The following is a 57,671-nucleotide window of genomic DNA, read 5'->3' as shown; positions in this document are numbered from 1 at the left end:
TCGTCGGCGGCCCCCGCCAGCTGGACCTGCTCCCCCGCGACGAGGTCGCCGCCGAGCGCGTCCCCTGGCCGTCCCCGCTGCGCCCCGCCGTCCCCGGGCTGCTCGCCGCCCACGCCGGCCGCCGCACCGCCGTCCTGGCCAGCGGCGACCCGATGTTCTACGGCATCGGCCGCACCCTCGCCGAGACCGTCGGCGCCGAGCGCCTGCGCGTCCTGCCGCACCCCTCCTCCGTCTCCTACGCCTGCGCCCGGCTCGGCTGGCCGCTGGAGGCCACCGAGGTCGTCAGCCTGGTCGGCCGACCGCTGGACACCCTCTCGCTCGCCCTCCACCCCGGCCGCCGCCTGCTGGTGCTCAGCGCCGACTCCGCCACCCCGGCCGCCGTCGCCGGACTGCTCACCGCCCGCGGCTATGGCACCGCCCGCCTGCGGGTCCTCGAACAGCTCGGCGCCCCGGCCGAACGCCACCTGGACGGCCCCGCCGACGGCTGGCCGCACCCGCCCGGCGACCCGCTGAACGTCATCGCCGTCGACCTCGGCGACGGCCCCCGCACCTCCCTCGTCCCCGGTCTGCCCGACACCGCGTACGAGAGCGACGGCCAGCTCACCAAGCGCCACGTGCGCGCCGCGACCCTCGCCACGCTCGCCCCCTCCCCCGGCGAACTGCTCTGGGACGTCGGCGGCGGCTCCGGCTCGATCGCCATCGAGTGGCTGCGCGCCCACCGCGACTGCCGGGCCGTCAGCGTCGAACGCGACCCGGTGCGGGCCGAGCGGATCGCCCGCAACGCCGCCGCGCTCGGCGTGCCCCGGCTCCGGGTGGCGACCGGACCCGCCCCCGCCGCGCTCGCCGGACTCCCCGCCCCCGACGCCGTGTTCATCGGCGGCGGCCTCACCGCGCCCGGCCTGCTGGAGAGTTGCTGGGCCGCGCTGCGCCCCGGCGGCCGGATCGTCGCCAACACCGTGACGCTGGAGTCCGAGGCGCTGCTCACCGAGTGGTACCGGCGCCACGGCGGGGAGCTCGTCAAACTCGCCGTCGCCCACGCCGTCCCCGTGGGCGGCTTCACCGGCTGGCGGCAGGCCATGCCGGTCACCCAGTGGTCCGCCGTCAAGCCCGACGCCCATGCCGCCGAGGACCGCACCACCGAAGCCCGCGCCGCCGAAGCCCGCACGTCCGACAACCCCCTTCAGGAGAACGCCTCGTGACCGTCCACTTCATCGGAGCCGGCCCGGGCGCCGCCGACCTGATCACCCTGCGCGGCCAGCGCATCCTGGCCCGCGCCGAGGTCTGCCTGTACGCGGGCAGCCTCGTCCCGCGCGAACTGCTGGACGAGTGCCCGCCCGGCGCCCGGCTGATCGACACCGCGCAGCTCAACCTGGACCAGATCACCGCCGAGCTGGTCGCCGCGCACGAGGCCGGCCAGGACGTGGCCCGGCTGCACTCCGGCGACCCGTCCGTCTTCTCCGCCGTCGCCGAGCAGATGCGCCGGCTGGACGCGGCCGGCGTGCCCTACGAGGTGGTCCCCGGCGTGCCCGCCTTCGCCGCCGCCGCGGCCGCGCTGAAGCGGGAGCTGACCGTCCCGACCGTCGGCCAGACCGTCATCCTTACCCGGATCGCCAAGCGCGCCACCCCGATGCCCGAGGGCGAGGACCTCGCCACCCTCGGCCGCAGCGGCGCCCTGCTGGTGCTGCACCTGGCCGCCGGGTACGTGGACGACGTGGTCGAGCAGCTGCTCCCGCACTACGGCGCCGACTGCCCGGTCGCCGTCGTCGCGATGGCCAGCCGCCCCGACGAGCTGGTGCTGCGCGGCACCGTCGGCGACATCGCCGAGCAGGTCAAGGCCGCGGGCGTGGTCCGCACCGCCGTCATCATCGTCGGCCGCACCCTGGCCGCCGAGCAGTTCCGCGACAGCCACCTCTACTCGGCGGACCGCGAGCGCCCGCACGAGCCCTGCGGGGCGTGATGCGACACGTCCTGGTCCTCGGCGGGACCACCGAGGGGCGGACGCTGGCCGCCGAACTCGCCCCCACCGCCCTCCGGATCACCAGCTCGCTGGCCGGCCGGGTCGCCCGACCCCGGCTGCCCGCCGGGGAGGTGCGGATCGGCGGCTTCGGCGGACCGGAGGGCCTGGCCGACTGGCTGCGCACGGAACGCGTGGACGCGGTGGTGGACGCCACCCACCCGTTCGCCGCCGGCATCTCGCACAACGCCGCCCTCGCGGCCGCCGCCACCGGCGTCCCCCTGCTGGTGCTGCGCCGCCCCGGCTTCACCCGCGTCGACGGGGACCACTGGCTCCCCGCCCCCTCGCTCGCCGCGGCCGCCGAACTGCTGCCCCGGCGCGGGGAACGGGTCTTCCTCACCATCGGCCGGCAGGGCGTCGCCGCCTTCGCCCACCTCGACGGCGTCCACTTCCTCGCCCGCTCGGTGGACCCGCCCGAGCCCCCGCTGCCGCCCTCGTTCGAAGTCCTGCTGGACCGCGGCCCGTTCACGATCGAGGGCGAGGAGGCGCTGCTGCGCAGGCACGACATCGACGTCCTGGTCACCAAGGACAGCGGCGGCGCCGCGACCGCCCCCAAACTGACCGCCGCCCGCGGACTGGGCCTGCCCGTCATCATCGTGGAGCGCCCGCCCGTACCCGAAGGCGTCCCCGTCGCATCCGACGTCCCGGGCGCACTGCGCTGGCTGGAGCACCTGGGCTAGGAGCGGGGAAATTGGGCGGCGGGCCCGTCGGATGGCGGGCAGGATGGCCCGATGACCGATGATCAGCGTAGGCAGACCCCCCGCACCGCCGACGAACGCGCCACACTGGCAGGCTTCCTGGACTACCAGCGCGACACCCTCGCGATGAAGTGCGAGGGCCTCACCACGGAGCAGCTCCGCGCCCGCGTGCTGGAGCCGTCCGGGCTCTCCCTGCTCGGGCTGGTCCGCCACCTCGCCGAGGTGGAGCGCAGCTGGTTCCGCAACGTCCTCGACAAGGAGGACGCGCGCGGCTTCTGGGCGCACCCCGACGGCTCCTTCGCCGAGTTCGACGCCGAGACCGCCGACCCCGACGAGGCCTTCGCGATCTGGCGCCGCGAGTGCGACCACGCCAGGGAACTCGTGGCCGCCGCGGAGTCGTTGGACGTCCTGGGCCACTACGGCGAGGAGGTCTTCTCGCTGCGCTGGATCCTCACCCACATGATCGAGGAGTACGCCCGCCACAACGGCCACGCCGACCTCCTCCGCGAACACCTCGACGGCACCACCGGCGAGTAGCACGAGCGGATTCTCCAGCCGGACCGGCCGAGAGGGAGCAGGCAGTGCGGACCCGCCAGAAGGAACGTGGGACGCCCGGGCCGTCCGAGCCCTGGAACGAGATCGTTCCCGGGCTCTGGATGGGCGGGCACTACTTCACCCCGCCCGGCGGCGAGCTGGAACCCGCCATCGTACGGACCGAGTTCGACCTGGTGGTCAGCCTGTTCACGCGCCCCGGGCACGGCCCGGCACCGGGGGTGGAGCACGTCGTCCGGGAGATGCCCGACGCCCCGCTCGCCCCCGGTCAGCTGCTCGCCGTCGAGGAGGCGGCCGAGCTCACCGCGGCCGCCATCCGCCGGGGCCGTCGGACGCTGGTGCGCTGCCACTCCGGGTACAACCGCTCGGGCCTGGTGGTGGCACAGGCCCTGATCGGCCTCGGCCACGAGTGCGGCGAGGCGGTTCGACTGGTCCGGGAACGGCGCTCGCCCTGGGCACTGGACAACCCGGTGTTCGTGGAGTACCTGAACACCGGGTTGGAGGTTTCCGTGCTGCTGGCCGGGCTCAACGGGTGAGGCCGGCCAGCGGTGTGACGGTCGGTCAGATGTCGCGGAAGGTCTCGATCCGGGCGCCGATGGAGTTGAGGCGCTCGGCGAGGTCCTCGTAGCCGCGGTTGATGACGTAGACGTTGCGCAGGACGGAGGTGCCCTGGGCGGCGAGCATGGCGAGCAGGATGACCACGGCGGGGCGCAGGGCCGGCGGGCACATCATCTCGGCGGCGCGCCAGCGGGTGGGGCCCTGGACCAGTACGCGGTGCGGGTCGAGGAGCTTGACGTCGGCGCCGAGGCGGGTCAGCTCGGTCAGGTAGATCGCGCGGTTGTCGTACACCCAGTCGTGGATCATCGTGGTGCCGTGCGCGGCCGCGGCGATGGCGGCGAAGAACGGCACGTTGTCGATGTTGATGCCGGGGAACGGCATCGGGTGGATGGTGTCGATCGGCGCGGTGAGCTTGGAGGGGCGCACGGTGAGGTCGACCAGTCGGGTCTGACCGTTGTGGGCCCGGTACTCGGGGGTGCGGTCGTAGTCGAGGCCCATGCCCTCCAGCACCGCGAGCTCGATCTCCAGGAACTCGATCGGCACCCGGCGGATGGTCAGCTCGGAGGAGGTGACGACGGCGGCGGCCAGCAGGCTCATCGCCTCCACCGGGTCCTCGGCTGGGGTGTAGTCGACGTCGCAGGTGATCTCCGGGACGCCGTGCACGGTGAGGGTGGTGGTGCCGATGCCCTCGATCCGCACGCCCAGCTTCTCCAGGAAGAAGCAGAGGTCCTGGACCATGTAGTTGGGCGAGGCGTTGCGGATGACGCTGACGCCGTCGTGCCGGGCGGCGGCCAGCAGGGCGTTCTCGGTGACGGTGTCCCCGCGCTCGGTCAGGACGATCGGGCGGTCCTGCGGGGTGCCCGGCTCGACCGAGGCGTGGTAGGCGCCGCCGGTGGTGGCGACCTCCAGGCCGAAGCGGCGCAGCGCGGTCAGGTGCGGCTGCACGGTGCGGGTGCCGAGGTCGCAGCCGCCGGCGTACGGGATGGCGAAGCGCTGGGCGCGGTGCATCAGCGGGCCGAGGAACATCAGCACGCTGCGGGTGCGGCGGGCCGCCTCGACGTCCATCGCCGCGAGGTCGAGCTCGGCGGGCGGGGTGAGTTCGAGGTCGCGGCCCTCGTTGATCCAGCGGCTCTTGACGCCGATGCTGGTGAGCACCTCGAGGATGCGGTAGACCTCTTCGATCCGGGCGACGCTGCGGATCGTGGTGCGGCCGGTGGTCAGCAGCGAGGCGCAGAGGATCGCCACGCAGGCGTTCTTGCTGCTGCGGACGTCGATCGCGCCGGAGAGCCGGGTGCCGCCGGCGACGCGCAGGTGCATCGGGCCGGAGTAGCCGAGGGAGACGATCTCGCTGTCGAGGGCTTCGCCGATGCGGGCGATCATCTCAAGGCTGACGTTCTGCTTGCCCTGTTCGATGCGGTTGACCGCGCTCTGGCTGGTTCCGAGGGCTTCGCCGAGCTGCGCCTGGGACCAGCCGCGGTGCTGGCGCGCGGTACGGATGAGGGTGCCGATACGGGTGAGGTAGTCGCCTGTCACTCGCCAGACGATATCTCATGGTTGAGATGGCGACAGAACCGGGGGGCCGCCCTACTGCTCCATTTGTCCGATTCTTGCCCTGTTTGGGCGTCAGTTCTTCACGTCACCGGGCGATGTTGTCGCGCCGTCGTGACACCCGTGACATTGTCACGGCCCGAGCGGCTCCGCCCGGCCGACGACGGTGCCCGCGCGGTCGATGCAGATGACGTCCACCGCGACCGGCGAGCCCACCAGCACGCTGAGCGCCGTCGCCCGGGCCGCCTCGGCGACCAGGTCCCCGAGCGGCACCCCGGCCGCACGGCACAACTGCACGGCCTCCAGCGCGGTGTTGGCGCCCGCGACCGCCTCGGCCAGCGCCTCGTCCGCGCCGCCCCGGCGGGCCAGTCCGGCCAGGTAGCCCTTGTCCACCTGGGAGCGCGCCGAGTGCAGGTCGAGGTGGCCGACCGCGAGCTTGGACAGCTTGGCGAAGCCGCCCGCGATGGTCAGCCGGGGCACCGGGTGGCGCTTGAGGTACTTGAGCACCGCACCGGCGAAGTCGCCCATGTCCAGCAGCGCGTCCTCGGGCAGCCCGTGCTCCGCGACCGCGACCTTCTCCGAGGTCGAGCCGGTGCAGCCGGCCACGTGGGTGCGCCCCGCCGCGCGGGCCACGTCCACGCCGCGGCGGATCGAGTCGATCCAGGCCGAGCAGGAGTAGGGGACGACCACCCCGGTCGTACCGAGGATGGACAGGCCGCCGAGGATGCCGAGCCGGGGGTTCCAGGTGGAGCGGGCGATCTCCTCGCCGTGGTCGACCGCGATCTCGACCACCACGTCCCCGCTGCCGCCGTGCGCGGCGGCCACCTCGGCGACGGCGTCCCGGATCATCTGCCGGGGCACCGGGTTGATCGCGGGTTCGCCGACGGGCAGCGGCAGGCCGGCCTTGGTGACCGTCCCCACCCCGGGGCCGGCCCGGAACACCACCCCGGTACCGGGCTCGCCGGACCGTACGGTCGAGCGGATCAGCGCGCCGTGGGTGACGTCGGGGTCGTCGCCCGCGTCCTTGACCACCCCGGCCATGGCGGCGGTGCGCCCGCCGGGGCCGGTCGGCTGCTCGGCTGCGGTCGGCTCCTCAGTACCGGTCGGCTGCTCGGCGACGGTCAGCTGCTCGGCCGCGAGGGCGAAGGCGGGCTGCTGCCCCTTGGGGAGGGTGATGACCACCGGGTCCGGGAACTCGCCGGTGAGCAGCGCGGTGTACGCGGCCCTGGTGGCGGCGGTGGCGCAGGCGCCCGTCGTCCAGCCGGGCCGCAGGCCGCTGCTCTTCAGCTGGCCGGCCCGGCCGCCCGCTCCGGCGCCGACCCCGGCTCCCGCCTCGGATCCCGCTGCGGCCACCTGCGCCCCGTTTCCGACGGCGCCCGCGCCGTCCTTGCTCCGCTCCGGCGGCCGCACCGGACGCCGTCGCCGATTTTCCCCCACCGGCCCTGGTGGGGCCCGACCGGGGTGGCGGCGGCCGCGCCTCGCCCCGCTCGGTGGAACCCCTCGTGCACGAGTTGCGGAGGGTCGCGCCGTCCCGCGTTCCCGAAGAGTTCTCCGCACGGGCCTCGCCCGCCGCGGCTACCAGTGAGTAATCTGGCGGTCCGCCAGAAGCGGGTTCATGACAGACGTGGGCCCGGCCGGGGTCGACTGCCCCGCCGGGCCACCAGCATGTGGGGGTTTTTGTGGCAGGGATGAGTCGGCGTACGTTCCTCACCGGTACGTCGGTGGCCGCCGCCTGGTCGGCCTTGTCGTTGGGCGGCGCGCAGTTCGCCTCGGCCGCGGCGCGCGACCAGGCCCTGGCGACGACGGCCGCGCGGGCGGTCAGGGTCACCGGGACCACGCTGGAGCAGGTGGCCACGCCGGTCGGCACCGGCGGCTACAAGCGGCTGACGGCCGGGCCGGGCTGGCCGCTGATGGTGCGCGGCGACCTGGCGTCGGCGACCACCGGGCGGGACGACCGCCGGACCGGGCTGGCCAGCTTCGTCCAGTTCAGCGACCTGCACCTGGTGGACACCGAGTCCCCGGTGCGCTTCGAGTACCTGGCCAAGCTCAACGGCAGCGCGTACCGGCCGCAGGAGGCCCTGAACGCCCGCGGTGTCTCGGCCCTCGTCGAGCGGGTCAACTCGCTCGCCGGCGGCCCCTACACCGGGATGCCGTTCAGCATGGTGATGGCCACCGGCGACAACACCGACAACCACGAGCTCGCCGAACTCGACTGGTACCTCAAGGTCATGGGCGGTGGACGGCTGGCCCAGAACACCGGTGACCTCAGCCGCTACGAGGGCGTGCAGAACTCCGGCAACGCCGCCTACTGGAACCCCGAACTCTCCTACAACGACGGCTACAAGGCGAAGGGCTTCCCGCAGATAGCCGGCTTCCTGTCCGCCGCCGGCCGCCCCTTCGACGCGCCGGGCCTGCGCACGCCCTGGTACACCACGGTCGGCAACCACGACGACAGCATCGAGGGCTCGCTGCCGGACCTCGGGCTGCTGAACGACCTGTACACCGGCCAGTACAAGCTGGAGGGCTGCGACGACGCCACGGCCGCCCAGCTGACGGACTCGCTGCGCCGCGACCCGGCGGGCGCCGTGCTGCTGCTGGCGAAGCTGATCGCCAGTGGCGACCTGGTCCGCAAGGTCACCCCGGACGAGCGCCGCCGGCCGTTCACGCTCAAGGAGTTCGCCAAGGCCCACCTGAACCCGGCGGTCACCGGCGCCGGCCCGTACGGGCACGGCTTCACCTCGGACATGGCGAACAGCGGCAAGCTCTACTACACCTTCCGCATCTCGGAGAAGGTGGTCGGCATCAGCCTGGACACCACCAACCAGGCCGGGTTCGCCGACGGTTCGCTGGGCACCGCGCAACTGCGCTGGCTGGAGCAGCAGTTGCAGGCGCACAGCGGGCACTGGTACGACGCCGACGGGCGCAAGGTGACCGGCGGGAGCACGGACGAGCTGATCCTGCTCTTCAGCCACCACACCAGCGGCACGATGGGCAACCTGCTGCCGGACCCGCGCAACATCTTCGAGGGACGGCACGACGGCAACGAGCTGGTGGCGCTGCTCCAGCGCTACCCGAACGTGGTCGCGTGGGTGAACGGGCACACCCACATGAACAAGATCACGCCGCACGGCCACGCGGTGCCGGAGCGGGCGTTCTGGGAGATCAACACCGCCTCGCACATCGACTACCCGCAGCACGGGCGGATCATCGAGATCGCGGACAACGGGGACGGCACGCTCTCGCTGTTCACCACGCTGATCGAGTCCTCCGCGCCGTACGGGACGGACTTCGGCGGCACCTCGGACGCCAACCTCGCGGCGCTCTACCGCGAGCTGTCGTACAACGACCCGAACGGCCGCCCGGCGGCGCTGCTGGGCGCGGGCGGGGACCACAACACGGAGCTGCTGCTCACCAAGCCGACCCGGTAGCGGTCGGCAGCCGGAGAACAGGGAACGGATACCAGCGAACAGAGAACAGATGACAGCGAACAGATGATGAAATCTGTTCGCTGTCATCTGTCACCTGTCACTCCTCCGGGTACCGCCGCGGCGTCCAGACGACCTCCACGCCGCCGCCCCGCTCGACCGCCCGGGTCTGCGAGGAGCCGATCAGCAGGATGGTCCGCATGTCGACCAGCCCCGGGTCCAGCTCGCCCAGTCGGACGATCCGCACCCGCTCGGTCGGGCCGCCGACGTCGCGGGCCATCACCACCGGGGTCTCCGGCGCCCGGTACTCCAGCAGCAGGTCCCGGGCGAGCCCGACCTGGGTGGTCCGGGACTTCGAGCCCGGGTTGTACAGGGCGAGCACCAGGTCCGCCTCGGCCGCGGCCCGCAGCCGCTTCGCCACCACGTCCCACGGCTTGAGCCGGTCCGAGAGCGACACCGTCGCGTAGTCGTGCCCGAGCGGGGCGCCGGCCCGGGAGGCGGCCGCGTGGGCGGCGGTCATCCCGGGGAGCACCCGCACCGGGACGTCCCGGTAGGCCTCCTCGCAGGCGACCTCCAGCACGGCGGTGGCCATCGCGAACACCCCCGGGTCACCCGAGGAGACCACCGCGACGCGGTGCCCGCGCCGGGCGAGCTCCAGGGCGAACTCGGCGCGCTCCGACTCCACCTTGTTGTCCGAGCCGTGCCGCCGCTGCCCCGGCCGCTCCGGCACCCGGTCCAGGTAGGTGGTGTAGCCGACCAGGTCGGTGGCCTCGGAGAGCGCGCCGCGCGCCTCGGCGGTCAGCCAGAGCGGCCCGGCCGGCCCGGTGCCGACCACGGTCACGCTGCCGACGCCGTCCGACAGCCGGACCTCCGGCTCCAGCGGCGCGACCTTGCTCGGCAGCACCGCGACCGAGAAGTACGGCACCGTGTCGCCGTCGACCTCGGCGAGCGGCGCGATCCGCTCCCCCGCCATGAAGGCCCGCTCCACGTACTGCGCGTCCGCCAGCCGCCCGGCCCGCTCCAGGGCCCGGCGGACGGTCGGGAAGGTGCGCCCCAGCTTCATGATCACGGCCGAGTCGGCAGCCGCGATCCGCGCCGTCAGCTCCTCCTCGGGCAGCGTGCCGGGGATGACGGTGAGCGTCTCCTCGGCCTCGGTCAGCGGCTGCCCGAGCCGGGCCGCGGCCGCGCTGAGCGAGGTCACGCCCGGCACCACCTCGGTCGGGTAGCGGTGCGCGAGCCGCTTGTGCATGTGCTGGTAGGAGCCGTAGAAGAGCGGGTCGCCCTCGGCGAGGACGACCACGTCGCGCCCGGCGTCCAGGTGGGCGGCCAGCCGGGCGGCGGCCTCCTCGTAGAAGTCGTCCAACGCGCCGCGGTAGCCGCCCGGATGGTCGGTGGTCTCGACGGTGAGCGGGTAGACCAGCTTCTCCTCGATCTGACCGTCCGTCAGATACCGTTCGGCGATCGACCGCGCGATGGACCGGCCGTGCCGGGCGCTGTGGTAGGCCACCACGTCGGCCTTGCCGATGAGTTCGGCGGCGCGGACGGTCACCAGCGACGGGTCGCCCGGGCCGAGCCCGACGCCGTACAGTCGACCCGTGGTGCTCTGACGGTCCGTCACTCTTCTTCGCTCGCAATCGCGTTGATGGCGGCGGCGGCCATCGCACTGCCGCCGCGCCGACCGCGCACCACCAGGTGCTCCAGGCCGGACGGGTGCTCGGCCAGGGCCTGCTTGGACTCGGCGGCGCCGATGAAGCCGACCGGGACACCGATCACCGCGGCCGGTCGCGGTGCGCCCGCCTCGATCATCTCCAGCAGCCGGAACAGCGAGGTCGGGGCGTTGCCGACGGCGACCACCGCGCCCTCCAGCCGGGGCAGCCACAGCTCCATGGCCGCGGCGCTGCGGGTGTTGCCCATCGTGCGGGCGAGTTCGGGCACCGAGGGGTCGGTGAGGGTGCAGATCACCTCGTTGTCGGCCGGCAGCCGCCGACGGGTGACGCCGCTCGCGACCATGTTGACGTCGCAGAGGATGGGCGCACCCGCGTGCAGCGCGGCGCGCGCGGAGGCGACCACACCGGGCGAGTACACCAGGTCCTCGACCAGGTCGACCATCCCGCAGGCGTGGATCATCCGCACCGCGACCTGGGAGACGTCCGCCGGGAGGGCGGCCAGATCGGCCTCCGCGCGGATGGTGGCAAAGGACTGGCGGTAGATGGACGCGCCGTCCTTCTCGTACTCGATCACTTCGTGGTCCTCCTGGCCTCGGCGACCGCCTCGGCCATCTCCTCGTTCGTCACAACGGCGTTCGTCACAACGGCGTTCATCTCATGGGCCTTCGCCGCATCGGGCCCCGGCACGTCGGCGTTCGCCCCGTTCACCGTCACCCGGTAGCCGCGCCCCGTGGCGAGCACGTCCACCCACCGCCCGGCCGGATGGCCGCAGCGCCGTTCACAGCCCGACCAGTGGACGGGCAGCAGACCATCGGGGTCGGCACCGGCCCTCACCGTGGCACCAGCCCTCACGGCGGCACCGGAGTCCAGCGCCCGGGCCGCGTCCGTACGGACGTCGGCCAGCGACTTGGCGCAGCCCGGCAGCCCGGTGCAGGCGGTGGCCCGCTCCCAGGCCGAACCGGGCTCGGTGCGGAAGCCGGCCGCGGCGAGCCCGGGCAGCCGGTCGGCCGGGGCGCCGGGCAGCACCGCCCCGCGCCAGGGGGTCAGCCGCAGCTCACCGGCCGAGGCGGCGACCAGCGTCCGCCACTGCCCGGCGCTCGCCCGGCCGAACCGCAGCCCCACCGAGAGCCCGCCGCGCAGCGCGCCGACGGCGGGCGCGCTGCCGGCGAAGGCGGGCAGCGGCACCGTGCCGGCCGGCAGCAGTTCGGGGACCTCGCGCAGGTGCCAGGCCTTGCGCCCGTGCGTCCGCAGCGCCGCCAGGAAGGAGCGGGCCGCGTCCAGCACGGCCGTGACCTCCCGCCCGGCCTCGACCGGGTGTCCGCGTCCGTCGCGTCCGAGGCGCAGCAACCGCGTGCCGTCCGGGCCTGCGACCAATGTCACATCGGCGTCGAGCGCGGCGACGTCGCCCCGCCCGTCGTCCAGTGCGAACAGGAACTTGCCGGACAGCCCGGCCGCCCAGTCGGCGGCGCACAGCCGCGCGTCCAACTCCCGTACCCAGGACTGCACATCGGCGTTGCCGACGGCTCCCTCGGCGGCGGTGTCCAGTCCGGCCGTCGGCGAGGCGACGATGTTGCGGACCCGCTCGTGGGTGTCCGAGGGCAGCAGCCCGGCGGCGCGCAGCCGGTCGGCGAGCTCGGCCGCGCAGTGCGGGGCCAGGCCGCGCAGCTGGACGTTGCCGCGCGAGGTGGTCTCCAACTCGCCGTCGCCGAGGGCCTCGGCGGCCTCGGCCAGCGCGATGGCCTGACGGTCCGTCAGCAGACCGCCGGGCAGGCGGATCCGGGCGAGGGCGCCGTCGTCGGCCGTATGCAGACGAAGTGCTCCGGGACAGGCGTCCGCACGCCCCCGGTCGGGCACCTCCCGGTCGGGTCCTGCGGCGCCCGGCGCGGTGGCGTCGGGTGTCGGTGGCATGGCGGCGAGCATACAGATGATCCGATCGCTTGCCTCCGTCCGCTGCATCACACCCCGGCCCCGCCCCCGCCGCACCTGCCGGACACCCCGAGCCCCCGTCCGCCGGACATCCGAGCCCCGTCGGCCGGACGTCCGAAAGCTCACCCTCCCCCAGGTCAGCCGCACCCCGTACGATGCTGGCGGGCGGTCCCTCACGGACCGTCCGCACGCCAGCGACGGCGCAGGGGAGGAAACCGGTGCGAACCCGGTGCGGTCCCGCCACTGTGACCGCGGTTCACCGGTAGACCGGTCGGCCGCGGGAGCCAGGAACTCCTGCCGTCCTCCACCGGCCCGGGGCGCGGACCCCGAGGAAGGCAGAAATGTTCCAGCGCTGTCGCATGCCCGCGCCCGCGTCCCCGGCCGCCACCACGGCCGTCCCGACCGCCACCGCGGCTGTCCCGACCGCCGTCATGCCCGTTCCGGCCGCCGCCACGACCACCCCGGTCGACCGTGCGACCGCCCCGGCCCGCGCCGCGACCACCCCGGTCGACCGCGCGGCCGTCCGTGCCACCCCAGCGGCCGCCCCGGCCCAGATCCCGGCCACCCCGGCCACCGACGAGGCCGGGAGGGCCTTCACATGATCCTGCTGCTGTCGACGTCCGACACCGACCTGCTCAGCGCCCGCGCCTCCGAGGGACCGGTGCGCTACCGCCTCGGCAACCCGGCCCGGCTCACCCCCGAGGACCTGCCCGCGCTGCTGGAGGGCACCGAGCTCGTCGTGGTCCGCCTGCTCGGCGGGCGCCGCGCCTGGCAGGAGGGCCTGGACGCGCTGCTGGCCGGCCCCCGCCCGGTGGTGGTGCTGACGGGCGAGCAGGCCCCCGACGCCCAGCTGATGGAGCTGTCCACCGTCCCGGCCGGCATCGCCGCCGAAGCGCACGCCTACCTGGCCCACGGCGGCGCCGCCAACCTGGCCGAGCTGGGCGCCTTCCTCTCCGACACCGTGCTGCTGACCGGCCACGGCTTCGCCCCGCCCGCCTCCGCCCCGGCCTGGGGCCCGCTGGAGCGCGAGGCCCGTACGTCCGAGGGCCCGACGGTGGCGGTGCTCTACTACCGCGCCCACCACATGAGCGGCAACACCGCCTTCGTGGAGACGCTCTGCCGGGCCGTCGAGGACCAGGGCGCCCGGGCCAGGGCCTACTACTGCGCCTCGCTGCGCGGCGCCGAGCCCGAACTGCTGGCCGCGCTCGGCGAGGCGGACGCGATCGTCACCACCGTGCTCGCCGCCGGCGGCACCCGCCCGGCCGACGCCCAGGCCGGCGGGGACGAGGAGGCCTGGGACGCGGGCGCGCTGGCCGCGCTCGACCGCCCGATCCTCCAGGCGCTCTGCCTCACCTGGTCGCGCGCCCAGTGGGAGGCCAGCGACGACGGCCTGTCCCCGCTGGACACCGCCACCCAGATCGCCGTCCCGGAGTTCGACGGCCGCCTGATCACCGTCCCGTTCTCCTTCAAGGAGCTGGACGAGGACGGCCTGACCGTCTACGCCGCCGACCCGGAGCGCGCCGCCCGCGTCGCCGGCACCGCCGTCAAGCACGCCCGGCTGCGGCACGTCCCGGCCGCCGAGCGCCGCCTCGCCCTGGTGCTGTCCGCGTACCCGACCAAGCACGCCCGGGTCGGCAACGCCGTCGGCCTGGACACCCCGGCCAGCGCGGTGCGGCTGCTGGAGCGGCTGCGCGCGGAGGGCATGGACCTCGGGGACGACCTCCCCGCGTTCGACGACGGCGAGGGCGGCCACGAGGGCGACCCGCTGATCCACGCCCTGATCGCGGCCGGCGGCTACGACCAGGACTGGCTCACCGAGGAGCAGCTGGCCCGCAACCCGGTCCGCATCCCCGCCGCCGACTACCGCCGCTGGTACGCCACCCTCCCGCAGGGCCTGCGCGAACAGGTCGAGGAGCACTGGGGCCCGGCCCCCGGCGAGCTGTACGTCGACCGCTCGCAGAACCCGGACGGCGACATCGTGCTGGCCGCGATCCGCTCCGGGAACCTGCTCGTGCTGATCCAGCCGCCGCGCGGCTTCGGCGAGAACCCGGTCGCCATCTACCACGACCCCGACCTGCCGCCGAGCCACCACTACCTGGCCGCCTACCGCTGGATCCAGGCCGCCCAGGAGGACGGCGGTTTCGGCGCCCACGCGGTGATCCACCTCGGCAAGCACGGCAACCTGGAGTGGCTGCCGGGCAAGACCGCCGCGCTGTCCGCGGAGTGCGGCCCGGACGCCGTCATCGGCGACCTGCCGCTGGTCTACCCCTTCCTGGTCAACGACCCGGGCGAGGGCACCCAGGCCAAGCGCCGCGCCCACGCCACGCTCGTCGACCACCTCGTCCCGCCGATGGCCCGCGCCGACTCCTACGGCGACATCGCGCGCCTGGAGCAGCTGCTGGACGAGCACTCCAACATCGCCGCGATGGACCCGGCCAAGCTGCCGGCGATCCGCGCCCAGATCTGGACCCTGATCCAGGCCGCCCGGCTCGACCACGACCTCGGCCTGGACGAGCGCCCCGAGGACGACGGCTTCGACGACTTCCTGCTGCACGTCGACGGCTGGCTCTGCGAGGTCAAGGACGCCCAGATCCGCGACGGTCTGCACGTCCTCGGCCAGGCGCCGACCGGCACCGACCGGGTCAACATCGTGCTCGCCATCCTGCGCGCCCGGCAGATCTGGGGCGGCGTCAGCGCCCTGCCCGGCCTGCGCGAGGCGCTCGGCCTGGACGAGGCGGCGCTGACCCTGGGCGCCACCGACGCGGCCGAGGCCCGGGCCCGCGCCCTGGTCGAGGCGATGGAGGCGGAGGACTGGGCGCCCGAGGCGGTCGAGAAGGTGACCGCCGAACTGCCGGAGGCCGTCCAGGAGGCCGTCCGCGCGGTGCTGGACTTCGCCGCCGCCCAGGTGGTGCCGCGGCTCGCGGCCACCACCGACGAGCTGGACGCCGTGCTGCACGCGCTCCAGGGCGGCTTCGTCCCGGCCGGCCCGTCCGGCTCGCCGCTGCGCGGCCTGGTCAACGTGCTGCCCACCGGCCGCAACTTCTACTCCGTCGACCCGAAGGCCGTCCCCAGCAAGCTCGCCTGGGAGACCGGCCAGGCGCTCGCCTCCTCCCTGGTCGAGCGCTACCGCTCGGACAACGACGGCGCGTACCCGCCCTCGGTCGGGCTCTCGCTCTGGGGCACCAGCGCGATGCGCACCGCCGGCGACGACATCGCCGAGGCCTTCGCCCTGCTCGGCGTCCGCCCGGTCTGGGACGACGCCTCGCGCCGGGTCACCGGCCTGGAGCCGATCCCGCTGGACGAGCTGGGCCGCCCGCGCATCGACGTCACGCTGCGCATCTCCGGCTTCTTCCGGGACGCCTTCCCGCACGTGGTCGCCCTGCTGGACGACGCGGTGCGCCTGGCCGCCGCCCAGGAGGAGGCCCCGGAGTCGAACTACGTGCGCGCCCACGTCCAGGCCGACCTCGCCGTGCACGGCGACGAGCGCAAGGCCACCGTCCGCGTCTTCGGCTCCCGCCCGGGCACCTACGGCGCGGGCCTGCTCCAGCTGATCGACAGCCGGGACTGGCGCACCGACGCCGACCTGGCCGAGGTGTACACGGTCTGGGGCGGCTACGCGTACGGCCGCGGGCTGGACGGCCGCCCGGCCCGCGAGGAGATGGAGACCGCGTACAAGCGGATCACCGTCGCCGCGAAGAACACCGACACCCGCGAGCACGACATCGCCGACTCGGACGACTACTTCCAGTACCACGGCGGCATGGTGGCCACCGTACGGGCCCTCACCGGCAAGGCGCCGACCGCCTACATCGGCGACTCGACCCGGCCGGAGACGGTCCGCACCCGCACCCTGACCGAGGAGGCCGCCCGGGTCTTCCGCGCCCGGGTGGTCAACCCGCGCTGGATCGAGGCGATGCGCCGCCACGGCTACAAGGGCGCCTTCGAGATGGCCGCGACGGTGGACTACCTGTTCGGCTACGACGCCACCACGGGCGTGGTCGCGGACTGGATGTACGAGAAGCTGACCCAGGAGTACGTCCTCGACCCGGTCAACCGGGAGTTCCTCGCGGGCGCCAACCCGTGGGCGCTGCACGGGATCAGCGAGCGGCTGCTGGAGGCGGCGAGCCGCGGGCTGTGGGAGCAGCCGGACCCGGAGCTGATCGAGCAGTTGCAGGCCGCGTTCCTGGAGACCGAGGGGGGCCTGGAGGGCGGCGAGGAGTAGGGCCGCGCACGGTGATCGGAGGGGCGGGCCCCCTCGGGGCCGCTCCTCCTCGGGGCCGCGCTTCCTTGGGGCCACCCCTCCGATCGCCCGTTCTGGCAAGGCCACCGGTACGGCCGGGACCACTGGTTCCGAACATGGGGCTCTTGTCACCCGTTCGGCTGAATGGCGTACTGGTGGTGTACGCCCGTCAAGCGGACAATACGGGTCATGTCGCGTCGCTCCGCTCCCGCCATCCCGACCCTGCGCACGACCGCCGTCGAGGAACGGGAGCCGCACGCGCCGCACCGGTACCGCGCGCGGACCGGTGCGCTGGCGGCCGGCGCGGTTCCGGTGCTCGCCTTCCCCGCGCCCGGGCAGGCCTGGCTGGCCTGGGTCGCGCTCGTCCCCGGACTGCTGCTGATGCAGCGGGCGCCGTCGGGCCGGGAGGCGGCGGTGCGCGGCTGGTGGTTCGGCGCGGGGTTCATCCTGACCGCGATGTACTGGCTGGTCCCGTCCGTCGGGCCGGGGCTGCCGGTGATCGCGGTGCTGTTCGGGGCGCTCCAGAGCGCCGTCGGGTACACCGTGCACCGGCTGCTGCACCCCCGGCTGACCGCCCGTCGGGCCCTGCTCGCACTGCTGGTCGTACCGGCCGTCTGGGTGACGACCGAGTACGCGCGGTCCTGGCCCGCGCTCGGCGGGCCGTGGGCGCTGCTCGGCGCCACCCAGTGGCAGCACCCGGCGGTCCTCGGGCTGGCCTCGGCCGGCGGGATCTGGCTGGTCAGCGCGGCGGTGGCGGCGGTGAACACCGGGGCGCTGATCGCGCTGACCGCGGTGCACCGGCGGCCGCGGGCCGTCGCGGCCGGGACCGTCGTGCTGGTCCTGGCCTCCGGTCCGCTGCTGTTCGCGCTGCGCGAGGCACCTGCCACGGACGGGGCCGTGACCGTGGCACTGGTCCAGCCCGGCATCGTCGAGGACCCCCAGGCCCGCTTCGAGGCGAGCGCGCGGATCACGGCCGGACTGGTCGGACAGCCGGTGGACCTGGTCGTGTGGGGCGAGAGCAGTACCACCGCCGACCTGGACCGCGACCCGGCCGCGCTGGACACCCTGCGCTGGCTCGCCGCGACCACCGGCGCCGAGGTCGTCGCCGGGGAGGACGCGCGCAAGGCGGACGGGCGGATCTCCAAGGACGCGGTGCTGGTCTCCCCCGCCGGCGTGGTGGACCGCTACCGCAAGATCCGGCTGGTGCCGTTCGGCGAGTACATCCCGCTGCGGCCGGTGCTCGGCTGGATCGCCGGGGTCAGCCGGGCCGCAGGCGAGAACCGGGCGCCCGGCACGTCCTTCCACGTCCTGCCCGCCACCGACCGGGCGGGCGCGCCGCTGCCGGTCGGGGCGCTGATCTGCTTCGAGTCGGCCTTCCCCGACATGGCCCGCACCGCCGCCCGGGACGGCGCCCGGGTGCTGGTCTACCAGTCCTCGACCTCGACCTTCCAGCGCACCTGGGCGCCCGAGCAGCACGTCTCGCTGGCCGCGATCCGGGCCGCCGAGACCGGCCGGCCGGCCGTCCAGGCCTCGCTGACCGGGGTCTCGGCCGCCTTCGACGCCCAGGGCCGGGAGCTCGCCCGGCTCGGCACCGACGGCACCGGCGTGCTGACCGTCCGACTGCCGCTCACCGCACCCGGGACGCTGACCTGGTACGACCGGATCGGCGACGTGGTGCCGCTCGGGGCGCTGCTGGTCACGGCGGGGGCGGCGGGCGCGGGCGTCGCCGGGTGGCGGCGCTCGCGCGCCCTCCGGCGTGCCGGTCAGCCCTCGGTGCCGGCGGTGTAGACGCCGAACGCGGCGCCCTGGGGGTCGCGCAGCACGGCGATCCGCCGGCCGCCCGGCATGCCGGTGGCGGGCGTCAGCACGTCCCCGCCGAGCGCCACCGCCCGGCCGACGGTGCCGTCCACGTCGGCGGCCGCGAAGTACGGCAGCCAGTGCGGCGGCGCCTCGGGCGGGAAGCAGTCGTCCATCGTCAGCATGCCGCCGAAGTCCCGTCCGTCCAGGCCCCACTGGGGGTAGTGCTCGGACGGGGCGACGGACCAGCCGAAGACCTCCGGGTAGAAGGCGAGCGCGCCGGACGGGTCGCGGGTGAGCAGTTCCACCCAGCCGAGCGCGCCGGGCTCGTTGAACACCCCGGCGCCCCGGAAGGCGCGGGCCTGCCAGAGGATGAACACCGCGCCGGACGGGTCGGCGGCCACCGAGAACCGGCCGAAGCCGAAGACGTCGCCGGGGTCCTTCCGGATCAGACCGCCGCACTCCTTGATCCTCGCGGCGGTGGCGTCGGCGTCGGCGACCGCGATGCAGACCGTCCAGGCGATCGGCTGCTGCGGGGCGTAGCGCGGAGTGATGGCGGCGGCCGGGACGCCCCGGACCAGCATCTGGGTGTAGTCGCCCTCCCCGGGGCGGGCCGTGTCGTCCGCCTGCCAGCCGAAGAGCTCGGTGTAGAAGGCCCGGGCGGCGGCCGGATCGGAGGTGCCCAACTCGGTCCAGCAGGGGGCGTTGGTGGTCACGGAGGTCTGCTTCATGGCGTCTGTCCTCGCAGCTTGCTCGGGAACTCCCGGGTTTTCGGCGCCTCGGCCCCCGCACCTCCAGGCCCAGCATGCGGGGCGGGGCGGAGCTTGGCGGGCGGGGTGGGCCGAACGGGCGGCGAGACGGGCGGGCGAACACATGACAGATGACAGCTGACAGATTTCGAAATCTGTCAGCTGTCATCTGTTATCTGTTCGCTGTTATCCGTTAGCTGTCGGCTGTCAGCCTTCGCCCGTCAGCCGCGCACGGCCCTCGCCACCGGGATCCACAGCTCCGCCTCGGCATCGGCCGTGCCCGGAACCGGGCTGACCCGCAGGATCTCCGGACCCGGCCGGGCCTCGTACGGGTTGGACGGGAACCACTGGCCGGCCACGTCCGCCCACATCTCCTGCAGGGCCTGCGGGAACGGCCCGGTGTTGGTGAACACCGCCCAGGTGCCGGCCGGGACGTCGAGCACGTCCAGGTCCGCCGGGACGGCGACCCCCTCGCGCGCCACCACCGCGTGCCAGTAGTCGAGTTCGGACCCCTCCTCGCGGTTCGGCGAGAAGTCGTCGCTCACCGACAGGATCCCGGCCGGGTCGTCCCCGGACAGCTCCGCGATCCGTTCGACCGTCTCCTTGCCGAGTCCCTTGATGAACTCGGCGATCCCCGGGTTGATCCCCAGGTAGATCAGGGTGACCCGGGCCTTCCTGCCGACGATCCGGAAGTCCGGCTTCTCGACGATCCGGTATTCCATACTGCTGCTTCCCTCCACGATGAGTCGGAAGGACATCCGGGGCTGGGAGACGAGCACCGCGCCGTCGCGCCGGGCCTCGCCCGGCCCGACTCCGTGCATGGCCCGGAACGCCCGGGCGAACGCCTCCCCCGAGGAGTACCCGTACCGGACCGCGATGTCGAGCAACGTCCGCTCGCCGTCCAGGACTTCGGCCCCGGCGACGGTGAGCCGCCGACGCCGGACGTACTCCGACAGCGGCATCCCGGCGAGCATCGAGAACAACCGCCGGAAGTGGTACTCCGACGTCATCGCGATCCGCGCCAGCGCGGCCACGTCGACCTCGCGGTCCAGGTCGTGTTCGATCCGGTCCATCGCCCGGTTCAGGTGCTCCAGCACGCCAACCCCGTCCTTCCCTTGCTGACCTTCACCGTAGGAAGGACCCACCCTGCCGCACCCGACAATCGGTGCCCGCTCCGGTCGGGCGCCGGGCTCCGATCGCCGGGTGCCTGGTGCCTGGTGCCTGACCGATCGCCAGGCGACGGCCGTCAGCGGCTCAGATCAGGCCCTGGGCCAGCATCGCGTCCGCGACCAGCTCGAAGCCGGCGATGTTCGCGCCGACCACGTAGTTGCCCGGGTGGCCGTAGCGCTCGGCGGTGGTGAAGCAGGAGTCGTGGACGTGCTTCATGATCCCGGCCAGCCGCTCCTCGGTGTGCTCGAAGGTCCAGGAGTCGCGCGAGGCGTTCTGCTGCATCTCCAGGGCGCTGGTCGCGACGCCGCCCGCGTTCGCCGCCTTGCCCGGACCGAAGGCCACCCCGGCCTCCTGGAACACCCGCACCGCCTCCGGGGTGGTGGGCATGTTCGCACCCTCGGCGACGGCCAGCACCCCGTTGCGCACCAGCGCCAGCGCGTCGGCCTCGGCCAGCTCGTTCTGGGTGGCACAGGGCAGCGCGACGTCACAGGGCACGCCCCACACGCCCGGGCCCTCGACGAACCGGACGTGGCCGCCGCGCAGTCGGGCGTAGTCGGAGACCCGGCCGCGCCGGACCTCCTTGACCTCCTTGAGCAGGTCGAGGTCGATGCCCTTCTCGTCCACCACGTAGCCGGAGGAGTCGGAGCAGGTGAGCACGGTCGCGCCGAGCTGCTGCGCCTTCTCGATGGCGTAGACGGCGACGTTGCCGGAGCCGGAGACGACCACCCGGCGCCCGTCCAGGCTCTCGCCGCGGCTGTGCAGCATCTCGGAGGTGAACATGACGCAGCCGTAGCCGGTGGCCTCGGTACGGACCTGCGCACCGCCCCAGCCGAGGCCCTTCCCGGTGAGCACGCCGCTCTCGTACCGGTTGGTGATCCGCTTGTACTGGCCGAAGAGGTAGCCGATCTCCCGGCCGCCGACGCCGATGTCCCCGGCCGGCACGTCCGTGTACTCGCCGAGGTGGCGGTACAGCTCGGTCATGAAGGACTGACAGAACCGCATGATCTCGGCGTCCGAACGGCCCTTGGGGTCGAAGTCGGAGCCGCCCTTGCCGCCGCCGATGGGCAGGCCGGTGAGCGCGTTCTTGAAGATCTGCTCGAAACCGAGGAACTTGACGATCCCGAGGTTCACCGAGGGGTGGAAGCGCAGCCCGCCCTTGTACGGGCCGAGGGCGCTGCTGAACTCCACCCGGAAGCCGCGGTTGACGTGGATGTCACCGGAGTCGTCCGTCCACGGCACCCGGAACATGAGCTGCCGCTCGGGCTCGCAGATCCGCTCGATGATCCGGGCGTCGAGGAGTTCGGGGCGGTGGGCGAGCACCGGCGCCAGGGTCTCCAGCACCTCGTGGACGGCCTGGTGGAACTCGTCCTCGCCCCGGTTGCGGCGGACCACGTCCGCGTAGAGCGCCTCTATCGCGCGCTGCTCGGCTTCGAAGGAGCCGGGAGCGGAGGTGTGGGGGGTGGCAGGGGTCGTCGGCATCTTCAGGACCCTTCCGTGGTCGTCGATGGGCGTGCGCAGTGTCCCGACGGGCCTGAGGGACGTGCCCAGGAAACGGCGCCAGTCTCGCAGTGTCCACACCGCGGGTCCCGCACCATCCACATGCTGGAAGCCCTGGTGGGAACAGCCGGGGCTGATGGGGTGTTGTGCGCCCCGGTGGTCGAGCCGGGCCCCGGCGGCCGCTAGTTGTTCAAATTGGAACTACCTAGTACGGTCGACCTCCGACGCACCACGACCCGTCCGGGTCCGACCGCGTCCACCCCGGTCCGCGCCGAACCGGCCCGGCCCACCCCCGATCCACGGAGGCCCACCCATGCCGCAGCCCGGCGCCGCCACGGTGCGCTCGCGTGTGCGCATCCCGCTGACCTTCCCCGACGGCTACCGCGCCGACGCGGAGGTCTCCACCTTCCACGGCCTCACCGACGGCGCCGAGCACCTGGCGCTCGCGCTCGGCACGGTCCCCGAGGGCGGCACGCCCCTGGTGCGACTGCACTCCGAGTGCCTGACCGGCGACGTCTTCGGCTCGGACCGCTGCGACTGCGGGCCGCAGCTGCGCGAGTCGGTGGAGCGGATCAGCGAGGCCGGCGGGTACCTGCTCTACCTGCGGCAGGAGGGCCGCGGCATCGGGCTCTACAACAAACTGGACGCCTACGCCCTCCAGGACTCCGGCCTGGACACGTACGACGCCAACACCGCGCTCGGCCTGCCCGAGGACGGCCGCGACTACACCGCGGCCGCCCAGATGCTCGCCGCGCTCGACGCCACGGGCATCGACCTGCTGAGCAACAACCCGGACAAGGCGGCGCAGCTGGCCGACCTGGGGATCGTCGTGCGGCACCGGGTGCCGACGGGGGTGCACCTGTCGGCCAGCAACGTCCGCTACCTGCGGGCGAAGGTGGAGCGGACGGGGCACTCGATCGAGCTGTCCCGGCTGGTCGGCTGAACTGCCGCACGGGCGGCTGGTGACAGATGACAGCTGACAGATTTCAAAATCTGTCAGCTGTCATCTGTTATCTGTTCGCTGTTATCTGTTCGCCGTGATCTGTCAGCCGTCAGCCGTTCGCTGTCACCCGCGCCCCGCGCGCCCCCGGACCGTCCGCAGCACCCCGTACGCCGCCAACGGCAGCGCCACCAGCAGCGCGGCCCAGAAGGCCCCGTGCCCCCACAGCCCGGCGATCGCCCGGAACAGCCCCTCGAACACCGGGATCCGCAGCGCCTCGACCGGGCCCAGCGGCCCCGGCCAGGCGCCCAGGAACAGCGTGGCCGGGACCCAGAGCACGAACAGCCCCTTGGCGGTGGCCGGCGTCCCGAGGGTGCTGACCAGCGACACCACCGCCAGCAGCAGGACGAACCCGGCCTGGTAGTCCGCACCGCCCTGCCCCGTCCCCCACGAGTCGGGCGTCGGGTGCGCCCCGGTGGCCGCCAGCCGGACCTCGACCGCCGCCCACAGCAGCAGCACCAGCACCGCCGTCGTCCCGAGCGCGAACCGCACCCGGTCGCGCGCACCGGCGCCGCCCGTCCGCCACCGCCCGGACGGCGCGCCCCCCGCCCGCTCGGCGGTGCCGGCCCCGGACGGCCCCGCGCCCCGCACGCCCCGCACACCCCGCACGCCCCGCTCCCGCCAGGCCTCCCGGGCCTGCCGTCGGGCGTCCTGAGCCGGCTTCAGCAGCCGGTTCGCGGCCCGCTCGATCAGGACGAGCGAGACGACGGTCGCCACCACTGCCGCGATCCCGGCCCAACTCCCCATCCCGCCCTCGAACACCACGACCCGGTCGGCCACCGACGGCGGCGTCTCCAGCACCGTCATCGGCGGTCCGAGCCGCAGGTAGCCGATGGCGAGGGCTCCGGCGCCGGTCAGCAGCGCCGTGCCGATGCCCACCCGGGCGGGGAAGAAGGCGATCACGGCGGCCGCGACGAGCCCCGCGCCGAGTTGTCCGGCCACCTGCCGGGCCGCGTGTTCGCCGGCGTTCCGCAGGGGGCCGCCGAAGGCGCCGGCGGGCGAGAGGTCGAGCTTCTCCCCCGCCTCGACCGGGTAGCGGAGCACCGCACCCGCCCACAGCAGCAGCCCGAAGGCGAGGAGCAGCAGCAGGACCGCCCCGGCCCGGCGCGGCAGCGCGGTGCGGGCGTGCGGCCACCAGGCCGCCAGCTGCTCCCGCCGCTCCTCCCAGCCCGTCGGCGGCCGGCGGCGCCGGTTGAGCCAGAGCCGGGCCACCCGCCCCTCCTGTCGCACCCCGGCCTCCGGTTCGGGCCGCTCGGGCCGTCCCCGGCCGCGCCGCCGCAGTGCCTCCGCCGCGACCAGGGCCGCCCGTCCGGCCGGCTGCGCCGGGTCGGCGCTCACCGCCCGCCGGCGCAGCGCGGACCAGTGGCGCCGGACCACGTCCCGGGGAGTGGCCGCCGCCGGGTCGGGCGCCGGTCTGCGGGCCACGGTCCGTACGGCGGTGCGGGCGCCCGCGCCCACGGCCAGCGCGCCGTCCAACACCGAGGCGGCCACCGCGGCGGCGAGCTCCGACACCCGCCCGGGCAGCGGCAGTCGGTGCAGTGCGGCGGGCAGCGGCGAGAGCCGGCCGAGCAGCCGCGCGCGTTCCTCGGGCCGGATGCTCAGCCAGACCGCCTGCCGGTGCGCCTCCTCGCGTTCCTCCGGGCTGAGCCCGTCGCCGCCGCGCCGGCCGCCGCCGACGGTGCGGGCCAGCCGGTCCACCTCGGCCAGCACCTCCGGCAGTGCGGCCAGCGCTAGCAGCCGCGAGCAGTGCTCGCCGGCGCACTCGGGGTGGAAGCAGTCGTAGCGGGCGACCACGGCCGGCACCCCGCCCCGGACGAGTTCGTCGATCAGCTCGGCGCCGTCCGGTGCGGTGACGACGCGTTCCAGCCCGGTGGTGTCGATCGGCCGGTCGCGGTAGTGCGGGACGGCGCCCGGGACGAAGGCGGCCCCCAGGGCGAGCACCGCCACCGCGGCCACGGACTCGCGCCGGGAGCCGGGCGCCTTGGCCACGTCGGAGAGGTAGTGCAGGTCGAAGACGGTGTCCTCGACCTCGTCCCGCAGCCAGTCGCGCACCCGTTCCGCTCCCCCGGTGGCCAGCCAGCGGGCCGCCGCGCCGGAGTTCTTGAGCAGCGCCTCGGTGAGCCGGACCGGGTCGGTGAACGGGTTGCCGAGGAAGGTGACCGGCCGGTGGGCCCTGGCCTGCGCCTGCGGTCGGCGGCGGATCACCTCGGGGGTACCGCCGGCCAGCCAGCTGCGGACCTGCGGGGCGGTCCAACGGTCCTCCGGCATCTTCGTGAACAGCCCCTGGAGGAGCAGCAGTTGGCGCGGGTCGCGGACGGCGCTGAGGTCGACCTCCTCGCCCATGACCAGTTCCAGCTCCAGCTCCTGGTCGTCCGGGCGCTCGCCGTCCGCGCCGACGAAGCGGGGGCGGCCGACGAACAGTTCGTACAGCACGTTGCCGAGCCCCCACCAGGGCCCGGCCTGGTGGTTCTTGCCGGCCAGCTGCTCGGGGGCCATGTAGGCGACGGTGACCATCATCGCGGAGGTGAACCGGCGGCTGTCGGTGAGCCGGTCGACGCCGCCGAAGTCGGCGATCACGAACTCCCCGGACCCGCTGCCGGGGCGCACCAGGATGTTGGCGGGCTTGAAGTCCAGCGGGTTGCGCTGGATCCGCTGCTGCCAGAAGTCGAGCAGGGCGACCAGCTCGTAGACGATCTGCTCGGTGGTCCGCCGGTCGCCGTGCCCGCCCGACCGCCACAGCCCGGCGACGTGGGCGGCGAGGGTGACCGGCAGGTACTCCATGGCCACCCAGTCGACCTGGGCGCCGTGGTGGCGGACCCGGCCGAAGTCGATCAGCTGCGGGACGTGCCGGCGGAAGCCGTCGTGGCCCAGGTGGGAGAGCAGGTCGTGGTCCATCGGCTGGCCCGCGACGGCCACCTTGACGGCCGCGTCACCGCCGCCGTCGGTGCGCCGGACGTACCAGACGGTGCCCTCGGAGCCGGCTCCGGCCCGCCCCAGCGGGATGAAGCGGCTCCGCAGGGCGTCCGGGAAGACGCCCTCGAACGGACCGCCGGTGTCCGGGGCCCCGCCGAACCCGTCCTCGGGGCCGGCCGGGCTCCCGCCCGCACTCCCGCCGCCGCCTCCCCCGGCCGGGGCGGGGCCGCCGGGCCCGATGCCGTCCTGCCAGGAGGACGAGCCGGCCCCCGAGCCCGACCGGGGCCGGACGACCTCGGTCACCGCCTCCGAATCGGCACCCGGCGAACGTCCCGAGTGCCCCGAGTCCCCCGAACTGCCCGAGCCCCCCGGCCGGTTCGGCCGGAGCCCGGTCGGAGCGTGCGGGTCGAACCTCGGCCCGGTGTCCGGCCTGCGGCGGGTGGCCGCCTCCGGGTCGTACCGCGGCTCGTTGCCGGACACCCGACGCGTCGCGGCCTCCGGATCGAAGCGCGGCGGGGCGGCGGGCACCCGACGGGTCGCGGCCTGCGGGTCCACCCGGGCCCGCGGGGTCGCGCCGAGCCGGGACGACCGGTCCGGGGCGTCCTCGGAGGCACGCCAGCGCCCCCGCGACCACCGCTCCACCCTGCTCCCCGGCGGATTCCCCGGCTCGGCTCCGGCGGCCGACCGGGGCCTCGGCCCGCGCCGACCGCCCTCGGCCGGGTCCGCGTCCTCCGTCGTGCCCATGCGACGCTCCCCTCCCCCGCAGCCCGGACCGGCGCGGGGCCGTGACCATGGGCGCACCGGTTCCGGGGTGGATTGTGACGCGTCATCATCCCTCATGGCGGGCGCGGGTGTCGGCCGCTTTCGCGGATCAGGACCGACCCATCGCAGGACCGGTACGCAAGCGCGATCCACGACGGGGAACCGGCCGCTGTCGACGCCTCGGCCGGCACTGCCCGTACGGCGGTCGGGCCGGCACCGCGACCGCCGGAGCGGAGCAGGACCGGGCGGGAACGGACCGGCCCCCGAGCGGAACTCGAGCCGGCGTCCAGCCGGCCCGCCTCAGCGCTCCTCGACCGGGCGCCCCAGCGGTTCCTCCACGATCCGCCGGGCGATCTCCTCGGGCCGCACCGGGCGCCCGAAGTGCCAGCCCTGCGCCCAGTCGCAGCCCATGGTCCGCAGCCGTTCGGCGTCCCGGTGGGTCTCCACGCCCTCGGCGGTGACGTTCAGCCCGAGCGCGTGCGCCATCGACACCAGTCCGCTGACGATCCGCCACCCGGTGGACTCGTCCTTCCCCGGTTCGTGCAGGTCGCCGACGAATGAGCCGGCGATCTTCAGCCCGGAGACCGGCAGGTCGCGCAGGTAGGCGAGGTTGGACCAGCCGGTGCCGAAGTCGTCCACGGCCAGCGACACCCCGAGGTCGACCAGCCCGTGCAGGGTGCGCAGCGCCTCGTCCTCGGGCCCGACCACGGTCGACTCGGTGATCTCCAGCTGCAACCGGGCCGGGTCCAGGCCGGTGCTGTCGAGGATCCGGGCGAGGTCGGTGACCAGGGCGGCGCTGCGGGCCTGCCGGACCGCCAGGTTGACGTTGAGCTGCGGGGCGGCGTCGCCGTACCGCTTGATCCAGTCCGCGGCCTGGCCGCAGGCCTGCTCCAGCACCCAGCGGCCGAGCGGCATGATCAGCCCGGTCTCCTCGGCGGTGGTGACGAACTCGTCCGGGCCGAGCACGCCGAGCTGCGGGTGGCGCCAGCGCACCAGCGCCTCCACGGCGGCCAGCCGGCCGTCCGCGAGGCGGTAGAGCGGCTGGTAGTCGATGAAGAACTCGCCGCGGTCGAGGGCCGCCGGCATCCGCACCGACACCGCGTAGCGGCTGACCGCCCGGGCGTTCTCCTTGGGGTCGAAGAGCGTCCAGCGGCCGCGGCCGGCCTCCTTGGCGCGGTACAGGGTGAGGTCGGCGGCCCGGACGGCGGCGCCCGGGGTGGTGGTGGACACCCGCCGCTCCAGCACGCCGACGCTGGCGCCGACGGCGAGCTTGTGGTCGCCGATCAGCACCGGCCCGGCCAGCGCCCTGAGCACGGTCTTCGCGGCGGCCACCGCCTCCTGCTCGCCCCGGCACTTCTCCAGCAGGACGACGAACTCGTCGCCGCCGAGCCGGGCCACCAGGTGGCCGAGCGGGGTGAGGGCGGCCTTCAGCCGGGCGGCGACCGCGGCCAGCAGCTGGTCGCCCATGTCGTGGCCGAGGCTGTCGTTGACCACCTTGAAACCGTCGAGGTCGACGTAGCAGAGGCCGAAGCGGGCGCCCGGCTCGGGCTCCTCGAACAGCTTCTCCAGCCGCTCGAAGAAGGCCGCGCGGTTGGGCAGGCCGGTCAGCGGGTCGTGGGTGGCCTGGTGGCGCAGCCGCTCCTGGAGCCGGTAGCGGTCGGTGACGTCCTCCAGCATCGCGACCTGGTACTGCGGGATGCCGTCGTCGTCGCGGATCAGCGAGACGGTCAGGTGGGTCCAGATCACCTCGCCGTCCTGGCGGTAGTACGGCTTGTCGAACTGGAAGTAGTCCCGCTTGCCGCTGATCAGCTCCTCGTACGCCTCCCACACGCCGGGGGTGTCCTCGGGGTGCACCAGGTCGCCGACCCGGCGGCCGATCATGTCCTCCGGGCCCGCGCCGAACAGCTCCTGGAGGGCCTTGTTGACCGCCATGATGTTGCCGTCGGTGTCACCGATGCCGATGCCGATGGCGGCGCTCTCGAACAGCGCCCGGAACCGGGCCTCGGAGGCGCGCAGCGCCCGCTCGGCCTCCTTGCGGGCGCTGTCGGCGGCGGTGCGGATCGCCTCCTGCTCGGTCAGCGTGCGCTCGCGCAGGGCCGCCGCCCAGCCGGCCGCGAAGGCGCCGGTCAGGGCCGGGCCGCGGTCGTCCTGGACGGGCTGCGCCTGGAGCAGCTCGACCGCCCGGGCCAGCAGCAGCGGGTCGGTGAAGTGCGCGTCGACCAGGTCGGCGCCGGCCTGCGCGGCCAGCCGCGGCTCGAACGGCTCGTCCTCCTGGGCGCGGTGCAGCAGCGCGGCGGTGCGCGCGACCAGCCGGCCGAGCAGGCCGGGGTGGACGGCGGTGCCGTGGTCGGCGGAGAGCAGCCGGGCCCACTCCTCGTGGAACCGCTCCGCGTTGCCGCGCACCGGGGTGGTACTCATCTGCTGAACCTGGTTCCTCTGGTGTACGCGCCGGTTCCGGCGGGCCCGGCAGGCCTTGCGGGCCGAGCGGGCCGGGCAGGCCTCGCGACGGCCGCCGCGCGGGGCGTGCGGCCGTCGGTGCCTCGTCCGTCGCGTCCGCTCAAGGGCGGATCCCCACGCCCGCCACCCCGGCGATCCGCTCGGGGTGCTCACCGACCGTACCCGGCTGGTCCGGACGCCACAGCGGCAGGTGCACCACGCCCGGCTCGACCAGCTCGAAGCCGGAGAACATCGCGGTGATCTGCTCGTGGGTGCGCATGGTCAGCGGGGTCGGCGTCCGCTGGTAGAGCTTCTGGTGGTCCTCGGCCTGGTCGGGGCGGCTCTCCAGGGCGGCGTGCGAGAGCACCAGCGCGCTGCCGGGCGGGAGGGCGTCGCGGACCGTTCCGATCAGCCGCCACGGGTCGTCCTCGTCGCCGACGAAGTGCGCGACGGCGACCAGCAGCACGGCCACGGGCTCGCCGGCCGCCAGCAGCTCGGTGACCTCGGGGCGGGCCAGCAGGTCGTCGACGTCGCGCAGGTCGGCCTGGGCGACGGCGCAGTCGTGGTCGTCCTCCAGCAGCAGGCGGCTGTGCGCGACGGCGACCGGGTCGCGGTCCACGTAGACGACCTTGGCCTCGGGGCGGATCGCCCGGGCGATCTCGTGCACGGCGCCGAAGGTCGGGATGCCGGAGCCGATGTCCAGGAAGCGGGTGACGCCCTGCTCGGCGAGGAAGGTCACGGCGCGGCGCAGGAAGGCGCGGTTGGAGCGCATGATCTGCGGCAGCTCCGGCCACATGGCGATGGCCTTGCGGGCCATCTCCCGGTCGACCTCGAAGTTGTGCGAGCCCCCCAGGTAGTAGTCGTAGACCCGCGCGGCGTTCGGTTTGTCCAGGTCCGTGCCCTCCGGTACCCAGCTCGGTCGCCGCATGCCTGTGACTCCTTCACTCCGGTTTCTGGGGTCGCAGCGCCCAGGGGATGCTGCCGTGACTGATGAGACTACAAGCACAGAAGATCCTCCCCCGCACCCCGAACGGGTGCAAGCGGAGCGCTTCCTTCCTCCCGGACGGGCGCTTCCGGAAGATTCACCTCCGGTTACCGGCCGTGCCACGGACCAACTCGGCAACGGTCCAACGGCGTTCACCCCTCGGAGCGACCGGCCCGGACTAGGGTGGGGCCGTGGACCCCAACCACTACCGATTCCGGGGCGTCTGGCGGCTCGCGGCTCCGGCGACCGCCGTGTACGCGGCCCTCGAGGACGTGCGGAGCTATCCGCTGTGGTGGCCGGAGATCCGCGAGGTCCGACCGACCGGCGAGGACTCCGGGGACGTGGTGGTGCGCGCGCTGCTGCCGTACCGGTTGGTGATCGGGCTGGCGGCGAAGCGGCGCGACCCGGCCGCCGGGGTGCTGGAGGTGGCCATGCGGGGCGACCTGGCCGGGTGGTCGCGGTTCACGGTGACGCCGGACCTGGCGGGCGGGGCCAGCGAGGCGGGTGGACCGAGCGGGGCCCGCGGGCCGGGCGGTCCGGGCAGCCGGGTGCTGTTCGAGGAGGAGACCCGGCCCGGCAAGCCCCTGCTGCGCCGGCTCGCCCTGCCGCTGCACCCGCTGTTCCGGGCCAACCACGCGGTGATGATGCGCCGGGGGCGGCGGGGGCTCGCGGCGTACCTGGCGGGGGCGGCGGCGGGGTGACGGGCGTCGAGCGGGGTGCCGGGCGTCGGAGGACGGATGGCGGCGAACAGATGACAGACGACAACTTTCAGCGAACAGATGACAGCTTTCGAAATCTGTCATCTGTTCGCGACAGCCCCGGCCCCGCGCCCACCGACGTCCCCGCCCCCGACTTCGGCTTCGACGCCCCCTTCGACCGCACCGGCACCGGCAGCAGCAAGTGGGCCCGCGCGGACGCCCCCGGAACGATCGCGATGGGCCTCGCCGACATGGACCTGCCCGGCCCGCCCGCCGTCGCCGAGGCACTGGAGCGGCGCGCCCGGCACCGCGCGTACGGCTACACGGTCTGCGACCCGGCCGGCCGCGCGCTGGTGGCCGACTGGTACCGCACCCGGCACGGCGCCGCGGTCGACCCGGACTGGGTCCTGCTGCTGCCCTGCGGCCCGCGCACCGCGCTGCGCCTCCTCCTGGAGACCGTACGGCCGCAGGCCCCCGTCCTCTTCCCCACCCCCGAGTGGGGCGGCTTCGCCCAGCTCTGCCGCGCGGCCGGCCTCCCGTACCGCGAGCTGCCGCTGCACCCGGCGCACCCGCCGCAAGTACCGCACCCGGGCCCGAGCGGCTACCGGCTCCCGTCGGGCCCGCTCCCCCGCCCCGTCGGCGCCGTACTGCTGAGCAACCCGCACAACCCCTCCGGCACGGTGTGGCCGGCCGACGCCGTGCGCGCGCTCGCCGCCCGGGCGGCCGAGAGCGGTGCGCTGCTGGTCTCGGACGAGGTGCACGGCGACCTCACCCACCCCGGCCGTGCCCACCCCGTCGCCGTCACCACCGCCGACCCGGCGCACCGGCCCCTCGTCGTCACCCTCAACTCCGTCGGCAAGACCTTCAACTGCTCCGGCATCCCCAGCAGTTTCGCCCTCGTCCCCGACCCCGGGCTGCGCGCCCGGTTCACCGAGGCGCTGGCCGGCTACGGCCTCTGGGAGGGCGGCCTGCTGGAGCAGACCGTGCAGCAGGCGGCGCTGCGCGAGGGCGGGCCCTGGCTGGACGCGCTGCTCGCCCACCTGGTCGCCGCCCGCACCCGGCTGACCGACCGGCTCGGGCCCGCCCTCCGCGCCACCCCGCGGGCCTCCTACCTGCTCTGGCTGGACGCCGCCGCGCTCGGCCTGCCGCCCGCCGCCGCCCGCCGGGCGCTGCTGGAGCGCTGCGGTCTGGAGGCCTCCGACGGCGCCGACTTCGGGCCCGGCGGCCGGGGTTCGCTGCGCCTGAACTACGCCCTGCCGGGGCCGGTGCTGGCGAGCGTCCTGGAGCGGCTGGAGCGCCTGTGACCCCGGCACGTGCCCCGGCCGGGTACGGACCGCTCCCTGCCCGCCGGTCGGCCTGACAGCCCCGAACTCACCCGTTCGCCACAGCTCTGACCTGCGAAAAAGAACGTTCACACGATTTTTGCGGGGCATCCCCGCATGCTCCGTAGCAGACTGGGCAAGGTAGACCGGGCCGCAATCGTGATCCCGAGGATGGTGAGTCCGGTGATACCGGTATCCCGCACCACTCCGCCCGACCGGCAGAGCACGCCAACACCCCCGCCGGGGGTGACCCCGTTGACCGAATCGGGGGCGCGCAGCCACGTGTCGGGCGTCTGCTTCAAGATCGGACCGCCCCGTCTGGTGGGGGTGGAGGTCGAATGGTTCGTCCATGACGATCGATGTCCGTCCCGCCCCGTACGGCCGGAACTGCTCCACGCCGCACTGGAGTCGCTGCCACTCGGCGGACCGGACGGCGTCTCCCTCCCCTCCGGTTCGCGCCTCACGCTCGAACCCGGCGGACAGGTCGAGCTCAGCTCCCCGCCCGCCACCGGCCTCCTGGCCTGCGTCGAGGACACCCGACGCGATCTGACCGCCCTGCGGGCCGCCTTCGCGGCACAGGGCCTGCGACTCACCGGCACCGGGACGGACCCGTACGCCCGCCCCCGACGGATGGTGCTGGACCACCCCCGCTACCTCGCGATGGAGCGCTTCTTCGACTCCGCCGGGCCCTGGGGCCGCATCATGATGACCGGCACCGCGTCGGTGCAGGTCTGCCTGGACGCCGGCGAGGCGGACGGGCCGCACGCGGTGGAGCGCCGCTGGCGACTGGCCCACCGGCTGGGCCCGGTGCTGGTCGCCGCATTCGCCAACTCCCCTACACTGGACGGTAGTTCGACCGGCCATCGGTCCACCCGGCAGGCCGTGTGGTCCCGGATGGACCCGACCCGCACGCTCGCCCCGGAGCCGGACCACGGCGACCCGCGCGAGGCCTGGGCACAGTACGTGCTGGATGCCCAAGTCCTGTGCGTACGAAGGCCCGAGGGCCTGCCCTGGACGGCCCCGACCGGGCTGACCTTCCGCGACTGGATCCGCGGCGCGGGCGAACGCCCGCCCACGCTCGACGACTTGGACTACCACCGCACCACCCTCTTCCCGCCGGTGCGCCCGCGCGGCCACCTGGAGCTGCGGATGATCGACGCCCAGCCCGGGGACGGCTGGATGGTGGTCGCCGCACTGGTCACCGCCCTGCTGGACGACCCGGTGGCCGCCGATGCCGCGCTGGCCGCGCTGGAGCCGCTGGAACGCACCGACGGTCCGCGCCCGCCGCGCAGCGAGGTCTGGCGCCGGGCCGCCACCCTGGCCATGGCCGACCCGGAGCTGCGCCGGGCCACCCTCACCTGCTTCGCCGCCGCCGACGCCGCACTGGGCCGCCTGCCCGGCGCCGGTCAACTGCGCACCGTCGTCGCCGAGTTCGCCGAGCGCTACCCCGCGCGCGGCCGCTGCCCGGCCGACGACCAGCTGGACGCCCTGCGCTCCGGCACCCGACCCGCTCCCCCGGAGGAGGCCGCACCATGACCGACGTCCGACCCCACGGGGGCACCGAGGCGGCCGGCCCGGACCGCAGCACCGGCCCGACCGCCGCCACCGCCACCCCTGACGCCGCCGCCACCGGCACCGAGGCGCTGCGCGAGAGCATCGCCACCGAGCTGCTGGCCGCCCGCGCCCGCACCGCCGCGCTGACCGACTGCGTCGGGGACGGCGACCTCACCGCCCAGCACTCCCCGCTGATGTCCCCGCTGGTCTGGGACCTCGCGCACATCGGCAACCAGGAGGAACTCTGGCTGCTGCGCAACGTCGGCGGCCGCGACCCGATGCACCCCGAGATCGATCCGCTCTACGACGCCTTCCAGCACCCCCGCGCCGAGCGCCCCAGCCTGCCGCTGCTGCCGCCCGCCGAGGCCCGCGCCTACGCCCACGAGGTGCGCGGCCGGGTGCTGGACCTGCTGGCGGCGAGCCCGCTGGAGGGCGCGCCGCTGCTGGACGCCGGGTTCGCGTTCGGGATGATCGCCCAGCACGAGCAGCAGCACGACGAGACGATGCTGATCACCCACCAGCTCCGCCAGGGCGAGCCGGCCCTGGCCGCTCCACCGCCACCGCCCGCGCCCGCCGACGCGGCCACCCTGCCCGCCGAAGTCCTGATCCCCGCGGGCCCGTTCACCATGGGGACGGACACCGAGCCGTGGGCGCTGGACAACGAGCGCCCGGCGCACACCGTCGACCTGCCGGCCTTCCTGCTGGACACCACCCCGGTCACCAACGCCGCCTACCAGCGGTTCATCGCGGACGGCGGCTACGACGACCCGCGCTGGTGGACGCCGGAGGGCTGGGAGCACCGCCGCCGCGCCGACCTGACCGCCCCGCTGTTCTGGCGCCACCAGGACGGCCAGTGGCTCCGCCGGCGCTTCGGCACGGTGGCGCCGGTCGAGCCGGACGAGCCCGTCCTGCACGTCAGTTGGTACGAGGCGGACGCGTACGCCCGGTGGGCCGGCCGGCGGCTGCCGACCGAGGCCGAGTGGGAGAAGGCGGCCCGGCACGACCCGGCCACCGGCCGCTCCCGCCGCTACCCCTGGGGCGACGGCCCGCCCGGCCCCGAGCACGCCAACCTCGGCCAGCGCCACCTGCGCCCGGCCGGGGCGGGCAGCTACCCGAAGGGCCGGTCCCCGTACGGGGTGGGCCAGTTGATCGGCGACGTGTGGGAGTGGACGGCCAGCGACTTCCGCCCCTACCCGGGCTTCCGGGCCTGGCCATACCGGGAGTACTCGGAGGTGTTCTTCGGCCCCGAGCACAAGGTGCTGCGCGGCGGCTGCTTCGCGGTGGCGCCGGTCGCCTGCCGGGGCACCTTCCGCAACTGGGACTACCCGGTCCGGCGGCAGATCTTCGCCGGGTTCCGCACCGCCCGCGACCTGGAGGCGGACTGATGTGCCGTCACATCGCCTACCTGGGCGAGCCGGTGGCGCCCCGGGAGCTACTGGTGCACCCGCCGTACGGGCTGTACCGGCAGTCCTGGGCGCCCCGGGTCCAGCAGTACGGCACGGTCAACGCGGACGGCTTCGGCCTCGGCTGGTACGCGGACGGCGACGAGGTGCCCGCCCGCTACCGCCGGACCGGGCCGATCTGGGCGGACGAGGCCTTCGCCGACCTCGCCCGGGTGGTCCGCACCCGGGCGCTGCTGGCCGCCGTCCGGTCCGCCACCGAGGGCTGCGCGCCGGGCGAGGGCGCGGCCGCGCCGTTCGCCGCCGAGCGCTGGCTGTTCAGCCACAACGGCGCGGTGGCCGGCTGGCCCGGCAAGCTGGACGCGCTGGCCGCCCTGCTGCACCCGGCCGAACTCCTGGACCTGGAGGCGCGCACCGACTCGGCGCTGCTGTGGGCGCTCACCCTGCACCGGCTGCGGGACGGCGCCGGGCCGGGCGAGGCCCTGGCGGGCACCGTCGCGGACGTCACCGCGCACACCACCGGGCGGCTCAACCTGCTGCTCACCGACGGCGCCTCGATCGCCGCGACCACCTGGGGCGACACCCTGTACCACCGCACCCTGCCGGGCCTCGGCACGGTGGTGGCCTCCGAACCGTACGACGACGCGCCGGGCTGGACGTCCGTCCCCGACGGTTCGCTGCTGCTGGCGGACTCGCGCGGCATCACCGTACGCCGCCTTCCCGGCCGCGACTGATCCCCACTCTTCCTTCACCTTCTGAACAGAGGAACCACCCTGTCATGGACACCTTCGAACTCACCCGACTGCTGCCCGCCGACCACTTCAGCACCGCGCTGCGCCACGACGTGCAGCACGGACTGACCGCGCGGCCCAAGTGGCTGCCGCCGAAGTGGTTCTACGACGCGCGGGGCAGCGAGCTGTTCGAGGAGATCACCCGGCTGCCCGAGTACTACCCGACCCGGGCGGAGCGGGCCATCCTGACCGCCCGGGCCGGCGAGATCGCCGCCGCCACCGGGGCCCGCACCCTGGTGGAGCTGGGCTCCGGCTCCTCCGAGAAGACCCGGCTGCTGCTGGACGCCCTGCGCGCGCTCGGCACCCTGGAGACGTACGTCCCGGTGGACGTCAGCGAGAGCGCGCTGACCGCGGCCGGCGCCGCCATCTCCGCCGAGTACCCCGGGCTCGCGGTGCACGGCGTGCTCGCCGACTTCACCGCCGGGCTCGGCCTGCCCCCGGAGGACGGCCCGCGCCTGGTCGCCTTCCTCGGCGGCACCCTCGGCAACCTGCTGCCCCTGGAGCGCGCGGCCTTCCTGCACGGCCTGCGCGCCGCCCTCGACCCGGGCGACTTCCTGCTGCTCGGCACCGACCTGGTCAAGGACCCGGCGGTGCTGGTCGCCGCCTACGACGACTCCGCCGGAGTGACCGCCGAGTTCAACCGGAACGTGCTCAACGTGCTCAACCGCGAGCTGGGCGCCGACTTCGACCCGGACGCCTTCGAGCACGTCGCGCTCTGGGACGCCGAGCAGGAGTGGATCGAGATGCGGCTGCGCTCGCTGCGCGCGCAGTCCGTGAAGATCCCGGCCCTGGACCTGCCGGTGCACTTCGCCCGGGGCGAGGAGCTGCGCACCGAGGTGTCGGCGAAGTTCCGCCGGGAGCGGGTGGCCGGGGAACTGGCGGCGGCCGGGCTGCGGCTGAGCCACTGGTGGACCGACCCGGAGGGCCGGTTCGGGCTCTCGCTCGCCTCGCCGGCCTGACCGCCACTCCCGGACGGCCCAATTTGCTTGTTCACCTTACGAATTCTCAGAGCGAAACTTGAGGTTCCCGGTGTACAAGACTTAAACGAATAGGGGTTACGATCTCGGCTACCGAGCTCAGCGTTGAGTACCAGGAGTCAGATCGTGAGCGTCACCCAGAAGCCCTCCGGGGCGGTCGAGGCCCCCGCGCCCGGCCGCCTCGGCTTCGTCGTCTTCATCACCGCGGCAGCGGCCCTCGGCGGCTTCCTGTTCGGCTACGACAGCTCCGTGATCAACGGCGCCGTCTCCGGCATCCAGGAGAAGTTCGGCGTCGGCAGCGGCGTGACCGGTCTGATCGTCTCCTCGGCCCTGCTGGGCTCGGCGGTCGGCGCCGCGGTCGCCGGACGGTTCGCCGACCGGTACGGCCGCATCAAGGTCATGAAGGCGGGCGCCCTGCTGTTCGCGATCAGCGCGGTCGGCTCGATGCTGCCGTTCTCCGCCTGGGACCTCGCCCTCTGGCGCGTCCTCGGCGGCGCGGCCATCGGCATCGCCTCGGTGATCGCCCCGACCTACATCGCCGAGGTCGCGCCGACCAAGTACCGGGGCCGGCTGGCCTCCTTCCAGCAGGCCGCGATCGTGCTCGGCATCGCGATATCCCAGCTGGTCAACTGGGTGCTGGCGCAGGCGGCCGGCGGCGAAACCCGCGGCCAGCTGCTCGGCCTGGAGGCCTGGCAGTGGATGCTCGGCATCTGCGTCGTCCCGGCCGCGGTCTACTTCGTGCTCGCCTCGGTGATCCCCGAGTCCCCGCGCTACCTGATCCAGGCCGAGCGCCTGGACGACGCCCGCAAGGTGCTCGCCGAGGTCGAGGGCGAGGGCGTGGACACCGACGCCCGGATCGCCGAGGTCCAGGCGCTGATCGCCTCCGACCACCGCCCGCGCTTCCGCGACCTGCTCGGCGGCCGCTTCGGCCTGCTCCCGATCGTCTGGGTCGGCATCGGCCTGTCGGTCTTCCAGCAGCTGGTCGGCATCAACGTGATCTTCTACTACTCGTCGATCCTGTGGCAGTCGGTCGGCATCGACCAGGGCAACTCGCTGCTGATCAGCTTCGTCGGCTCGGTGATCAACATCCTCGGCACCGTGATCGCGATCGTGCTGGTCGACCGGGTCGGCCGCAAGCCGCTCGCCCTGATCGGCTCGGCCGGCATGGCGGTCGCGCTCGGCACCGCCGGCTGGGCCTTCTCCTCGGCCACCGGCAGCGGGGACAACCTCACCCTGCCCGATCTCCAGGGCACCGTCGCGCTGGTCGCCGCCAACGCCTTCGTGCTGTTCTTCGCGATGTCCTGGGGCGTCGTCGTCTGGGTGATGCTCGGCGAGATGTTCCCGAACCGGATCCGCGCCGCCGCGCTCTCCGTGGCCGCCTCCGCGCAGTGGATCGCGAACTGGGTGATCACCGTCTCGTTCCCGTCCATGTCGCGCTGGAACCTGTCGGCGACCTACCTGATCTACGCCGCCTTCGCGGCGCTCTCCATCCTCTTCGTGGCGAAGTTCATGAAGGAGACCAAGGGCGTCCGGCTGGAGGACATGGGCTGATCCGCCCGTCGGCCCGTCGGCCCGTCGGCCCGCCGACCTCTCGGCCCCCGTACCCCCGGCGCGATCAGCGCGGGGTGCGGGGGCCGAATCGTTTCCGCTCGACCGGGCCCCTCCGGCCTCGTCTCAGGGCCGCTCGGCGAGCCGGGCGTAGCGCAGGGCGAGCCCATCGAGCAGCGCCTCCAGCCCGGTCTCGAAGGCGCCCTCGTCCACCGTCCCGCGGTGCCCGGCCAGCCGGTGCGCCTCGCCGAGGTGCGGGTAGTCGGCCGCGTCGTAGACCTCGGCGTCGGCGGGGAAGCCGGCCGCGAAGGAGGCGAGCGCCGAGCCGGTGACGAAGTAGCGCATCAGCGCGCCGATCCTGGTCGCCTGGCCGCGCGGCCACCCGGACTCGACCAGGTGGCCGAAGACGGCGTCGGCCAGCCGCAGGGCGTTCGGCCGGCGCCCGGGGCCCTGGGCGAGCACCGGGACGATGTTGGGGTGGGCGGCCAGCGCGGCCCGGTAGGAGCGGGCCCAGTCGCGCAGCGCCTCCGGCCAGGGGCCCCCACCGGCTCCAGCAGCCCCGGTGGTGCCGAACATCGACAGGTCGACCTCGCCGATGACGCTGTCCACCACCGCGTCCAGCAGCTCGTCCTTAGTGGCGAAGTGGTTGTAGAGCGAGGGCCCGCTGACCGACAGCTCGGTGGCGAGCCGGCGGGTGGAGAGGGCGTCCAGCCCCTCGTCGTCGATCAGCCGCAGGGCGGCGGCGACGATGCGCTCGCGGCTGAGCAGCGGGGTGCGTGGACGGGCCATCGCGGCGGGTGCCTCCGGTTCCTCCGGTCGGGTGTGCTGGGGACCGATTCTGGCAGGTGCCCCTTCCCAGCGCGGGCGGGGCGGGGCTACAGTCCCCCCATAAAACTTGCAGCGCTAGTTTAATGGGTCCGGCCCTGGGGTCGGGGCCCTGGACACCGGATTCGGGAGCCGCCGTGAACCTGGAGTTGTCCGAGGAGCAGAGCGCCGTCCGGGACCTCGCCGCCTCCTTCACCGACCGCGAGGTCGTGCCGCACGCCGCCGAGTGGGACCGCGCCGAGTCCGTCGACCGCGCGATCATCGGCAAGCTGGCGAAGGTCGGCTTCCTCGGGCTGACCATCCCGGAGGAGTACGGCGGCAGCGGCGGCGACCACCTGGCGTACTGCCTGGTCCTGGAGGAACTCGGGCGCGGCGACTCGGCCGTGCGCGGGATCGTCTCGGTCTCGCTCGGCCTGGTCGGCAAGTCGGTCAACGCCTTCGGCACCGAGGAGCAGAAGCGGCACTGGCTGCCCCGGCTCACCTCGGGCGAGGCGCTCGCCTGCTTCGCGCTCACCGAGCCGGGCACCGGATCGGACGCCGCCAGCCTCACCACCCGCGCCGTCCGGGACGGCGGGGACTGGCTGATCAGCGGCGCCAAGACCTTCATCACCAACGGCACCTGGGCCGACGTCGCCCTGGTCTTCGCCCGCACCGGCGGGGACGCGCCCGAGCAGCGGGGCCACCGGGGCATCACCGCCTTCCTGGTCCCCACCGACCTGCCCGGCTTCACCCGCACCGAGATCCACGGCAAGCTCGGCCTGCGCGGCCAGGCCACCGCCGGCCTCTCCTTCGAGGACGTCCGGGTGCCGGACAGCGCCCGGCTCGGCGAGGTCGGCAAGGGGTTCACGGTGGCGATGGCCGCGCTGGCCAAGGGCCGGATGTCGGTGGCGGCCGGCTGCGTCGGCATCGCCCGGGCCTGCCTGGAGACCGCCGTCCGCTACGCGGGCGAGCGCGAACAGTTCGGCAAGCCGATCGCCTCGCACCAGCTCGTCCAGGAGCTGCTGGCCGGGATCGCCGTCGACGTCGAGGCGGCCCGGCTGCTCACCTGGAAGGTCGCCGACCACATCGACCGCGGCCTGCCGTTCGCCACCGAGTCCTCCGTCGCCAAGCTGTACGCCAGCGAGGCCGCCGTCCGGGCCGCCAACAACGCGCTCCAGGTCTTCGGCGGCTACGGGTTCATCGACGAGTACCCCGTCGGCAAGTACCTGCGCGACGCGCGGGTGATGACGCTCTACGAGGGCACCAGCCAGATCCACCAGCTGCTCATCGGACGCGCCCTCACCGGCGTCAACGCCTTCTGACGCCGGCCCGCCGCCTGCCCCGCTCCCGTCCCCTGCCACCCGTTTCCCGAGAAGGAGCCCGACGACGTGCGTCCCGTCTACTTCGCCGCCGCCCGCCGCACACCCATCGGCCGACTGCGCGGCGCGCTCGCCACGGTCCGCCCGGACGACCTCTCGGCCACCGTGCTGCGCGCCCTGCTCGCCGACGTCCCCGCACTCGACCCGGCCCGGATCGACGACGTCTACTGGGGCGCCGCCAACCAGGCCGGCGAGGACAACCGCAACGCCGCCCGGATGGCCGTGCTGCTGGCCGGCCTGCCGGAGACCGTCCCCGGAGCCACCGTCAACCGGCTCTGCGCCTCCGGCCTGGAGGCCGTCACCCTCGCCGCCCGGGCCATCGGCTCCGGCGAGGCGGACGTGGTGCTGGCCGGCGGCTGCGAGTCGATGACCCGCGCCCCCTTCGTCCTCCCCCGTCCCGACGAGGCGCTGCCGCACCGGATGGAGACCTTCGACACCCGGCTCGGCTGGCGGCTCACCAACCCGCGGATGGCCGAACTGCACGGCGTGCTCAGCATGGGCGAGACCGCCGAGGAGGTGGCCACCCGGTACGGCATCGGCCGGGAACGCCAGGACGCCTTCGCGCTGCGCAGCCACCAGCGGGCCGGCGCCGCCCGCGAGGACGGGCACTTCGACGCGGAACTCGTCCCGGTCGAGCGGCCGGACGGGGTGACGGTGGGCCGCGACGAGGGCATCCGCGAGGACACCAGCCTGGCGAAGCTCGCCGGCCTCAAGCCGGTGTTCCGACCCGGGGGCACGGTCACCGCCGGGAACGCCTCGCCGATGAACGACGGCGCGGCCGGGCTGCTCCTGGTCGGCGAGGAGGCGCTGCACGACCTCGGGCTGCGGCCGCTCGGCCGGTACGTGGCCGGCGCCTCGGCCGGGGTGCACCCGGACGTCATGGGCATCGGCCCGGTCCCGGCCACGGCGAAGGTGCTCGCGCGGGCCGGCTGGTCGCTCGCCGACCTGGACACCGCCGAGCTGAACGAGGCCTTCGCGGCCCAGGCGCTCGCCTCCGCCGACGGCATCGGGTTCAGCCCGGAGCGGGCCGAGGAGGTGGTCAACCCCAGCGGCGGCGCGATCGCGCTCGGCCACCCCCTGGGCGGCTCCGGCGCCCGCATCCTCACCACCCTGCTGCACCGGATGCGCCGTACCGGTGCCCGGCGCGGTCTGGCCACCATGTGCGTGGGCGTGGGGCAGGGTACGGCCGTGCTCGTCGAGAACGTCTGACGACCGGCGCTCCCCGTCCGTCGATCCACACCTCTGTCGATCCACAACTCTGTTGGTCCACAAATCTGTTGGTCCACACCTCTGTCGGTCCGAGCCTCCAGGGCCCGGACCGACCTTCAAACCTCCAGACTTCCGAGGAGTTCACATGACGCGGTTCGCGGGGAAGGTCGCCGTGGTGACCGGCGCGGCCCAGGGCATCGGGGCGGCCACCGCCCGTCTGCTGGCGGAGGAGGGCGCGGCGGTCGCCGTGGTCGACCTCACCGCCGAGCGGGCGGCCGGGACGGTCGCCGAGATCACCGCCAAGGGCGGCACCGCCCGGGCGTACGGCTGCGACGTGGCCGACTACGACGCCGTGGAGGCGGTGTTCGCGCAGGTCGCGGCGGACCTCGGCGGGGTGCACATCCTGGTCAACAACGCCGGGATCACCCGGGACAACCTGTTCTTCAAGATGCCGAAGGCCGACTGGGACGCGGTGCTGACGGTCAACCTGACCAGCGCGTACAACTGCAGCCACGTCGCGCAGAAGTACATGGTGGCGCAGAAGTACGGGAAGATCGTCTCGCTCAGCTCGCGCTCCGCCCTCGGCAACCGGGGCCAGGCCAACTATGCGGCCGCCAAGGCCGGCATCCAGGGCCTCACCGCGACCCTGGCGATCGAGCTCGGGCCGTTCAACGTCAATGTCAACGCCGTCGCGCCCGGGTACATCGCCACCGCGATGACCGCGGCCACCGCCGAGCGGGTCGGCAGCAGCGCCGAGGAGCACCAGACCGAGGTCGCCGCCCGGACGCCGCTGCGCCGGGTCGGGCAGCCGGAGGAGGTCGCCTCGGTCGTCGCCTTCCTGGCCAGCGAGGAGGCCTCCTACGTCAGCGGGCAGACGCTGTACGTCAACGGCGGAGCACGCTAGGCGGTCGCCTGACGTGTCGTCATATCGCCGTCCCGGGTGGGGGGTTACTTTCCCCTGGGACGGCCTTTACCTTTTCGCGTGGCCGAGTATGACCATGTCCTTGATCACATGGCCCCACCAAATGACTATGGCATGATCATGCAGCTCTCGATGGGATGGCCGCACCGACCCGACCGAACCAGGTCGGGCCCTGCGCCCCAAGGAGTCCCATGGGCAGCCCCGCCACCCTCCGCCGCGCCCTGGCCCTGCTCGCCGTGGGGGCCACCGCCCTCACGGCCGGTACCGTCGCCGTACCGGCCGCCGGCACCGCGATCGCCGCCCCCGCGCACGATCTCACGGGCGTCCACGTCCGCCCCGCCTCCTTCGGGCACCACAACGCCCAGGGCCGCCCCGCCCCGCTGAGCACCACCCAGTGCGTCAGCCAGGTCGGTATCCACTGCTACTCGCCGCTGCAGTACCGGACCGCCTACAACCTGGACCCGCTGTACCAGGAGGGCATCACCGGCAAGGGCCGCACCATCGTCATCGTCGACTCCTTCGGCTCGCCGACCATCCAGCACGACCTGGAGGTCTTCGACAAGCAGTGGGGCATCCCGGACACCAACGTCGAGGTGGTCAAGTGGGGCAACGTCCCCACCTGGGACCCGAAGAACCCCGACCACACCGGCTGGGCCGGCGAGACCACCCTGGACGTCGAGTACGCCCACGCGATCGCCCCCGACGCGCACATCATCCTGGTCGAGACCGGCGTCGCCGAGACCGAGGGCACCACCGGCCTGCCCGAGATGATGGACGCCGAGAAGGCCCTCATCAAGGCCGGCCGCGCCGACGTCATCTCGCAGAGCTTCGGCGCCACCGAGAACACCTTCCCGGGGTACGACAAGGGCGACTTCAAGTCGCTCACCGACCTGCGCTACGCCTTCCAGGCCGCGGCCGACCACAACGTGACGGTGCTCGCCGCCTCCGGCGACAACGGCGCCACCGACGCCCAGGAGAACGGCACCGACCTGTACCCGTACAAGGTCAACTCCTGGCCGTCCTCGGACCCGCTGGTCACCTCCATCGGCGGCACCCAGCTCACCCTGGACGACAAGGGCAACCGCACCGCGCCCGACAAGGTGTGGCACGACAAGTCCGGCGCCGGCGGCGGTGGCGTCTCGGGCATCTTCGAGCGTCCGTGGTACCAGGCCGGCGTCGCCAACGTCACCGGCAACCACCGCGGCACCCCGGACATCAGCATGAGCGCGGCCGTGGACGGCGCCGCCTGGACCTACGAGTCCTACGACCCGACCTCGGTCGGCTGGCACCTCACCGGCGGCACCAGCGAGGCCACGCCGCTGTTCTCGGGCGTCGTCGCGCTCGCCGACCAGCTCGCCGGCCACCGCCTCGGCCAGCTCAACTGGCGCCTGTACGGCATGAACCTGCTGCCGAGCAAGTGGAGCGGCATCGTGGACGTGAAGCAGGGCGACAACGGCTGGAACGGCGTCACCGGCTACAACGCGACCGAGGGCTACGACCTCGCCAGCGGCCTGGGCACCATCGACGGCGCGAAGTTCGTGCACGCGGTCGCCGGTCGGTGAACCGGCGGGTCACCGGGTGACGGGTGACAGGTAACAGATAACAGACGACAGCGGACAGATTTTGAAATCTGTCCGCTGTTCGCTGTTTTCCGTCTGCTGTTATCCGTCAGCGGTTCTCCGCCGACCGCCGGTTGTCAGCCGGTCGCGGCCAACTGGGCGAGGTAGCGCTCGGCGGCGCGGAGCTTGCGGCCGTCCGGGCCCGGGAGGTAGGCGCGCAGCTCGATGATCTCCGGAGCGATCCGAATGGCCTCCGCACGATCGGCGATCGCGCGCCAGCAGGCCTCGGCGTTGGTGGCCGCCCGCTGGGTCTCCACATGGTCCGGGCCCTGCGAACGGAGCAGGGTCAGCGCCACCTCGCGGTAGATGTCCGCGGCCTCGGCCGACCGGCCCGCGAGCCGGCAGACGTGCGCCCGGACCTGCCGGACCTGCAGCACCGGCTCGGAGACGGCACCGTGCTCGGCGATCGCCTCCAGTTCGAGGGCGAAGGCCAGGTCGGTGGCGGCGGCGTGGTCCCCGGCCTCGGCGCTACGGACGATCCGTCCGATGACCTCGCGGTAGTCCGCGCGGGGCGTAGCGGCCGCCGCTGCCTCGTCGGCTGGGGCGTCGGCAGGAACCTCACTCGGGGCGGGCGGCGCGTCGGCGGGAGCGTCCTCGGCCGGCGCCTCGTCCTGCGGCACGGCGTCGGCCGGCACCTCGTCAGAAGGTGTCCCGTCCACCGGAACGACGTCGGCGGGAGCCTGCTCGGCGGACTCCTGCTCGGCGGGAGCCTCGTCCGTCGGCACGGACTCCACCGGGACGGCGTCCCTGGGCTCCGCCGCGGCCTCGGGAGCCTCCTCGACGACCTCCCCGGCAGCGCCCTCGGCTGCCTCCTCGCTCGTCTCCTCCGCTGCCTCCTCGGCCACCGGCTCGACCACGGTCCCGACCGCCTCCGCCGCGGCTTCGGCGGCCACCGCGGCTTCCTCCTGCGGGAGTTCGGGCTCGGCGACGGCACCGTCCACCGGCTCCGGCCGGGACTTGAGGAGCGTGACGCCCGCCGGGGACGCGCCGTCCTCGGGCACGGTGTCGGCCGGGGCGGGCTTGCGCAGGGTCACGCCCGGTGCCTCGACGCTCCCGCCCGCCTTCTGCAGGCTGACCGGGCGGGCCGGCCGTGGCGGGGTGGGCGGTACGCCCGGCTTGACCAGGCTGACCGGACCGCCCGCGGCCACCGGAGACCCGGCGAACGCAGCGGACCCGACCGCCCCCGCCGACCCCGCCGACGACGCGGGCGCCCCGGCCGGGGCCGCTACCGGCCACTCGGGAGCGGCGTCCCGGGGCTCCGCCGGACGCGGCAGCGGCGCCACCGGGGGCGGCGGCGCGTCGGAGGGCGCCGTACCGGCGGTCGGCAGCGGCGCCACCTCGGCCGGCAGGCCCTCGCCGCGACGGGCGGTGTTGCGGAAGAACGGCCGGTCCGGGGCGTGCGTGGCCAGGATGACCACGTCCGGCCGCAGCACCGAGTACACCTGCTGACGCAGCTGCTCCGGCGCGAGCACCTCGCCCGCACCGGGCCGCCCGCCGTGCAGCGCCTCGATCAGGGCGCGGGTGAAGGTGCCGATCTGTTCCGGGTCCGGGCTGACCACCGCCCAGAGCGGGATCCCCTCGCTGAGCGGCGAGACGGTGCCCTGGAGGTACGGCCAGGCGTTCTGGTCGGCACTCAGGTCGGCGATGACGAGGGTCTGCCACTCGGCCGGACGGTGGCTCAGCTCGGCGGCGACGGCCTGCCAGGGGAGGCCGTCCTGCTTGGCATCGCGCAGGGTCAGCTGGAGCTGCCCGCCGCGCTTGTCGGCGACGACGTGGCCGCCCAGGTGGATCAGCAGCGGTCCGGGGTGCCGGGAGGCCGCGCGCAGGTGGGCGAGGACGGTGTGCGGGTCCCCGGCGCCGGGGAGGTGGACGGCGTCCACCGCGTCCGCGGCGAGCAGCACCTGCGGCGAGACGGCGGCGAGCATCGCCGAGAGTACGGGTGCCTGGGTCGGTCCGCCGCGGCCCCAGGTGCGGCGGCCGGACGTTCCGTACCCGCCCTCGATGACCAGGATCCGTCCGCGCGGCGCGGCTCCGAGCCCGCCCGCGCCGACGGCGGCGCTCGGCGCCGCGCTCTGGACCGGGAACGGCGGCGGGGTCGCCGTGGACGCGGCCCCGGCGGCGGGCAGCCCGGTGAGGGTCCATCCGGTGGGCGGGACGGGCGGTGCGGGCGGCGGCGCGACCGGTGGTGCGGCCGGGGGCGCCGGCGGCGGCTCGTACAGCGCGGCGGGGCCCGGCGGGTGCTCCTCGGCCGGGAGGCGCGGGGGCGGCGGTACGGCGTCCCAGGGACCCGAGCCCCCGGCCGGGTCGGGACCTCCGGAAACCGCTGTCGTCTCCGCCATCTCCTGGTCACCGCCCCGCCCCGCCGCTCCCGCGGCGTCTGATGCCCTCGCCTGCGTGGTGCCTGCCACCACACTCCGTGCGCGCCACCCTACGAGATCCCGGCTCGCCCGTTCCAGGCCGGGTGGCCGATCGGCGCGCCACACCGCCCGCGCCGCCCGCTAAGGTGCCGTCATGATCGATACCGATCGCCCGTTGCTCTTCCTCGACGTGGACGGTCCGCTGATCCCCTTCGGGGGCCCGCCGCCGGGCGGCTACCCCGTCCACCGCAGCCCGCACGTCCCGGCCGGTACGACACCGGGCGGGAACCCGCTGATCGCCCGCGTGGACCCGGAGTTGGGCCCTCGGCTGCTCCGCCTGCCGGCCGAGCCGGTGTGGGCCACCACCTGGCTGGAGGACGCCAACGAGTGCCTCGCGCCCTGGCTCGGCCTGCCCCGACTGCCCGTCGTGGACTGGCCGGTGGACGACTCCGACGACGCGGAGGACGCGGACACCGCGGACGCCACGCACCCGCCGCAGGGCCTGCACTGGAAGACCCGCACGCTGCTCGCCTGGGCGGGCGGGCGGCCGTTCGCCTGGGTGGACGACGAGATCACCGGGGCCGACCGCCGCTGGGTCGCCGCCCACTCCCCCGCCCGCGCCCTGCTCCACCGGGTCGATCCCCGACGCGGGCTCACCGACGCGGACTTCGCCGCGCTGGACGCCTGGCTGCGGACGGCCTGACTACACTGCCCCGCCATGGAACCCGTCGCCGGAACACCGTCCCGCTGGCATCTGTCCCTGCACGGCGGGGCGTTGGTCGAGCTGTGGGCGGACGGGTACGGCGTCGAGGGCGGAACGTACGTGTTCAGCTCGCTCGTCCGGGCGACGGCGGAGGAGCAGGAGCAGGTCGAGGTGGTCGCGCGGACCCCGGCGGACGACCGGCGGGTCCTGGTGGCCGTGGCACGGGTTCCGGAGGCCGTCGTCCAGGACGTCCACTCGGCCGCCGAACCGGCGCGCGACGGCGCCTGTGCCTGCCGGCCCTTCTCCTGGGAGGAGTGACCGCTCCCGGAAACCCGTCCGGCCACCCCTGGAACAGGAGTGGCCGGGCGGGCGGTCGCGGCGTCAGGAGCCCGCGAGCAGGTCCCGCAGCAGGGCGACGGTGTCGGCGTCCAGATCCCGGCCGGTCCGGCGGCTGAGGGCGTCCAACCGATTGACGGCGCGCAGGAGTTGGTCCCGGGCGCCGGCCGAGGCGTAGGCGTAGAAGAGGTCCCGGTGCAGCAGTTCGACGTCCGGGGCGACGGCGAGGCCGCGGAAGACGGCGGCCTCGGCGCTGCGGTGGTCGCCGTACTGCAGGCGGCGGGCGGCCAGTTCGTGGGCCGTGTCGACGATCGCCGCGATCATGTCCTGCCGCTCGGCCTCGGCCCAGCCGTACGAGGCCGGCGGGGCCTCGGCGAACGGCGCGCCGCGGACCAGGGCCAGGGCGTGGGCGAGGGCCGCGTCGGCGGTGGCGCTGGTGCTGCGCATGCCGCGCCGGTAGAGGCCGCGGAACTCGTCCCAGTCGCAGGTGACCGCCGGGGCGAAGGAGTAGCCCTCGGTGCCCTCGGTGGGCAGGAAGACCCGGCCCTCCGGCGAGGTGCCGAACCAGGCGGCCAGGTCGGCGAGTTTGGCCGGCAGCGGGCTCTCGGAGCCGGCCGCGGTGGGGTGCGGGTCGAGGTGCGCCGCGCCGGGGTGCAGGTCGTGGTCGAGCGCGTGGCGGTCGGACCCGGGGCGCAGCGCCAGGTAGACGGCCAGTTCGGTGAGCCGGGGCAGCGCGCCGGGTGCGGCGGCGCCGAGGACTCCCGCGACGTCCACCGGGCCGAGCAGCCGGATCCGGGGGGCGTTGCGGGGGGCGTGCGCCTCCGGGGAGCGGAGGATGGCGAGCAGGTCGTCGCTGTCGCTGCGGCCGGGCGTCGTCCGGGCGACCGGGGCGACGGCGGCGGGGCCGGGCTGCTCCGCACCGACGGCCTCGGCGGCTTCGACGGCCTCCGCGGTCTCCGCCGTCCCGGCCGGTCCGGTCCCGAGGGCGACGGCAGCCTCGGGAGCGGCAGCGGCAGCGGGAACGGGCTCGGTCGACGGCACAAGGCCCTCGGCCGTCTTCGACGCGGTCGGCTCCGCCACGACGGGCTGCGGCACGACCGGCTGGACGGCGAGCACGACCGTCGCCGTGGACTCCGAACCGGTGTCCCCCGGCCCGGCCGTCCCCTCGTCCTCCGCCAGGCCCGGCCGGCGCAGGTCGCGGGTGGTCTCGTCGGTCGCCGCCTGCCGTCCCTGCCCGTTGACGGCGAACCGCGCCGGGCCGGCCGAGGCAGGCGCCGGAGCCGAAGCCGGGCTGGACGCCGCGGGCGGCAGCGCGGCAGGGGTCGGAGCGGGCGCCACCGGATCGGTGCCCGCGAACGGGCTGGCGCCGGTGCCGATGACCCGGGCGAGCAGCCGGGGACCGGCGGCCGCGCCTTCCTCCGCCCCGCCTGCCGAAGCCCCGCCTGCCGAAGCCCCGCCTGCCGAAGCCCCGCCGACGGAAGTCCTGCCGGCGGAAGCCCCACCGACGGAGGCCCCGCCGGTCGAAGCCCCACCGACCGGAGCCGCAGCAGCCGGACCTCCGATGGCCGGGACCGCCACGGCGGCCGAGGCCCCGACGGCGGCCAGCACCGGTACGGCGGCGGGCAGTTCGGTGGTGTCGGTGTCGTCCTCCGGCCCGTCCAGCGTCCAGGCCGGGGCCGGGTGCTGGGTGGTGTCGTCGGCGACCCGGAGTAGCTCGGCGACCTGGTCGTACTGCCGGTCGCTGAGCCGCTGCAGCTCGACCGTGAGGTGCAGGCCCGGGATCGCGGCCTGGCCGGAGGCCGGCAGGGTCCAGCGGGCGACCGGGCCGGTGCCGCGCTCGGGGGCACGGGTGATGACGGCGACGCAGGTGCGCGGACGGGCGTCGAGCAGGCGTCCGAGCTCGGCCGGGACGTCCCCGCCGGGCTGGTGGGCGCAGAGCACGATCTCGGGCGTCCAGGACTCGTCGGCCTGGCCCCGGCTGCGGGCCTCGCGCGGGCTGGTGGCCTCGGCGGCGACCAGGGTGGCGCGGGCCTTGGCGGTGCGCGGGCCGAGGGCGGCGAGCGCGGCCTCCAGGGTGGGGTGGCGGTGCACGCGTTCGGCGGCCGGGCCGCTGATCGGCACCTCCTCGGCGAGGTCCACCAGGTGCAGGTGCAGCCGGTCGGCGAGCGGGCTGTGGGCCAGTTCGACGGCGAGGGTGCGCAGCACGTCGCGGGCGTCGTCCGGGTGGCCGGACAGGTGGAGCAGCCGGACGGCCTCCAGGTCGGCGAGGACCACCGAGCCGTCCGGCGAGGTGCCGAGGGTGACCAGCGCGGGATAGGGCGCGGCGGTCTTGCGGGCCTGGCCGGGGCTGAGCAGGTCGCCCGAGTCGGCGCTGCACCACCACACGTTGGCGGCGTGCGCGGCGCGGAACGGCGCGATCGGGGTGGCCGGTCCGGACAGGTGCAGTTCGATGGTTTGGCCCGGGGTGATCCGGGCGGCGACGATGGCGGGCAGCCGCTTGCCGCCGCGCACGGTGTTGCGGGCCAGGGTGCGCAGGGAGCGGTCCAGCAGGTCCAGTCCGGCCTGGTCCTGCCGGGCCATCAGCTCGTTCTCGAAGGCGGCGGCCTCGGCCTCGGGCATCGCGATGCGGTGCCGGGGGCGGCGGGCGCGCTGCTGGGTGCCGCGCTTGTGGGCGACGGCGCCGACCATGACGGCCGCGAGCAGGACGCCGACGGTGGAGGCCGAGAGGGCGACGGTGTAGTCGTCGCTGGGGGCCGGGTCGGCGTGCGCGGCGGGGGCGGGCGCGTGGGCCGGCGCGTGCGTGGGCGCGGGCGCCGGGGCCGACTGCGGCGCGCCCGGCGCGGGAGCGCCCGGCGCCGGAGCCTGGTCGGCGGGGGCCGGCGCGGGGGCCGGGGCCTGGTCGGCCGGAGCCTGATCAGCGGGAGCCGGTGCGGGCGCCGGTGCGGCACCCCCCGCCCCCGGAACGGTGAGCACCATCCCCGGCACCACCACGTCCGGGTCGGTCAGCTGCGTCCCGTCCGGGGCCTGCGCCCCCTTGTTCGCCTCGAACAGCTTCGGCCACTGCTCCCCGTCCCCCAGCTCCCGCTGGGCGATGGCCGACAGGCTCTCCCCGGTCTGGACGGTGACGGTCCGCTGGCCGCCGGAGCCGGCCGCACCGCCCGCGCCACCGGGCCCACCGGCCTCCGTCCCGGACTGCGGAGCGCTCTGCGGCGTCTCCTGCGGCGCGCCCTGCGCCGGGTCGCCCGAGGGGGCCGGGGCGGGCGGCGCCGGTGTCCTCGCCTCGTCCGGCTTGGCGTCCGCCGGCATCAGCAGCTCCCAGCCGGGCTGGATCGGCCGGTCGGCGTCGAAGCGGATGCCCGAATCGCCCATCACCCGGCCGTCGTTGAGCTTGGCGATCTCCACCCAGCGTTCCCCCGAGCCCAGTTGGCGCTCGGCGATGGACCACAGGCTGTCGGCCGGCCGGGCGTCCCGGACGGTGTACGTGCTCTGCTGCTCGGCGGCCGGGGTCAGGGCCGGCGCGGCCTGCGCGGCGGGCAGTGCGGCGCGCTGCACGCCCGGCGTCAACTGCGCCTGGACGACCGGGCTGTGGTTCGGCTCGGGGACGGCCGCGAAGGCCGAGCCGGCCACCGGGAGCAGGGCGAGCACCGAGCCGACCAGCCCGGCCGCGAGCCGCTGGCTCCAGCCGAAGGCCGGGATGCGGCGGGCGATCCGGCCGCGCAGCTGGGCCGGGATCTCCAGCAGGACGGAGAGCGCGAAGCAGGCCCAGGCGATCCAGCCGACCACCACCAGCGCCCAGAGGAACAGGCTTCCGTCGTCCGGACTGGTGAGCGCCTCGCCCACCCCGCCCGAGGCGACCTCGCCCATCCCGGCGACCGCGTCGGTGCCGTACAGCAGCAGCGCGGGGACGCCGAACAGCAGCGCGAGCAGGGCGACCAGCGCGCCGAGCGCGGTGATCACGGCGCGGCCGCGGCCGCGGGGTGGTCGGGGCGCCGGGGCGGCGGGCCTTCGGGCACCGCCGGCCCGATGGGACGTCCCGGCCCGGCCGTTGGGGGCCTGGCCGTTTCGGGCCTGGGCGGTACGGGCCTGGTCCTTGGCACGTGGCGCGGCCATCAGTCGGTCTCCGCTTTCTCTACTCCGTGGACGAGGGTCGCACTGCCCTTGCCCGTAACCTTCCGCTCCCCGAGGGCGCCCAGCAGGACCGGGCGGTAGTCGGCCTGCACGGTGACGGTGACGACCCTGCCGTCACCGGAGAACTCGATGCCGCCCGCCCGCAGGCCGTACAGGCCCAGGTAGGCGTCGGCGGCGTCCCGCACGTACTTCTCCTGGACCTTGAAGCCCTTGCCCTGGAGGACGGCCGCCCGGTCGAGCTGCTGGCCGCCGACCCGCGCGGCCTCCAGGGCGTAGGCGTCGGTCCGCTCGGCGACCCGCAGCCGGCCGCCGGCGTCGATCACCAGGGCGATGACGAGCACGACGTAGGCCGCGCAGATCGCCACGAAGAGGGCCACCGCGCCCCGGTCGGACCGGCGCGCCGACAGCCGTCGCCGCAGACGGCTCACCACTTCCGTCCCCTCCCCCCACTTCGCACGACGCTCTCCCCACCGGCCCCCACCGGGCGCCGCTCGGTACCGTTCCGCCATCCCCCGAGCGCTCTCCGCTTGCGTCTCCCCCGCACGGGCCGTCTCCAATCCCCTGTCTTCCCGGTGACGGCGCCGCGCGCTGTCATGTGCCCCGGTAACGGTCCACCACCGAGGTGAACTCGCCGACGAGGTGCTTCGTCACGGGTATCCCGGACGGTCCGCCGAGCAGGTCGGCCAGCTCCACGTCGCAGACCACCGTGACGGTGACGGTCGTGACCGGTCCGCCGGGCAGGTTCAGCTCCCCCTTGCCGACCCGCACGTCCCCGTCGCGGCACCACACGCCCTGCTGGCGCAGCGTCGCGAGGGCGGAGTCCCTGGCCGGCTGGTCCATCCCGTCCACGCTGCGCTGCAGGGAGGCGGTCCGGGCCCCGGCCCGCGCGGCGGCCTCCACGGTGCCGGCCGTGGTCTGCACCCGTCCGGCGGCGACGGCCAGCAGGACCAGCCCGACCACCCCCGGCACGACGATCGCCGCCTCGATCGCGATCCCGCCCCGGTCCGGCCTGCGCGGTCGCGACCGGAGCCCCGACCACCGCCGCCGTGGGCCCGGTGTCCGCAGCGCGTCCGTCACGGTGTCACCGCCGGTGGTACGAAGCGCTCGCGGGGCGCCTCGGCGAACTGGGTGATGTCGGGCGCCTTGAGCCCGGGTATCAGCAGCGGCGGGGTCAGCCGCACGGTGACCCGGATGGTCTGCGCCGTGCTGCCGTCGGTCCGCACCGTGTACCCGTGCACGCCCTGCCGGTCGAGGAAGTCGCGGGCCTGCCGCTGGGCCGCCTCGTTCTTCTCGCCGTCCGTCGCGCTGCCCTGCACCCGTCCGGCGTCCACGCCCTCGCGGGCGGCCGTGAGCGCGACCTGCCGGTCGTACCACCACAGCGCGGCCTGGACGACGAGCAGGACGAGCAGCAGGACGACCGGGAAGACGATGGCGAGGCTCACGCTCATCGACCCCCGGTCGCCCCTGCGGCGGAGAGCGGCACGCATCACGGGGTGGCGCCGCCCGCGCCGCCCGCTCCGCCCGCACCCGGCATGTTCGGGTCCTGCTCGACCTTCTTGACGACCTTATCCTTCAGCAGGTAGAGCGCGGTCGCCACGGCACCCGCGACGAAGACCAACGCGATGATGGCGAGGGCGAGTTCGATGCTGATCGCACCGCGGTCGCCGCGCGCGCGGGCGGCCCGCAGCCGGCCGAGCCGCAGGGTGAACAGCAGGAGTGCGAACTGGACCGGTAGCAGGACGGGGCGCAGCACCCGGTCTGCCAGTTGGACGAGTCGTACGGTCATCGGGTCTCTCCGGAGGGACGTGGCGGTGTGGTGTGGTGTCGACTGCTCTGGGACGGCTGTCAGTTGAGCATCTGGTGCAGCGCGGGGAAGACGATCAGGACGGTCATCAGCAGGGTCAGGGCGGCCCCGGGCGCGACCATCCGCTCGCTGTCGGCGTTCGCGCGGGCGAGGTCCTCGGCGAGCAGTTCCCCGCGCAGGCCCTTGGCCCGGGCCCGCAGGGTGTCGTACACGGCGGCGCCGTCGTTGCCGGACAGCCGCATGATGTCGGCCACGTCCTGGAGCGGGCTGAGCCCCAACTCCTCGGCCAGCGCGTCGAGTCCGGCCCACGGCGGGAGCCGGTCGGTGGCCGCGCGCTCCAGCGCGTCGCGGATCCGCCGGAACACCGCGCCCCGCCCGACCGCGGCGGCCCGGCGCAGCGCCTCGGCGGGGCCGCAGTCGGCGGCCCGCTCCATCGCGACGAGCTCCAGGTAGGCGGCGATGCCGTGCAGGTACTCGGTGCGCGCCTCCTTGGCCTCGCCGCGCACGACGGCGTCCGGGACGAACCAGAGCAGTCCGGCCAGCAGCGGCCCGGCGACCAGCGGCAGGGCGAACGGCAGGCCGACGCCCATCAGCACGGCCATCGCGCCCAGGTAGGCGGGCAGCAGCAGGCCGAGCGCGGAGAACAGCAGCTTGTGCACCATGAACCGGGCCGGGGTGCGGCCGATCAGGGCGAGCTCGCGGCGCGGGACGGAGACCCCGCGCAGGTGGACGGACCGCTCGCCGATCCGGTCGTACCAGCGGGGCCGCTCGTCCGGGTCCTGCTCGCGGTCGGCGGGGGTGGCGTGCAGCCGGTCCAGCGCCTGGCGCAGGTCCGGTGGCGCCGGCCGCAGTTCGGCGACCAGGAGGGCGAGGCCGCCGGCCGCGGCGGCGCCGGCCAGCACGGACCAGGGGGAGATCATCGGACCTCCCCGAGCTGCTCGGCCTGCTCCGGCCCGGTCGGCGCCGCGGTGGTCCGCCGCCCGCTCCTGCTGCGCCGGTCGGGCGTCAGCAGCCGGGGCACCGGCGGGTGGGAGGCCAGCGCCCGCATCCAGGCGATGATCGCCACGAACAGGGCGGCGACCACGGCGAGCACCACCTGGCCGAGGAAGGTCCCGTACGGCCGGGTGTACTCGGTGTTGAAGGAGCCGACGGTGACGACCAGCACGATGATGCCGACCAGCCAGCGGATGGTGGTCCGGTGCTTGGCCCGGTCGGCCTCGATGGCGCGGCGCTGGCGGACCTCCTCGCGCACCGAGTCGGCCATGTCGGAGAGCGTGCGGGCCAGGCCTGGGCCGCTGTCCCCGGCCCGCAGCACGAGCGCGGCGAGCACCTTGTCGGCGGTGGCGTCGGCGAGGCTGTCGGCGAAGGCGCGCAGCGCCTCCTCGGGCCGCCAGCGGGCCTGCAGCCGGGCGGCCAGCTCGCCGATCTCGTCCTCCAGGGCGGCCGGGGCGGTGCGCCGGCTGGTGACGATGGCCTGGTTGAGGCCGACCCCGAGCAGCAGCACGTCGGCGATCCGCTGGGTCCACTCGGAGAGCGCCTCCAGCCGCTCGATCCGGTGGGTGTCCGGGCGGGTGGTGTCGAACAGCCAGGGCAGGCCGAAGACGGCCAGCGGCACCAGCAGCGCGGTCAGCGGGATGCCGGTGAACAGCCAGGCCAGCGGCGCGCCGGCGAGCGCCAGCGGCAGCTGGACGCGGCGCAGCCGCACCATCCGGTGCCCGGCCGTCCCGGGCGCGCCGTACCAGAACACGTGGAGCCGGCCGGCCAGCGGGTTGACCGCCCGCTCGGCCTCGTCCTCCTCGACGGGCTCGCTGCCGCGGGCCCAGAGCGCCAGGGCGACCATGCCGCCCGCGACCGCCAGCCCGCACAGGGCGAAGAGCAGCATCACCGGGTGCCACCGCCGATCCGCAGCTGCAGCGGGGTGGCCCAACTCCCGTACCGGGAACCGAGCAGCGAGGCGTCGAAGCCGGCCCGGCGCAGGTCGTCCAGGCACTGCGGCGGGGTGTGCGGGACGGCCCGCGGCTCGCCGAGGTCCGGCCGGGGGCCGAAGACGGTGTTCAGCGCGGGCCGGCCGCTCTCCCCGAGGCCGGTGACCTCCAGGACGTGGGAGACGAAGCGGTGCCGGCGGCCGCCGACGGCGGTCTCGTCGACCATGGTGACGTGCACGATGAGGTCCAGGGCGTTGGCGGTGAGCCGGTAGGCGAGTGAGTCGGTCATGTGCGAGCCGTACTCCAGGCAGAGTTCGGCGATGCGGTCGACGACCATGTGCGGGCCGCGGGCGTGCAGGGTGCACATCGAGCCGCCCTCGCCGTTGGTCATCACCCGCAGCATCGGGACGACCTCGCCGGAGCGGACCTCCCCGACGATGATCCGCGAGAGCGTCATCCGCAGCGCGGCCGGGATGAGGTCGCCGAGGGTCAACTCCCCGGCCAGGCGCCCCTCGACGCGCTCGCCGTTGCCCTCGCGGGCCTCCATCGGGACGACCTGGCGCAGGTGGCCGAGGGTGTGCAGCCAGAGTTCGAACTCCGACTCCAGGGTGCCGATCCGCTCGTCCGGCGGGATCTCTGCGGCCATCGCGCGCAGCAGGCTGGTCTTGCCGACGCCCTGGGTGCCGGTGATCATCACGTTCTTCCGGGCCCGGATCGCGGCGGCCAGGAAGGCGGCCAAGGTGGCGTCCAGGGTGCCGAGTTCGACCATCTCGGGGAGCGTCGCGGAGGCCACCCGGTGGCGCCGGATCGCCACGTACGGGCGGGGCGTCACCTCGGTGAGCGCCTGGAGGCGCATGCCGCCCTCCAGCCGCAGCGCGAGGGTCGGGCTGGCGGTGGACAGACTGCGCTCGCCGCCGCCGTGCTGGCGGGCCAGGTCCTGGAGCAGTTCGACGAGTTCGGCGTCGCTGTCGGCCACCGGCGGTACCTGGCGCAGGGGTTGGTGCACCTTGGAGACCCAGACGTCGTCGCAGCCGTTGATCAGGATGTTCTCGATCTCCGGGTCGTCCAGGTAGGGCTGGAGCCGACCGGCCCGGAACAGCAGGTCGAAGACGGCCTCGGCGAGGGCGCGGTCCTGGTCCCGGGTGGGCGGGATGCCGTGGGTCTGGGCGTACGCGTCGGACCACCGGGCGACGGCCTCCTCGATCAGCGCCCGGCCGCGCTGGCGGCGGGTGGCGCGGTCCGGCTCGGAGCCGGAGGAGAGCGTCAACCGGGTGATCTGCTGGTGCAGTTCGGCCGCGACCTGGCGCTTGAGCTCGCGGGCGACCTGCGGGTCCACGACGGGCCGGGTGGCGGAGCCGCGCAGGTCCAGCGAGGGCAGCTGGGAGGGCACGGCGGTGGGCCCGGCGGCCGCACCGGGCGGAACGGGCTGCGGCGCGACGGGCTGCGCCGGGCCGGGCTGGGGCGCGACCGGGCCGGGCTGGTACCCGTGCGCCGGGGCGACCGGACCGGTCACCGGTGCGGGCCCGGGCACCGGCCCCGCCCAGGGCAGCGCGGCCGGATCGGCGCTGGGACGCTGGTGCAGGGGGCTACCGCGCACGGAGCACCTCCCCGGGGTCGTGCGGGTACGGCCCGTTCACGTTGTCCTGACTGTCTGTCACAAACGGCTGCTGGAGCGGGTACTGGTCGTCCGGATCGCCGTACGGGGCGGACTGGACGTGCGCCGGGAACGGCGCCGGCGCGGCCGGCTGCGGCGCCAGCCCGGCCAGCGGCGCCACCGGTCCGGTGGTGATCACCGGTGGGACGGGCTGCGGCGGGGCGTACGAGGGCTGCTCGCCCTCGGCCGTCCCGTAGCCGGAGCGGCCGGGCCCGGAGCGGCCGTGGGCCGCCGCACCGTACGGGCCCGGCGGGTACGGTCCCTGCCCATGCGGGGTCTGCGGGTACGGGCCCTGCGCCTGCGGGCCCTGCGCGTACGGGGTCTGGCCGTGCCCGCCCTGCCCGTACCCCGGCCGGCCGCCCTGAGCGTACGCCGACTGCCCGTACGGGCCCGGCGCGGGCGCGGGCATCGACGGCTGCGGCGCCATCGGCACGGGCGGGGTCGGTATCGGCGGGGCCGGGGCCTGGGCCGCCGGCATCGGAGCGGCCGGGACCGGCGGCGTCGGCACCGCCGCCGCGACCGGGCCCGCCACCGGGCCGCCCGCCGTCAGCTGGGCGGGCGCCGCGCCCGGCGCGAGCCGCTGGCGCCGGCGGCGGACCAGCAG

Annotated in this window: 44 protein-coding genes, 1 pseudogene and 1 riboswitch (1 of these 46 running past the window's edge); of the genes and pseudogenes, 23 read left to right on the top strand and 22 right to left on the bottom strand. The window is 74.8% G+C overall.

Annotated features, from left to right (window positions below; all coding sequences use genetic code 11):
• The 5 genes in view from cbiE to ACFU7Z_RS00605 are tightly spaced (at most 51 nt apart) and all read left to right on the top strand, a layout consistent with a single transcriptional unit that may run on beyond the window.
• A protein-coding gene (cbiE, locus tag ACFU7Z_RS00625; protein ID WP_380775085.1) for a precorrin-6y C5,15-methyltransferase (decarboxylating) subunit CbiE crosses the window boundary here: on the top strand, positions 1 to 1,199 show its 3' portion. The gene continues 103 nt to the left of window position 1, outside the view; the window shows 1,199 of its 1,302 coding nt (coding positions 104-1,302); its start codon lies off the left edge, out of view; the stop codon is at positions 1,197 to 1,199.
• Complete coding sequence (gene cobM / locus ACFU7Z_RS00620) at positions 1,196 to 1,957, top strand: precorrin-4 C(11)-methyltransferase (protein ID WP_074004354.1); 762 nt, start codon at positions 1,196 to 1,198, stop codon at positions 1,955 to 1,957. Before cbiE ends, cobM begins: the two co-directional genes overlap by 4 nt.
• Entirely contained in the window at positions 1,957 to 2,694 is a 738-nt protein-coding gene (locus tag ACFU7Z_RS00615) for a cobalt-precorrin-6A reductase (RefSeq protein ID WP_380775093.1), read from the top strand. The genes cobM and ACFU7Z_RS00615 overlap by 1 nt, the downstream gene beginning before the upstream one ends.
• A 51-nt stretch (positions 2,695 to 2,745) precedes the next feature.
• Entirely contained in the window at positions 2,746 to 3,249 is a 504-nt protein-coding gene (locus ACFU7Z_RS00610; protein WP_380775083.1) for a DinB family protein, read from the top strand.
• 44 nt (positions 3,250 to 3,293) lie between these two features.
• Positions 3,294 to 3,800: a protein phosphatase gene (locus ACFU7Z_RS00605; protein WP_380775081.1), complete on the top strand. Its 507-nt coding sequence runs from the start codon at positions 3,294 to 3,296 to the stop codon at positions 3,798 to 3,800.
• A 25-nt stretch (positions 3,801 to 3,825) separates the two neighbouring features.
• Here the strand turns inward: ACFU7Z_RS00605 and ACFU7Z_RS00600 are convergent, their stop codons facing one another.
• Together ACFU7Z_RS00600 and ACFU7Z_RS00595 are read right to left on the bottom strand one after the other, a co-directional pair.
• Positions 3,826 to 5,355, bottom strand: a complete 1,530-nt coding sequence (locus ACFU7Z_RS00600; protein ID WP_049649821.1) for a UDP-N-acetylglucosamine 1-carboxyvinyltransferase — start codon at positions 5,353 to 5,355, stop codon at positions 3,826 to 3,828.
• Between the two features lie 147 nt (positions 5,356 to 5,502).
• On the bottom strand, positions 5,503 to 6,723 hold the full coding sequence (locus tag ACFU7Z_RS00595; RefSeq protein WP_380775080.1) for a cobalt-precorrin-5B (C(1))-methyltransferase: 1,221 nt from the start codon (positions 6,721 to 6,723) through the stop codon (positions 5,503 to 5,505).
• A 335-nt stretch (positions 6,724 to 7,058) separates the two neighbouring features.
• Between ACFU7Z_RS00595 and ACFU7Z_RS00590 the strand changes: the two genes are divergently transcribed.
• The gene (locus ACFU7Z_RS00590) at positions 7,059 to 8,798 is read left to right on the top strand and encodes a TIGR03767 family metallophosphoesterase (RefSeq protein WP_380775078.1); all 1,740 of its coding nucleotides are present in this window, start codon (positions 7,059 to 7,061) and stop codon (positions 8,796 to 8,798) included.
• A 97-nt stretch (positions 8,799 to 8,895) separates the two neighbouring features.
• On the opposite strand, the gene ACFU7Z_RS00585 is transcribed toward ACFU7Z_RS00590, so the two are convergent.
• From ACFU7Z_RS00585 to ACFU7Z_RS00575, 3 genes are read right to left on the bottom strand one after another with little or no spacing between them, the layout of a single operon-like run.
• A complete protein-coding gene (locus ACFU7Z_RS00585; protein ID WP_380775076.1) occupies positions 8,896 to 10,413 on the bottom strand; it encodes a precorrin-2 C(20)-methyltransferase in 1,518 nt (505 codons plus the stop codon).
• Positions 10,410 to 11,036 (bottom strand): precorrin-8X methylmutase, encoded by a 627-nt coding sequence (locus ACFU7Z_RS00580; protein WP_049649824.1) that lies wholly within the window; start codon positions 11,034 to 11,036, stop codon positions 10,410 to 10,412. Before ACFU7Z_RS00580 ends, ACFU7Z_RS00585 begins: the two co-directional genes overlap by 4 nt.
• The gene (locus ACFU7Z_RS00575) at positions 11,033 to 12,382 is read right to left on the bottom strand and encodes a cobalamin biosynthesis protein CobG (RefSeq protein WP_380775074.1); all 1,350 of its coding nucleotides are present in this window, start codon (positions 12,380 to 12,382) and stop codon (positions 11,033 to 11,035) included. The genes ACFU7Z_RS00580 and ACFU7Z_RS00575 overlap by 4 nt, the downstream gene beginning before the upstream one ends.
• Before the next feature lie 214 nt (positions 12,383 to 12,596).
• Positions 12,597 to 12,682: riboswitch (cobalamin riboswitch) on the top strand.
• A 47-nt stretch (positions 12,683 to 12,729) separates the two neighbouring features.
• Here ACFU7Z_RS00575 and ACFU7Z_RS00570 point away from each other — a divergent pair.
• From ACFU7Z_RS00570 to lnt, 3 genes are all read left to right on the top strand, one after another.
• Entirely contained in the window at positions 12,730 to 12,990 is a 261-nt protein-coding gene (locus ACFU7Z_RS00570) for a hypothetical protein (protein WP_147409322.1), read from the top strand.
• Positions 12,987 to 16,610, top strand: coding sequence for a cobaltochelatase subunit CobN (gene cobN, locus ACFU7Z_RS00565; protein ID WP_380775072.1), 3,624 nt, complete (start codon positions 12,987 to 12,989; stop codon positions 16,608 to 16,610). The genes ACFU7Z_RS00570 and cobN overlap by 4 nt, the downstream gene beginning before the upstream one ends.
• 207 nt (positions 16,611 to 16,817) lie before the next feature.
• Positions 16,818 to 18,416, top strand: coding sequence for an apolipoprotein N-acyltransferase (gene lnt / locus ACFU7Z_RS00560; RefSeq protein WP_380775070.1), 1,599 nt, complete (start codon positions 16,818 to 16,820; stop codon positions 18,414 to 18,416).
• Here the strand turns inward: lnt and ACFU7Z_RS00555 are convergent.
• The 3 genes from ACFU7Z_RS00555 to gdhA all read right to left on the bottom strand — a co-directional run bounded on the left by ACFU7Z_RS00555 (position 18,392) and on the right by gdhA (position 21,823).
• Positions 18,392 to 19,156, bottom strand: a complete 765-nt coding sequence (locus tag ACFU7Z_RS00555; RefSeq protein ID WP_074004347.1) for a VOC family protein — start codon at positions 19,154 to 19,156, stop codon at positions 18,392 to 18,394. The genes lnt and ACFU7Z_RS00555 overlap by 25 nt on opposite strands.
• A gap of 239 nt (positions 19,157 to 19,395) precedes the next feature.
• On the bottom strand, positions 19,396 to 20,271 hold the full coding sequence (locus tag ACFU7Z_RS00550; protein WP_074004346.1) for an AraC family transcriptional regulator: 876 nt from the start codon (positions 20,269 to 20,271) through the stop codon (positions 19,396 to 19,398).
• Positions 20,272 to 20,428: 157 nt separating this feature from the next.
• Positions 20,429 to 21,823 carry an NADP-specific glutamate dehydrogenase gene (gene gdhA / locus ACFU7Z_RS00545; protein WP_380775068.1) on the bottom strand — a complete coding sequence of 465 codons (1,395 nt, stop codon included), beginning with the start codon at positions 21,821 to 21,823 and terminating at the stop codon, positions 20,429 to 20,431.
• Positions 21,824 to 22,154: 331 nt separating this feature from the next.
• On the opposite strand from gdhA, the gene ribA reads away from it, so the two are divergent.
• A complete protein-coding gene (gene ribA, locus ACFU7Z_RS00540; RefSeq protein WP_049659023.1) occupies positions 22,155 to 22,784 on the top strand; it encodes a GTP cyclohydrolase II in 630 nt (209 codons plus the stop codon).
• Between the two features lie 123 nt (positions 22,785 to 22,907).
• On the opposite strand, the gene ACFU7Z_RS00535 is transcribed toward ribA, so the two are convergent.
• The 3 genes from ACFU7Z_RS00535 to ACFU7Z_RS00525 form a co-directional block, all read right to left on the bottom strand.
• Positions 22,908 to 26,057, bottom strand: coding sequence for a hypothetical protein (locus tag ACFU7Z_RS00535; protein WP_380775066.1), 3,150 nt, complete (start codon positions 26,055 to 26,057; stop codon positions 22,908 to 22,910).
• Positions 26,058 to 26,816: 759 nt separating this feature from the next.
• Positions 26,817 to 28,934 carry a putative bifunctional diguanylate cyclase/phosphodiesterase gene (locus ACFU7Z_RS00530; RefSeq protein WP_380775064.1) on the bottom strand — a complete coding sequence of 706 codons (2,118 nt, stop codon included), beginning with the start codon at positions 28,932 to 28,934 and terminating at the stop codon, positions 26,817 to 26,819.
• A 139-nt stretch (positions 28,935 to 29,073) separates the two neighbouring features.
• Positions 29,074 to 29,880, bottom strand: coding sequence for an SAM-dependent methyltransferase (locus ACFU7Z_RS00525; protein ID WP_049659216.1), 807 nt, complete (start codon positions 29,878 to 29,880; stop codon positions 29,074 to 29,076).
• Between the two features lie 248 nt (positions 29,881 to 30,128).
• On the opposite strand from ACFU7Z_RS00525, the gene ACFU7Z_RS00520 reads away from it, so the two are divergent.
• The 7 genes from ACFU7Z_RS00520 (at position 30,129) to ACFU7Z_RS00490 (ending at position 38,230) form a co-directional block, all read left to right on the top strand.
• Positions 30,129 to 30,638, top strand: coding sequence for an SRPBCC family protein (locus ACFU7Z_RS00520; protein ID WP_049659217.1), 510 nt, complete (start codon positions 30,129 to 30,131; stop codon positions 30,636 to 30,638).
• A 50-nt stretch (positions 30,639 to 30,688) separates the two neighbouring features.
• On the top strand, positions 30,689 to 31,939 hold the full coding sequence (locus ACFU7Z_RS00515) for an aminotransferase class I/II-fold pyridoxal phosphate-dependent enzyme (protein WP_380775062.1): 1,251 nt from the start codon (positions 30,689 to 30,691) through the stop codon (positions 31,937 to 31,939).
• 273 nt (positions 31,940 to 32,212) lie between these two features.
• Positions 32,213 to 33,493, top strand: coding sequence for an ergothioneine biosynthesis glutamate--cysteine ligase EgtA (egtA, locus tag ACFU7Z_RS00510; protein WP_380775059.1), 1,281 nt, complete (start codon positions 32,213 to 32,215; stop codon positions 33,491 to 33,493).
• Entirely contained in the window at positions 33,490 to 34,896 is a 1,407-nt protein-coding gene (egtB, locus tag ACFU7Z_RS00505; RefSeq protein WP_380775057.1) for an ergothioneine biosynthesis protein EgtB, read from the top strand. Before egtA ends, egtB begins: the two co-directional genes overlap by 4 nt.
• On the top strand, positions 34,896 to 35,645 hold the full coding sequence (egtC, locus tag ACFU7Z_RS00500) for an ergothioneine biosynthesis protein EgtC (protein WP_380775055.1): 750 nt from the start codon (positions 34,896 to 34,898) through the stop codon (positions 35,643 to 35,645). Before egtB ends, egtC begins: the two co-directional genes overlap by 1 nt.
• A gap of 44 nt (positions 35,646 to 35,689) precedes the next feature.
• Positions 35,690 to 36,661 (top strand): L-histidine N(alpha)-methyltransferase, encoded by a 972-nt coding sequence (gene egtD, locus ACFU7Z_RS00495; protein ID WP_380775053.1) that lies wholly within the window; start codon positions 35,690 to 35,692, stop codon positions 36,659 to 36,661.
• Between the two features lie 141 nt (positions 36,662 to 36,802).
• The gene (locus ACFU7Z_RS00490; RefSeq protein WP_380775091.1) at positions 36,803 to 38,230 is read left to right on the top strand and encodes a sugar porter family MFS transporter; all 1,428 of its coding nucleotides are present in this window, start codon (positions 36,803 to 36,805) and stop codon (positions 38,228 to 38,230) included.
• 123 nt (positions 38,231 to 38,353) lie between these two features.
• Here the strand turns inward: ACFU7Z_RS00490 and ACFU7Z_RS00485 are convergent, their stop codons facing one another.
• Positions 38,354 to 39,016, bottom strand: coding sequence for a TetR/AcrR family transcriptional regulator (locus ACFU7Z_RS00485; protein WP_375873478.1), 663 nt, complete (start codon positions 39,014 to 39,016; stop codon positions 38,354 to 38,356).
• Positions 39,017 to 39,189: 173 nt separating this feature from the next.
• Here ACFU7Z_RS00485 and ACFU7Z_RS00480 point away from each other — a divergent pair, with 173 nt between their 5' ends.
• From ACFU7Z_RS00480 to ACFU7Z_RS00465, 4 genes are all read left to right on the top strand, one after another.
• Positions 39,190 to 40,353, top strand: a complete 1,164-nt coding sequence (locus ACFU7Z_RS00480) for an acyl-CoA dehydrogenase family protein (RefSeq protein WP_380775052.1) — start codon at positions 39,190 to 39,192, stop codon at positions 40,351 to 40,353.
• 66 nt (positions 40,354 to 40,419) lie between these two features.
• Positions 40,420 to 41,619 (top strand): acetyl-CoA C-acyltransferase, encoded by a 1,200-nt coding sequence (locus tag ACFU7Z_RS00475; RefSeq protein ID WP_049655525.1) that lies wholly within the window; start codon positions 40,420 to 40,422, stop codon positions 41,617 to 41,619.
• A gap of 145 nt (positions 41,620 to 41,764) precedes the next feature.
• Entirely contained in the window at positions 41,765 to 42,523 is a 759-nt protein-coding gene (gene fabG / locus ACFU7Z_RS00470; RefSeq protein ID WP_049655523.1) for a 3-oxoacyl-ACP reductase FabG, read from the top strand.
• Positions 42,524 to 42,732: 209 nt separating this feature from the next.
• Positions 42,733 to 44,103 (top strand): S8 family serine peptidase, encoded by a 1,371-nt coding sequence (locus ACFU7Z_RS00465; protein ID WP_049655521.1) that lies wholly within the window; start codon positions 42,733 to 42,735, stop codon positions 44,101 to 44,103.
• Positions 44,104 to 44,237: 134 nt separating this feature from the next.
• Here the strand turns inward: ACFU7Z_RS00465 and ACFU7Z_RS00460 are convergent, their stop codons facing one another.
• On the bottom strand, positions 44,238 to 46,499 hold the full coding sequence (locus ACFU7Z_RS00460) for a hypothetical protein (RefSeq protein ID WP_380775050.1): 2,262 nt from the start codon (positions 46,497 to 46,499) through the stop codon (positions 44,238 to 44,240).
• Between the two features lie 172 nt (positions 46,500 to 46,671).
• Between ACFU7Z_RS00460 and ACFU7Z_RS00455 the strand changes: the two genes are divergently transcribed.
• Both ACFU7Z_RS00455 and ACFU7Z_RS00450 read left to right on the top strand, forming a co-directional pair.
• Positions 46,672 to 47,220, top strand: coding sequence for an HAD domain-containing protein (locus tag ACFU7Z_RS00455; protein ID WP_375873473.1), 549 nt, complete (start codon positions 46,672 to 46,674; stop codon positions 47,218 to 47,220).
• A gap of 15 nt (positions 47,221 to 47,235) precedes the next feature.
• A complete protein-coding gene (locus ACFU7Z_RS00450; protein ID WP_380775047.1) occupies positions 47,236 to 47,538 on the top strand; it encodes a hypothetical protein in 303 nt (100 codons plus the stop codon).
• 63 nt (positions 47,539 to 47,601) lie between these two features.
• Here the strand turns inward: ACFU7Z_RS00450 and ACFU7Z_RS00445 are convergent, their stop codons facing one another.
• From ACFU7Z_RS00445 to ACFU7Z_RS00405, 9 genes and pseudogenes are all read right to left on the bottom strand, one after another.
• Complete coding sequence (locus tag ACFU7Z_RS00445; RefSeq protein WP_380775045.1) at positions 47,602 to 51,666, bottom strand: LysM peptidoglycan-binding domain-containing protein; 4,065 nt, start codon at positions 51,664 to 51,666, stop codon at positions 47,602 to 47,604.
• Positions 51,666 to 52,115, bottom strand: a complete 450-nt coding sequence (locus ACFU7Z_RS00440) for a hypothetical protein (RefSeq protein ID WP_049658128.1) — start codon at positions 52,113 to 52,115, stop codon at positions 51,666 to 51,668. The genes ACFU7Z_RS00445 and ACFU7Z_RS00440 overlap by 1 nt, the downstream gene beginning before the upstream one ends.
• A gap of 160 nt (positions 52,116 to 52,275) precedes the next feature.
• A complete protein-coding gene (locus ACFU7Z_RS00435; protein WP_143204636.1) occupies positions 52,276 to 52,653 on the bottom strand; it encodes a pilus assembly protein in 378 nt (125 codons plus the stop codon).
• 104 nt (positions 52,654 to 52,757) lie between these two features.
• Positions 52,758 to 53,132, bottom strand: a complete 375-nt coding sequence (locus tag ACFU7Z_RS00430) for a TadE/TadG family type IV pilus assembly protein (protein ID WP_234348625.1) — start codon at positions 53,130 to 53,132, stop codon at positions 52,758 to 52,760.
• Positions 53,133 to 53,170: 38 nt separating this feature from the next.
• Positions 53,171 to 53,470, bottom strand: coding sequence for a hypothetical protein (locus tag ACFU7Z_RS00425; RefSeq protein WP_049658132.1), 300 nt, complete (start codon positions 53,468 to 53,470; stop codon positions 53,171 to 53,173).
• A 59-nt stretch (positions 53,471 to 53,529) separates the two neighbouring features.
• Positions 53,530 to 54,408, bottom strand: a complete 879-nt coding sequence (locus ACFU7Z_RS00420) for a type II secretion system F family protein (protein ID WP_049658133.1) — start codon at positions 54,406 to 54,408, stop codon at positions 53,530 to 53,532.
• Positions 54,405 to 55,370: a type II secretion system F family protein gene (locus ACFU7Z_RS00415; RefSeq protein WP_380775043.1), complete on the bottom strand. Its 966-nt coding sequence runs from the start codon at positions 55,368 to 55,370 to the stop codon at positions 54,405 to 54,407. Before ACFU7Z_RS00415 ends, ACFU7Z_RS00420 begins: the two co-directional genes overlap by 4 nt.
• The gene (locus ACFU7Z_RS00410; RefSeq protein WP_380775041.1) at positions 55,370 to 57,010 is read right to left on the bottom strand and encodes an ATPase, T2SS/T4P/T4SS family; all 1,641 of its coding nucleotides are present in this window, start codon (positions 57,008 to 57,010) and stop codon (positions 55,370 to 55,372) included. Before ACFU7Z_RS00410 ends, ACFU7Z_RS00415 begins: the two co-directional genes overlap by 1 nt.
• Positions 57,000 to 57,671 (bottom strand): annotated as a pseudogene (locus tag ACFU7Z_RS00405) (hypothetical protein); the annotation flags it as partial. The pseudogene ACFU7Z_RS00405 and the gene ACFU7Z_RS00410, both read right to left, overlap by 11 nt.

Origin of the sequence: Kitasatospora sp. NPDC057518 (assembly GCF_042802075.1) — a bacterium.
Taxonomy (GTDB): Bacteria; Actinomycetota; Actinomycetes; order Streptomycetales; family Streptomycetaceae; genus Kitasatospora.
This window is presented reverse-complemented; position numbering and strand designations above follow the sequence as displayed.

Coding starts and splice junctions, on each gene's coding strand:
- ACFU7Z_RS00420 (WP_049658133.1), bottom strand. CDS start 54,408: ATGATCTCCCCCTGGTCCGTGCTGGCCGGCGCCGCCGCGGCCGGCGGC.
- lnt (WP_380775070.1), top strand. CDS start 16,818: ATGTCGCGTCGCTCCGCTCCCGCCATCCCGACCCTGCGCACGACCGCC.
- ACFU7Z_RS00430 (WP_234348625.1), bottom strand. CDS start 53,132: ATGAGCGTGAGCCTCGCCATCGTCTTCCCGGTCGTCCTGCTGCTCGTC.
- ACFU7Z_RS00515 (WP_380775062.1), top strand. CDS start 30,689: ATGACAGACGACAACTTTCAGCGAACAGATGACAGCTTTCGAAATCTG.
- ACFU7Z_RS00445 (WP_380775045.1), bottom strand. CDS start 51,666: ATGGCCGCGCCACGTGCCAAGGACCAGGCCCGTACCGCCCAGGCCCGA.
- gdhA (WP_380775068.1), bottom strand. CDS start 21,823: ATGCCGACGACCCCTGCCACCCCCCACACCTCCGCTCCCGGCTCCTTC.
- ACFU7Z_RS00525 (WP_049659216.1), bottom strand. CDS start 29,880: ATGCGGCGACCGAGCTGGGTACCGGAGGGCACGGACCTGGACAAACCG.
- ACFU7Z_RS00555 (WP_074004347.1), bottom strand. CDS start 19,156: ATGAAGCAGACCTCCGTGACCACCAACGCCCCCTGCTGGACCGAGTTG.
- ACFU7Z_RS00610 (WP_380775083.1), top strand. CDS start 2,746: ATGACCGATGATCAGCGTAGGCAGACCCCCCGCACCGCCGACGAACGC.
- ACFU7Z_RS00485 (WP_375873478.1), bottom strand. CDS start 39,016: ATGGCCCGTCCACGCACCCCGCTGCTCAGCCGCGAGCGCATCGTCGCC.
- ACFU7Z_RS00425 (WP_049658132.1), bottom strand. CDS start 53,470: ATGACCGTACGACTCGTCCAACTGGCAGACCGGGTGCTGCGCCCCGTC.
- fabG (WP_049655523.1), top strand. CDS start 41,765: ATGACGCGGTTCGCGGGGAAGGTCGCCGTGGTGACCGGCGCGGCCCAG.
- ACFU7Z_RS00450 (WP_380775047.1), top strand. CDS start 47,236: ATGGAACCCGTCGCCGGAACACCGTCCCGCTGGCATCTGTCCCTGCAC.
- ACFU7Z_RS00570 (WP_147409322.1), top strand. CDS start 12,730: ATGTTCCAGCGCTGTCGCATGCCCGCGCCCGCGTCCCCGGCCGCCACC.
- ACFU7Z_RS00530 (WP_380775064.1), bottom strand. CDS start 28,934: ATGAGTACCACCCCGGTGCGCGGCAACGCGGAGCGGTTCCACGAGGAG.
- egtC (WP_380775055.1), top strand. CDS start 34,896: ATGTGCCGTCACATCGCCTACCTGGGCGAGCCGGTGGCGCCCCGGGAG.
- cobN (WP_380775072.1), top strand. CDS start 12,987: ATGATCCTGCTGCTGTCGACGTCCGACACCGACCTGCTCAGCGCCCGC.
- ACFU7Z_RS00465 (WP_049655521.1), top strand. CDS start 42,733: ATGGGCAGCCCCGCCACCCTCCGCCGCGCCCTGGCCCTGCTCGCCGTG.
- ACFU7Z_RS00460 (WP_380775050.1), bottom strand. CDS start 46,499: ATGGCGGAGACGACAGCGGTTTCCGGAGGTCCCGACCCGGCCGGGGGC.
- ACFU7Z_RS00575 (WP_380775074.1), bottom strand. CDS start 12,382: ATGCTCGCCGCCATGCCACCGACACCCGACGCCACCGCGCCGGGCGCC.
- ACFU7Z_RS00590 (WP_380775078.1), top strand. CDS start 7,059: ATGAGTCGGCGTACGTTCCTCACCGGTACGTCGGTGGCCGCCGCCTGG.
- egtD (WP_380775053.1), top strand. CDS start 35,690: ATGGACACCTTCGAACTCACCCGACTGCTGCCCGCCGACCACTTCAGC.
- ribA (WP_049659023.1), top strand. CDS start 22,155: ATGCCGCAGCCCGGCGCCGCCACGGTGCGCTCGCGTGTGCGCATCCCG.
- ACFU7Z_RS00615 (WP_380775093.1), top strand. CDS start 1,957: ATGCGACACGTCCTGGTCCTCGGCGGGACCACCGAGGGGCGGACGCTG.
- ACFU7Z_RS00415 (WP_380775043.1), bottom strand. CDS start 55,370: ATGCTGCTCTTCGCCCTGTGCGGGCTGGCGGTCGCGGGCGGCATGGTC.
- egtB (WP_380775057.1), top strand. CDS start 33,490: ATGACCGACGTCCGACCCCACGGGGGCACCGAGGCGGCCGGCCCGGAC.
- ACFU7Z_RS00455 (WP_375873473.1), top strand. CDS start 46,672: ATGATCGATACCGATCGCCCGTTGCTCTTCCTCGACGTGGACGGTCCG.